Raw genomic sequence first — 56,317 nt, forward strand, 5'->3', positions numbered from 1 at the left:
TTCGCGACAGCGTGGATCACATCGCGTTCCGAGAAGATACCGACCACTGTGTCGCCGTCGATCACCGGCAGCGCGCCGATGCGGCGCTCCGCCAGCAGGGCGATGGCGGCGCCGACGGTGGTATCAGGTTCTGCACTGACCACCGCGCCGTCACGCCCGGCGAGAATTACCGAAATGGTCATGGCGGGTTCTCCTTTTCGGCCTTATGGACGACTGACGCGATGTTCCCACGTTCGACGCGCAAAGGAAAGCCGATGAAAAACCAGCAGGGTGTGCCGCCCGATTCCGGCTACGCCACCGATCCGTGGCGACGCTATCGCCGGCTGATGGTCTGGATGGTACTGGTCGCGCTGATCGCGTCGGTCGCGTCTCTCCTTGGTCTGAACTGGGCAAAGGGTCCTCTACCGATCCATATGGTGATCGGCACACTGCTCGGCGTGTTCGGGTCCGTGGTTCTGGCGGCGGCGTTGATGGGGCTGGTGTTCCTCAGTTCCGGCTCCGGCCATGATGAATACATCAACGAACAGCTGCACCACGACGAATGAGCGAGCGCCGCGAGCCGGTATTGCGGGTCGTCCCCCGGCCCGGCGACATCAACGCCAACGGCCATATTTTCGGCGGCTGGGTATTGTCGCAGATGGACATGGCCGCCGGGATCGTCGCCGGCAGGGTAGCCCAGGGCGCGACCGCCACGGTTGCGGTCGAAGCGATGAAGTTCATTGCGCCGATCCTGCTGCGTGATGTGATTTCGGTTTATGCGTGGGTGGAGCGCCGTGGCCGCACGTCGGTCGCCATCCGCATCGAGGTGATCGCCGATCGCAACGGCGGTGAGCAGGTGAAGGTGACGGAAGGGGTGTTCACCTTCGTCGCGCTTGATACAGAGCACCGCCCACGCCCGCTGCCGCCGGTATAACGCACGATACAGAACGGGGCCGCCCACCGCGTTCTCCGCGGCGGGCAGCCCCGCATCTTTCATTTTTACGGCAATCAGGCGCTGGCCGCGTCGGTTTCCACCTTGCGCGGGCGACCGCGACGACGCGGCGGCGGTGGCGTTTCCGCTTCCACTTCGACTTCCGCCCCGGCATCGGCCACCGGCTCCGCCGCCTTCAGCACGGACGGCGGCAGAATCGTTGCATCGAACGCCTCGGCCGGCTCCGCTTCCGCCGGGCGGGTCCGGCGCGGGCGGCCGCGGCGCGGCGCGGCGGCTTCCTCTTCGGCCGGGTGGCCGTTCAGCGCCTGCGCAGGCGTTTCCCGATCCTTCTCGCGACGCGCCTCGCGCGCGCGCGGCTCATCACGTGCCTGCGGCTGATCGCGCTCCTCCGCCGCGTCGGCACCCTGCCCGTCACGGGGCGCGCGATCCTCGGCCGGCTGGCGGCGCGGTTCCTGCGCGACGCGATCGGTTTCGCGCTCGTCGCCGTCATCATCGCCAAGATCGATATCATCGCGGCTGCGGCGCTGTTGATTCTGTTCCTCGAACCGCGCCCGGCTTTCGCTCAGCACGCGGAAATAATGGTCGGCGAACTGGTGATAATATTCTGTGTTGACCCGATCGCCCTGCATCTGCGCGTCGCGCGCCAGCATCTTGTATTTCTCAAGCAACTGGGCGGCATTGCCGCGCGCACGATTATCGATGCGATTGCCCTGTTCGGGACGCCCGGGGTTGTTCGGCGTACGCTGTCCACCACGACCGCGACGGCGGCCGGCCTGTCGATTGTTGATCAACTTGTCCGTTTCCTCGTTCTGTGCCCAGTCGTGTCAGTGCGATCCGATCATTCCCGGATAAGCCTCGTTCGAGCGAAGCGGTACACGCCGCATGCGCGACCGCCGCCATCCGCAACTGCGGCCGGCACCGGCCGCATCATGTTCAACGGAGTGGGATCGCGTGGGTCCGGCGCACAGGCGCCGCAATCCGCTACGTTCCCCTCGACCGCACTTAGTGAGTCGGTGCGTCATTTCCAAGCGGAAATATACGACAAGTCTGTGTCATGCCGGGTAAAGGACCAGGCAACGGTCCCGCCCGGCAAGATCGCGGTGGCAGGTCGCGGGCAGGCCGGCGGCGGCCGCGAGCGCCGCAACCGCGCCAGCCTGCGTCGCGCCGATCTCTACCGCAGCGATACCGCCGGCAGCGATCAGCCGCACCAGTTGCGGCATCAGCACACGGTATGCATCCAGCCCGTCGGGACCGGCAAACAGCGCCGTCGCCGGTTCGTACAGGCTAACGTCGGGCGACAGCGCCGCATCCGCTTCGACATAAGGCGGGTTGCACAGCACCAGATCGAAACGCCGGTCGATTGCCGCCGCCCAGTCCCCCGCGACGAATTCGGCGCGATCGGCCAGGCCCAGCCGCGCGGCGTTGCCGCGGGCGACGGCAAGCGCGGCGTCGGAACGGTCGACGCCCAGCCCGCGCGCGGCTGGCCACTGGTCGAGCGCGGCGAGCAGCAGCGCTCCGGAACCGGTGCCTAGATCCAGCACAGACGCCGGACCGGATTCACCGAAATGGGCGAGCGCGGCGGCAAGCAACGTCTCGCTGTCCGGGCGCGGCACCAGCACGCCGGGGCCGACCGCCAGCTCGATCGTCCAGAAAGCGCGGGTGCCGGTGATATAGGCGACCGGTTCATGGGCAAGCCGGCGCGCGACAAGGCCGGCGAAGCCCGGCGGCGGCGCATCGGCCCCGGCAAGCAGCAGCCGTTCCCGGCTGATGCCAAGGGCGTGGGCAAGCAGCAGTTCGGCGTCGAGGCGCGGTGTGTCGGACACGGCGGCGAGCCGCCGGGCGGCGTCGCGCAGCGCCGTGTCAGCCATCCAGATTGGCGAGCCGCGCCGCCTCGTCCTCGGCGATCAGCGCGCCGATCAGCTCGTCCAGCTGCCCTTCCAATATCTCCGGCAGGCGGTGGAGGGTCAGGTTGATCCGGTGGTCGGTCACCCGCCCCTGCGGGAAATTATAGGTGCGGATGCGTTCCGACCGGTCGCCGGAGCCGACCATCGCCTTGCGGGTGCCGGAACGCTCCGCCGCCAGCCGTTCGCGTTCCGCCTCGTAAAGCCGGGTGCGCAGCACCTTCAGCGCCTTCGCCTTGTTCTTGTGCTGGCTCTTCTCGTCCTGCTGGATGACGACAAGGCCGGTCGGCAGGTGGGTGATCCGCACCGCGCTGTCTGTGGTGTTGACCGACTGGCCGCCCGGTCCGGACGAGCGATAGACGTCGATGCGCAGATCCTTGTCGTCGATCTGGACGTCGACATCCTCCGCTTCCGGCAGCACCGCCACCGTCGCGGCGGAGGTGTGGATGCGCCCGCCGCTCTCCGTCGCCGGAACGCGCTGGACACGGTGGACGCCGCTTTCGAACTTCAACCGCGCGAACACGCCGCTGCCAGAAACGCTGGCGACCACTTCCTTATAGCCGCCGATGTCGGCCGGGCTGGCGGAGATCATCTCGACCCGCCAACCGCGCTCTTCGGCGTAGCGCGTGTACATGCGGAACAGGTCGCCGGCGAACAGCGCCGCCTCGTCGCCGCCGGTGCCAGCGCGGATTTCCAACATCGCGGCGCGCTCGTCGGCGGCGTCGCGCGGCAGCAGCTTCAGCGCCAGCGCGCGTTCCGCCTCCGGCAGGCGCGCCTTGATGACGTCGACTTCCTCGGCCGCCATCTCGCGGATCGCGGGATCGTCGTCGCCCGCCATACCGGCCAGCACGTCCAGCTCGGCGCGCAGGCGCCTGACCTCGCCCGCCACTTCGGCGACCGGGCCAAGCTCCGCATATTCCTTCGACAGCGCGACAAAGCGGTCGGGCGACAGGTCGCCGGCGGCCATCTGCGCCTGCAACTCGTTGCGCCGCGCCTCGATGGCGGCGATGCGCTCGTCGGAAATGCCGGTCATGCCCCGCGCACCGCCTCGACCAGCCCGGCGATCGGCACCGCGCGCTGCACGCCGGTGGCGAGCGTCTTGACCGCGACCTCGCCGCGCGCCAGTTCGTCCTCGCCCAGGATAACGGCGAAGCGGGCACCGGCGGCGGCCGCTCTCGCCATCCGCCGCTTCATATTGCCGCGCCACGCCATGTCGCTGGCGATGCCGGCCCGGCGCAGATCGGCGATGATGCCGGTCGCCGCCGCCTCCGCCGCCGCGCCGAGCGGGACGACGGCGACGTCGAGCACCGGCTCCGCCGGCGCATCGATCAGCATCGCCAGCCGCTCGATCCCCGCCGCCCAGCCGACCGCCGGGGTGTGCGGGCCGCCAAGCCCCTCGATCAACCCGTCATAACGGCCGCCGCCGAGCACGGTGCCCTGCGCGCCCAGTCGGTCGGTGACGAATTCGAACGCGGTGTGGCGATAATAGTCGAGACCGCGCACCAGTGCGCCGTTGCGGACATAGGCGACGCCCGCCGCCTGCAGCCCGGCCTGCACCGCGTCGAAGAACGCGCCAGCCTCCGCCGTCAGATAGGCATCGATCACCGGCGCCGCGTCGGCGACCGGGCGGTCGCGCGGGTCCTTGGAATCGAGGATACGCAGCGGGTTCCGCGCCAGCCGGTCGACGCTGTCTTCCGACAGCGCGTCGCGATGCGCCTCGAAATGGGCGACAAGCGCGGCGCGCCATGCCGTCCGCGTCTCCGCATCGCCGAGCGTATTGAGCTGCAACGTCACGCCGTCGGCGACGCCCAGTTCGCGCAGCAGCTGATCGGCCATGACCAGCAGCTCGACATCGGCGGCCGGTTCGGCGGCGCCGACCACTTCGGCGTCAAGCTGGTGAAACTGGCGGAAGCGGCCCTTTTGCGGGCGCTCGTAGCGAAACAGCGGGCCGTGGGCAGCCAGCTTCAGCGGCGCAAACTGCTGCCAGCCGTTGGTCAGGTAGGCGCGGGCGATGCCGGCGGTAAATTCCGGCCGCAGCGTCAGGGAATCACCGCCGCGGTCGGCGAAGCTGTACATCTCCTTCGACACGACGTCGGTCGCCTCGCCCAGCGAACGGGCAAACACCGCCGTCGCCTCGAACACCGGCACTTCGACCCGCTGGAACGCATAGAGCCGGCGAACCCGGTCAAACGTGTCGACGACATGCGCGAAGCGGCGCTCGGCATCGCCGAGCATGTCCTGGGTGCCGCGAACGGCCTGCGGGGTCTGGATCTGGGTCATGGAAGACGCGCTCTCTATGCGAGATGCCGGCGAATCGCTAGACCGATGTGCATGGAAAGGCAGCGCCAATCCGCCGGTATCGGCGCGACGATCGCGCCCCCGCGATTCATTGTTTTTCTGCTTGTTCTGACAGCCGCCGTCGGCGGGTCGGCCGGATGGATGGCACCCGGCCATGCGCTGCTGATCGGCTTCGATATCGCAGCCGCGCTGTTCCTGCTATCGCTCGCCCCACTGCTCGGCGACCATAGTGCCGACCAGATGCGGGAAGCGGCACGGCTGAACGATGCCAACCGCGCGCTGTTGCTTGTCATCACCGGCGTGGTGATCGTCGCTATTCTGGTCGCGGTCGGTGTCGAGCTGCGTTCCGCCCGGCAAGCGGACGCGGCGGAAGCGGCATTGATCATCGGTACGCTGGCGCTGGCATGGCTTTTCTCCAACATGGTCTACGCGCTGCATTACGCGCACCTTTATTATCTGGGCGACGGCGCGGCGGGTGACCGAGGTGGCCTCCGCGTGCCGGGCACGGACGAACCGGATTACTGGGACTTCATCTATTTCTCGTTCACCCTCGGCATGACTTTCCAGACCTCCGACGTCGATATGCCGGGGCGGCACATGCGGCGGGTGGCGATATTCCAGTGCCTGGCGGCGTTCGTGTTCAACATCGGCGTGCTGGCGTTCACGATCAACGTGTTGGGCAGCTGATCGGGCTGGACCGGGGGCGCCGGCGCCGCCTAAGCCTGTGCCCTAGTGCCACCAGCAAAAGAGCGCCGCCCGATGAATGCCAGCCTGTTTCCGCTTGTCGCCATGCTTGCCGCCGTCCCCGTCCTTGCCGTCAACAGCGCGCCGCAGCCGACGCCGATCGTCGACACGATCCCGACGGCGAAGGACGAGCCCTATCCCGGCACGATCGCCCTGGCGGTCGACGCGACGGACGTGACGCGCGGCATCTTTCGGGTGAAGCAGACGATCCCGGTGGCACAGGCGGGGCCGATGGTGCTGCTCTATCCGAAATGGCTGCCGGGCAACCACAGCACGACCGGACCGATCCCGAAGCTGGCCGGGCTGGTCATCACCGCCGGCGGCCAGCCGGTGCCCTGGCGGCGCGACCCGGTCGACGTCTATGCCTTCCACATCGACGTGCCGGCCGGCGCCGGCCAGATCGACCTGCAGTTCCAGTATCTGTCGGCGACCGACGGGCCGCAGGGCCGCATCCAGATGACGCCGGAGATGCTGAGCCTGCAGTGGGAGAAGGTGTCGCTCTACCCGGCCGGCTATTTCACCCGCCGCATCCCGATCAAGGCGACGGCAACCTACCCCGATGGATGGACCGCCGCGTCCGGCCTGCCGTCGACCGCCAGCGGCGCGACCTACAGCTACGAAGCGACCGACTATGAGACGCTGGTCGATTCGCCGACGATCGCCGGCCGCCACTACCGCGCGTTCGAGCTGAGTCCGCGCGTCACCCTGAACGTGATCGCCGACACCGCCAAGGAGCTTGACGCGACGCCGGAGCAGATCGCGGCGCACAAGAACCTCGTCACCCAGGCGCTGAAGCTATTCGGTACCCAGCAATACGACACATACCAGTTCCTGCTGACCATATCGGACGAACTGGGCGGCATCGGCCTGGAGCATCACCGCAGTTCGGAAAACGGCGTCGACCCCGGCTATTTCATCAAGTGGGACAGTAATCCGGCCGAGCGCAATCTGCTGCCGCACGAATATACCCATAGCTGGAACGGCAAGTTCCGCCGCCCGGCCGACCTGTGGACCCCCGATTACCGGACGCCGATGCAGGGCAGCCTGCTCTGGGTCTATGAGGGACAGACCCAGTTCTGGGGCTATGTGCTGCAGGCACGCTCCGGCCTGGTCGGCAAGCAGGACACGCTCGATCAGCTGGCGATCATCGCCGCCGCTTATGACAATTTGCCGGCGCGGAGCTGGCGCGACCTGGTCGACACCACCAACGACCCCGTCATCGCCCAGCGGCGCCCGAAAGGCTGGATGAGCTGGCAGCGGTCGGAGGATTATTACAACGAAGGGCTGCTGGTGTGGATGGAGATCGATTCGATCCTGCGCGCGCGATCCGGCGGCAAGAAGTCGATGGACGACTTCGCCCGTACCTTCTTTGGTATCAAGGACGGTGACTGGGGCGTCGTCACCTACACCCTCTCCGATGTCGCGACGACGCTGAACGGGATCGTGCCCTATGACTGGGCGGATTTCCTCAACCGGCGGCTGACCGAGCACGCCAAGGGGGCGCCGCTCGCCGGCTTCATCGCATCGGGCTATCGGCTGACCTACACCGACGCGCCGACGGCGGCGTTCACCGCTCGGGAAAAATCGCGCAAGCTGGTCGACCTGAGCTATTCGCTCGGCCTGACGATCGGCAGCAGAGACCGGATCGCCAAGACCGTGATGTGGGACGGTCCGGCATTCAATGCCGGCATAGACGTCGGCACCGAGATCGTCGCGGTCAACGGTCGCGCCTATTCCGACGACGGGATCAAGGCAGCGGTGACCGCGGCCAGAGACAGCGCCACCCCGATCCGGCTCCTTGTCAAGAATGGCGACCGCTATCGTGAGCTTGCCATCGACTATCGCGACGGGCTGCGCTACCCGCGCTTCGAGAAAATCGACAAGGGAGAGGGTGGCCTCGACCGGCTGCTGGCGCCGAAACCCTAGCAGGCGCCGATCCACCGCAGGGATATTCATGAACATCGATCTGATACCGGTCGGCGACAATCCGCCGCACAGCCTGAACGTCATCATCGAAGTGCCGGTGGGCGGCGAGCCGGTCAAATACGAATTCGACAAGAAGTCGGGCGCGCTGTTCGTCGACCGCATCCTCCACACGCCGATGCGCTACCCGGCGAATTACGGCTTCGTGCCGCACACCCTGTCGCCCGACGGCGACCCGCTCGACGCGCTGGTCATCGCCCGCTCGCCGTTCGTCCCCGGCTGCGTCGTCCGCGCCCGGCCGATCGGCGTACTGAAACTGGAGGACGAGGCCGGCGGTGACGAAAAGCTGATCGCGGTACCGGTCGACACCACCTTCCCCTATTATTCCGACGTCGGCGAACGCGGTGACCTGCCGTCGATCGTGCTTCAGCAGATCGAACATTTCTTCAAACACTACAAGGATCTGGAAGAAAAGAAGTGGGTCCGCATCGGCAACTGGGGCGACGCGGAGGAAGCACGCCGGATCGTCATCGAGGCAATTGAGCGCGCCGGGCAACAGAAAGCCGGCTGAATCGCTTCATCGGCGCCGTGCGGCGGTTCAATCGCCGGGCGGCGCCACACCCGCGCCGCGCGGCATCGGCCGCCGGCACATTATTGTCTGCGTGCAAAAGGCTTTGGCCCCGCCCCTGTGAGGCCAGGCACGCGAGCACCTCCCCTGTGCCATGCCTTCCGCATCTGCATGGCCGCGCAGGCGCCGCAGCAGGAACGCCATCACTACCGGCCCAAACCGACGAATCAGCTGGTCGAGGTCCGTCGCCTCCCCGAATTGACTCGCCATGCGCTCCCGTCCCTTTGCACCTCAGAGTATAGGACACACAAGCGGCGCGGGCGTGTCACCCCGCGCTGGGGGAGTCGGGTCCGCACGATACTGCCCCGGCTACGGCAGGGACTTGCCATACGCCGGATGTGCAGGACGAATATAAGAAATGGTGGAGCCGAGGGGGATCGAACCCCTGACCTCTACACTGCCAGTGTAGCGCTCTCCCAGCTGAGCTACGGCCCCATCGCGCACCGCCATGTCCGGCGGGCGTTCGAGTGGCGCCGCCTTTAGGCAGGCGCCACGCGGAAATCAATCAGCTTTCGTCGTCATTCTCGGTGGTCTTCACGCCAAGATCGTCGTCACCGCCGAGATCGACCTCGTCATCCGGCGATTCCTCGGCATCTTCGTCGATGTCCAGATCCTCGTCGGTTTCCAGATGATCGCCCTCTTTGTCCGACTCGGCCGGCTTCTTGGGCGCGTCATATGGCAGCGGCTGCTTCGATTTCAGAATCGGCTCCGGTTCCCAGACATTCCCGCATTCTATGCAGGTGACCGGGTCCTCCTTGCCAAGATCGTAGAAGCGGGTCGCGCATTTCGGGCAAGTCCGCTTGGTGCCCCATTCCGGCTTCACCATGTGCCGCCTCGTGCCTCCGAAAAATGAAAGGAGCGGCGCGTCGGAAATCCGCCGGGCCGCAATTCGGCGCGCGCCTTGCCATAGCGACGCGCCGCTGTCAAAGACCGCCGGTCCCCGCCGGCACCCCCTTTTTCGGAGAACAGTATGATGCGCACCGCCCCGTGCCCGCAGCTCTTCGGCCCCAGCGGGCCGCTTGGCGGCATTGTGCGGGTTCCCGGCGACAAATCGATCAGCCACCGCGCGCTAATGCTGGCGGCGCTGGCGGTCGGCACCAGCCGGATCGAGGGGTTACTGGAAGGCGAGGACGTGTTGGCTACCGCCGCCGCGATGCGAGCGATGGGCGCTGAGGTGGTGCGCGGCGCCGACGGTGTATGGACGGTTGACGGCGTCGGCGTCGGCGGCCTGATGCAGCCGGAACAGGCGCTGGAGATGGGCAATTCCGGCACGTCGACCCGGCTGCTCGCCGGCCTTGTCGCCAGCCACCCAATCACCGCGACCTTCACCGGCGATGCATCGCTGTCGCACCGGCCGATGGGCCGAATCATCGAGCCGCTGTCAGCGATGGGCGCGGATTTCACCACCAGCCCAGGCGGCCGGCTGCCGATGACGGTCCGCGGCCTGGCGCCGGCGATCCCCACGACATACCGGCTGCCGGTGGCATCCGCGCAGGTCAAATCGGCTATCCTGCTCGCCGGCCTGAACGCGCCGGGCATCACCCGCGTGATCGAACCAGTGCCGACCCGCGACCATAGCGAACGGATGCTGGCCGGGTTCGGCGCGAAACTGACGGTGGAAACTATCGAAGGCGTCCGCCATATCGCCATCACCGGCGAAGCGGCGTTGCGGCCGCAGCAGATCGTCGTACCCGCCGATCCGTCTTCGGCCGCCTTCCCGGCGGTGGCCGCGCTGATCGTCCCCGGCTCCGCGATCGTCATCGAAAATGTCGGAATCAACCCGACCCGTGCCGGGCTGTTCGACGCACTCAGGATGATGGGCGCCGACATCACCTTCACCAACCAGCGCGACGTGGGCGGTGAGCCGGTGGCCGACATCACCGTCCGCCATACGCCGCTGCGCGGGGTGGAGGTGCCGCCGGAGATCGCGCCGAGCATGATCGACGAATATCCGATCCTGTTCGTCGCCGCCGCGCTGGCCGAGGGCCGCACGGTGATGCGCGGCCTTGCCGAACTGCGCGTCAAGGAATCCGACCGGATCGCGGTGATGGCGGAAGGACTGCGGACGATCGGCGCCCGGGTCGAGGAGCTGGAGGACGGGCTGATCGTCGAGGGCTCCGGCGGCGAACCGCTGGCGGGCGGAGGCACCGTTGCCTCCCACCTCGACCACCGTATTGCGATGAGCCTGGCCGTCGCCGGCCTAGCGGCGCGCAAGGCGGTAACCATCGACGATTTCTCACCGGTCGACACCAGCTTTCCCGGTTTTGCCGCGCTGCTCTCCGGCTTGACGAATCGCTGAGCCGGTTCGACGGATAGCAGGACCTGCTGCGCTGAGGGGAATGGCATGAGCGGCTTGACGATCGACCGACGCGCTTTGATCGGCCTGCTGGGCGCGACGTTGTGCGCACCCGCAGCCTTTGCCCGCAGCATGGGGCCGATCCCGGCGCCCGACCAGGAGGCAATGGTCCCGGTCGCCGGCGGCCGTATCTATGTTCGGGTCAACGGTGCGCTCGACGGACCGGCGGCACCATTGCTGATGATCCATGGCGGCCCCGGCGGCTCGCACACCGGCTTCCTGCCAGCACTGGCGCTGGCGCAGGAGCGCGCGATTATCCTGTACGATCAGCTCGACAGTGGCCGGTCCGACCGGCCGGACGACCCGGCGAACTGGACGGTCGACCGCTTTGTCGACGAGATCGACGCGATCCGTCGCCATTTCGGTATCACGCGGCTGCATGTGCTGGGCGCAAGCTGGGGCGGAACGGTCGCGCTGGAATATGGTGCGCGCCAGCCAGCCGGGTTGAGCAGCCTGATCCTGTCCTCGCCGCTGATCTCGACGCGCAGCTGGCTGGCCGACGCCGCGATACTGCGCGGCGAACTGCCGCCGGAAACACGCGACACGCTCACCGCCTGCGAGCAGCCCGCCCGCCCGGCGGCAGAGGTTTGCACGATCGCGACCGACGCATTCTACAAGGCGTATAACCGCCGCGAACCGGCGTTCGACGAGGTCCGCGCCTATACCGCCCAACTGCCGCCGATGTTCAACCGGCGCCTGTACGAGACGATGTGGGGCGCCTCTGAATTCGTCAGCACCGGCACGCTCAAGGATTATGACGGGGAACCGCTGCTGGCGCGGCTGACGGCGCCGACGTTGTTCATGGCCGGCCAGTATGACGAGGCGCGGCCGGTGACCGTGGCCGGTTTTGCCGCGCGGGTGAAGCATGCCGGCTTCAGCGAGATCGCCGGCGCCGCCCACGGCCTGTTCAATGACCGGCCGGAAGAAACGCGGCGGGTCGTCGGCGCCTGGGCGCGGAGATTTGATCGCCGATGATCATCGCGGTCGACGGCCCCGCGGCAAGCGGCAAGGGCACCATCGCCCGCGCGCTTGCCGCCCATTACGCGCTGCCGCATCTCGACACCGGGCTGCTGTATCGCGCGGTCGGGCAGACGCTGATCGACCATGGCGGCGACCCGGCGGACGCGAAAGCGGCGCTCGCCGCATGCCGGTTCAAGGACAAGCTGCTTGTCGACCCAAGGCTGCGTGACGATGCCGCTGGCATCGCGGCGTCGATCGTATCAACCCACCCGGCGGTGCGCGCCGCGCTGATCGACCGACAGCGCAGCTTTGCCCGGCAGCCGGGCGGGGCCGTGCTTGACGGGCGCGACATCGGCACGGTGATCGCCCCGGACGCGGACGCAAAACTGTTCGTCCGCGCCACATCGCAAATCCGCGCCAGACGGCGGCACAACGAGCTGACGGCGCGCGGCATGGCCGTTACCTTCGACCACGTCCTTGCCGACATCAAGGCGCGCGACAAGCGTGATTCGACCCGCGCCGCCGCGCCGTTGCGGCAGGCGGAAGACGCGGTGCTGCTGGACACCAGCTATCTGTCGATCGAATCCGCCATTCACCACGCGATCGACATCGTCGAGCAGCGGCTGGCCGCCCGCACGAGCGGGTAAGCCGCGCATTCGCTTGCCGGATAGGCCGCCCGCGGTTATAGCGCGCACATTCGGCGGGCGGATTCGCTCGTGAAGGATGGCGCGGAGGGGTCGGCCGGTAGCGGCCGCCAGTTCTCACGCGCCCTTTTCGCGTATCGCGTTCAGACCTTCACGATTGCTCCGCGTGCCGGGTGCCGTTCCGGCATGAGGCCGGCGCGGCGGCATATGGCCAAGACCACCGGAGACAACCGGTCGGCCAGCAATGACGTCAAGGGAACCCCAGATTTATGGCCAGTTCGGCATTTCCGACGCGCGATGACTTTGCCGCGCTCCTCAATGAATCGCTTGGTGGAGAGGACGAGGGCTTTGAAGGCCGCGTCGTCAAGGGCACCGTCACCGGGATCGAGAACGACCTGGCGGTTATCGATGTAGGCCTGAAGTCGGAAGGCCGGGTGCCGCTGCGCGAATTCGCCGCGCCGGGCCAGAAGGCCGATCTGAAGGTCGGCGACGAAGTCGAGGTCTATGTCGACCGGGTCGAGAACGTCCACGGCGAAGCGATGCTGTCGCGCGACCGCGCGCGCCGCGAAGCCGCGTGGGACAAGCTGGAATCCGAGTTCGGCGAAGAGAAGCGGGTCGAGGGTGTGATCTTCGGCCGGGTCAAGGGCGGCTTCACCGTCGACCTGGGCGGCGCCGTGGCTTTCCTGCCAGGTTCTCAGGTCGATATCCGCCCGGTACGCGACGTCACCCCGCTAATGGACATTCCGCAGCCGTTCCAAATTCTGAAGATGGACCGTCGCCGCGGCAACATCGTCGTGTCGCGCCGCGCGGTGCTGGAAGAGACCCGCGCCGAGCAGCGCACCGGCCTGATCCAGTCGCTGACCGAGGGCCAGGTGATCGACGGCGTCGTCAAGAACATCACCGATTACGGCGCCTTCGTCGACCTGGGCGGCATCGACGGCCTGCTCCACGTCACCGACCTCAGCTACAAGCGGGTCGGCCATCCGAGCGAAATGATCAACATCGGCGACACGGTCCGTGTCCAGATCATCCGCATCAACCGCGAGACCCAGCGCATCAGCCTGGGCATGAAGCAGCTTGAGAGCGATCCGTGGGAAGGCGCGTCGGCCAAATACCCGGTTGGCGCCAAGCTGTCCGGCCGCGTCACCAACATCACCGAATACGGTGCGTTCGTCGAGCTGGAAGCCGGCATCGAGGGTCTGGTCCACGTGTCGGAGATGAGCTGGACCAAGAAGAACGTCCACCCCGGCAAGATCGTGTCGACCAGCCAGGAAGTGGAAATCGTCATCCTCGAGGTCGACGAGGACAAGCGCCGCATCTCGCTGGGCCTGAAGCAGGCGATCAGCAACCCGTGGGAAAGCTTCGCCGAGAACCACCCGGTCGGATCGACCGTCGAGGGCGAAGTCAAGAACGCGACCGAGTTCGGCCTGTTCATCGGCCTGGACGGCGACGTCGACGGCATGGTCCACATGTCCGACATCGCGTGGGGCATTTCCGGCGAGGACGCGCTGGCCCTGCACCGCAAGGGCGAGACGGTGACCGCCGTCGTGCTCGACATCGACGTCGAGAAGGAGCGCATCTCGCTTGGCATGAAGCAGCTTGAGCGCGGTGCGCCGGCCGTTGGCCGCGCCGCCGAGGGCGAGCGGCTGGCCAAGAACGCGATCATCACCGTCACCGTGCTGGAGGTCCGCGACGGCGGCCTTGAAGTGCAGGCGGGCGATGACGGCGCCACCGGCTTCATCAAGCGGTCCGACCTTGGCCGCGACCGTGACGAGCAGCGGCCGGAGCGTTTCCAGATCGGCCAGAAGCTGGACGCGATGGTCACCGGCTTCGACCGGTCGAAGAAGCCGACCTTCTCGATCAAGGCGATGCAGATCTCCGAAGAGAAGCAGGCGGTGGCCCAGTATGGCTCTTCGGATTCGGGTGCGTCGCTGGGCGACATCCTTGGCGAGGCGCTGAAGGCCCGCGAGAACCAGGAGTAAGCCGCAGCACGGGCGAGCCCCGCGCTGAAGGCACCGGCAAACGGGGTGCGGCACCCGCCGCGCCCCGTTTTTCGTGCCCGGCATCCAAACAATGAATGATATTTCCCGCGTTTCATTCCTGATATGATGGCGCCGCCGCAGAGATGCGGGCGTTTGCGTGAAGATCCTGGCAGGAAATAGCATGATCCGTTCCGAGCTCGTCCAACGCCTGTCCAGCGACCATCCGGACCTGTCGCTGCGCGAGGTCGAGAAGATCGTCGCGGTGTTCTTCGATCAGATCAGCGAACGGCTGGCCGAAGGCGGTCGGGTCGAGCTGCGCGGCTTCGGCGCCTTTTCGACCCGCGCGCGGGATTCCCGCGTCGGTCGCAATCCGCGCACCGGCGAGACGGTTGCCGTCGATGCCAAGCGCGTCCCCTATTTCAAGCCCGGCAAGGAAATGCGCGCCCGCCTCAACGCGGACTGACGCCCGGCCCCTTCGTTAAAGCTCCCGTTCTCGCTGCGCCGCCCGCCCCGCGCCGCGCCCTGAGTATCGCCAAGCGCACGCTGCGTCGTTTCACGGCGCTGCAACCCGGCTGACATCGCCACGACCCATTGCCGGCCTAGCGCGGCGGCAAGGGGGCCGCCATGTCACCATATCGCCGCATGCTGCTCTGCGCCGGCGCCGTCGCGCTGGCGGCGACCGGGTCGAGCAGCGGGACCGTTCGCGACATACCGGCGCCGTCGGCGCCGGCGGCGACGCCGATCCGCGACCAGCCGCTGTCGGTCCTGACCTATAACATCGCCGCCCTGCCCTGGCCGCTCGCCACTGGCCGTGGCGCGGCGACAGGCCGGATCGCCGCCCGCCTGGCCGCGATGCGGCACGCCAACCGCCAGCCCCGGATCGTGCTGTTGCAGGAAGCGTTCACGCCGGAAGCGGCGCGGATCGCCCGGCATGCCGGCTATCGCCATGTCGCCACCGGGGCAGACACCGCCCTGCGCAACGCGGTGCCGCCGACCGCCGCCGACATCCGCTTTCTGGCTGACGCGCGCCCGGACCGGGGCGAAGGATGGGGCAAGCCGCTGGGCAGCGGCCTGATCATCCTGTCCGACTACCCGATCGTCGCGGTGCACCGCATGGCCTTTCCCGATTTCGCCTGCGCCGGATTCGACTGTCTGGCCAATAAAGGCGTGTTGATCGCCCACCTCCGGGTGCCCGGCTTCGCCACGCCTGTCGCGGTCGCCAACGCGCATTTGAATGCGCGCCGGGCGTCCGGCGTACCGGTGGCGCGCGCGCATGCAGCCTATCAGCGGCAGGTAACGCTGATGGCCGAATTCATCGGCCACCATGTCGCAGCCGATGCGCCGCTGTTCCTGGGCGGCGACATGAATATCGGCAAAGACCCGGACCGGGCACGCACCTTCTTCGAGCAATTCGCGCGCATGGGCTTCAGCTTCGTCGCCCCCGGACATGGCGGGTTGCGCCGTGCGCTGGCTATCAGGTCGTGGACCGACCCCGATGCCCGCGATGCCCTCGTCTACGCCGACCGCCACGGCAAGGACTGGCTGTTCGCGCGGGCGGCCGGCGGCGCGCCGATGGCGATCGCCGGCGCGCATGCGCCGTTCCGGCCGGAGCGCGACGGCAAACCGTTGTCCGACCATGTCGGCTATGTCATCGATTATCGTCCCGCGCCCGCGACGATACGCCTGACCGCCGGACGGCCCACACCCCGGCAACGCATCCCGACTTGACCCGCTACCATAAACGCGGCTTTTGCGGTTGCGTGCGGACGTGGCGGAACCGGTAGACGCAGCGGACTTAAAATCCGCTTCCCCATGGGAGTGCGGGTTCGATTCCCGCCGTCCGCACCAGATTTCAGGCAACCTCGATGATGCGCGCGCCCTTTTGCCCGGCTAGCGGAAACGCGTGCCTGCGCCGAGCGAAAGCGGCGCTTGGCAGGAACATATAAAGATTTCTTTATATGTCGATTGACATGCTCGCCGCGTTCGGCTTTAAGGGCGTGGTCGAGGTTCTCCGCGTCGTTCGCGGCGCGGAGCTAAGACGGGAAGCCGGTGGCGCCCGCGAGGGCGGAGTCCGGCGCTGCCCCCGCAACTGTAAGCGGTGAGCGCAGGTCCGATCGGGGTCACTGGTGCCGACCGGCACCGGGAAGGCCGGGACCTGAGCGACGACCCGCGAGCCAGGAGACCTGCCTCGTCACGATAACGTCCTCGGGCGGGGTGCCCCGATGGATCGCGCGAGAGCACCCGCGCGTCCATTCCGCAGCCCGCCCGCAATGCAGGTGTGTGTCATGCGGTTTTCGTCGTCCATCACCCGATCGATCCGGCCGCCGCCCGGCCCGCACCGCGCGATCGCGCCCGGCTGACCCGCCGCGCGTCGCGCGCCGCCGAATACCGCACTTCATCCCCCAGCTAACCGGCGGGCACCCTGCCCGGCCGGAGGAGATTCTCTATGTCTGTCATCGTCGCCAATCTCGGCTTTCCCCGCATCGGCCCGCGCCGCGAGCTGAAGACCGCGCTCGAGGCCTTCTGGTCCGGCAAGACCAGCGAGGCCGATCTGCTGGAAACCGCCGCCGCGCTGCGCGCCGCCACCTGGGCACGGCAGAAGGCGCTGGGCGTCGAGGTGATCCCAAGCAACGATTTCTCGCTGTACGATCAGGTTCTGGACACCAGCGTGACGGTCGGCGCGATCCCGGCCATCTACCGCCCGCTCGGCGCCGCCGATTCGCTGGCCGTCTATTTCGCGATGGCGCGCGGCACCCAGACCGGCGTCGCCGAGGAAGGGTGCAGCCATGGCCACGGCGCCCATACCGACGTACCGGCGCAGGAAATGACCAAGTGGTTCGACACCAATTACCATTACATGGTCCCGGAAGTGACCGCGAACCAGAATTTTGCGCTGACGTCCACCAAGGCGATCGACCAATTCAAGGAAGCCAAGGCGCTTGGTTACCACACCCGGCCGGTGATCCTTGGTCCGGTGACCTGGCTGCTGCTTGCCAAGGCCAAGGACGCGGCGTTCGACCCGCTGACCCTGCTGCCGGCGCTGCTGCCGGTCTATAGCGAGCTGCTCAGCCGGCTACGCGACGCCGGCGCCGACTGGGTGCAGATCGACGAGCCGGCGCTGGTCCTCGACCTCGACGCGCGGGCGCGCGAAGCCTTCGCCACCGCCTATCGCCATTTCGCCGATACTGTCGGCGGGCTGAAGCTGATGCTCGCCACCTATTTCGGCGCGCTGGGCGACAATCTGGACACCGCGCTGGCGCTGCCGGTCGCCGGGCTGCATGTCGACCTGGTCCGCGCGCCGGAGCAGCTTGACGCCGTCGTCGCCAGGGCGCGGCCGGACCTGCTGCTGTCGCTGGGCGTCGTCGACGGGCGCAACGTGTGGAAGGCGGATCTGGGCGCGCTGCTCAACCGGCTGGAGCCGGTGGCCGGGCAGTTCCAGAAGCTGCAGATCGCGCCGTCCTGCTCGCTGCTACACACGCCGATCGACCTGGCGCTGGAGACCAAACTCGACGCGCAGGTGGCGAGCTGGCTGGCGTTCGGCGCGCAGAAGCTGGAGGAACTGGCGCTGCTCGGCAAGGCGCTGAACGGCGGGCGGGCGGCGGTGGCCGACGCGCTGGTCGCCAACGCCTATGCGATCGCCGACCGGCGCGCGTCGCCGCTGGTCAACAACCCGGCGGTGCGGACCCGGCTGGCCGGGATAGACGCCGGCTGGGCACGGCGCGAGACGCCGTTCGCCGAGCGGATCAAGGCGCAGCAGGCGGTGCTGAACCTGCCGCCGCTGCCGACGACGACGATCGGGTCGTTCCCGCAGACGGCCGAGGTCCGCAAGGCCCGCGCCGCCCACGGCAAGGGCGTGCTGGACCAGGCGGGGTATGACGCCTTCCTGCGCGAGGAGACCGAGCGCGCGATCCGCTGGCAGGAGGAGATCGACATCGACGTGCTGGTCCACGGCGAGTTCGAGCGCAACGACATGGTCCAGTATTTCGGCGAGCAGCTTGCCGGTTTTGCCTTCACCCGCGCGGCGTGGGTGCAAAGCTATGGCTCGCGCTGCGTGCGGCCGCCGATCATCTACGGCGACGTGTCGCGGCCGCAACCGATGACGGTGGCGTGGTGGCGCTATGCCCAGTCGCTGACCGACCGGCCGGTCAAGGGCATGCTGACCGGGCCGGTGACGATCCTGCAATGGTCGTTCGTCCGCGACGACCAGCCGCGTTCGGACACCTGCCGCCAGATCGCGCTGGCGATCCGCGACGAGGTGGTCGACCTGGAGGCGGCCGGCGCCAAGATCATCCAGATCGACGAGGCGGCCTTGCGCGAAGGGCTGCCGCTGCGCCGCGCCGACTGGCAGCATTATCTGGACTGGGCGGTCGAAAGCTTCCGCATCACCGCATCCGGCGTGCGGCCGGAAACCCAGATCCACACCCACATGTGCTATTCCGAGTTCAACGACATCATCGAATCGATCGGCGCCATGGACGCCGACGTGATCTCCATCGAGACATCGCGTTCGAAGATGGAACTGCTCGACGCGTTCGTGACCTACAAATATCCGAACGAGATCGGGCCGGGCGTCTACGACATCCACAGCCCGCGCATCCCGGCAACGCGCGAGATGGAAGAGCTGCTGCTGAAGGCCGGCGAGCGGCTGTCCGCCGGGCAGTTGTGGGTCAACCCCGATTGCGGCCTGAAAACCCGCAAGTGGGAGGACGTGAAGCCGGCGCTGGTCAACATGGTCGACGCGGCAAAGGCGGCGCGGGCGGCGCTGGTCTGACCGTAACGGGGGAGCGGCAGCTGCGTCGCTCCCCCCTATTTCTTCCGGTGTCAGGTTAAACGCGGGCCAGCGCGACGAAGCACAGGGCCGGACGCCCCGCGCGACACCCGCGATACAATGCTGTCAGAACTTGAAGGCGGTGCCGATGTAGACGGCCTGGCTGTCGCGCCGGGCGTCGCTGCTCGGTTGCAGCCGGTCACGCTGGCTCTGGTAACGCAGGCCGGCGGTGACATCGATGTTGCGGGTCAGCGAATAGGAGCTGGCGAGATCGACCGAGACGCGCTCGTCATCCGCGACCAGCCGGGGCTGGTTGCCGATCGGGCTGTCCTTGCCGACCTGGAGCCGGGTGCTGAACCGCGGCGCGTTGTAGCTGACGCCGACGTCGACCTTCTGCCGGCTGCCCGGCATCATGCCGAGATCGACCTTGGCGACGTCGCCGGACAGGGCGAAACGCTTCCAGCCGACCGAAACGCCGAGGTTGTAGGCGATCGGCGACAGGCCGGAGGTGGCGGGCGCCTGCCCGGCCATCCGTTCCGCCTGGGCACGGCTGCCGGTGGAGAGCGCGCGAACCGCGACCGTGACCGACCGTTTGCCGTTGAGCGCCGCCGCCGATGGCGTGAAGCGGAAACCGGAACCGCCGGGCAGCCCGGCGCGGGCCAGGCTGGCCGCCATGCGCGGATCGGCGCCGGCCGGGGTGAATGTGCCCAGCCCGCCATTGGTCAGCGCATTGCTGACCCCAAGCTGGCCGGCCAGATCGTCCGCGCGGGCACCAAATACGGGAGACAGGGCGAAGCCGAGGACGGCAATCGCCACCCCCGTCATCCCTGCAATCCCCCGCAATCCGCGCATCGCGAATCCCCAACTCGTAGTTCGGCCTGCCGTCTAGCACGATTCGAGAACACGTCGCCACGTGCGGAATCGCTTTTCAGCCGATTGTTGCACAACATCCACAATCGTGGTCGATCGCCCCGCTTTGCGCGCCTTGCGGGGACGGCGCGAGGGCTTATAAGCGGCCTTCGACCGCATTCCGGCGTATTTCGAGGAAGTGAGATGGCCGTTCCCATTCGTCCCCTGATCCTGATTCTCGCGCTCGGCCTTGCCGCCTGCGGCCAGAAAGACCGCCCCAGGACCGACCTGGCCGCCGCGAAGATCACCCAGATCGGCGTCAATTCCTATCTGTGGCGCGCGTCGCTCGACACGCTGTCGTTCATGCCGCTGGTCCAGACCGATTCCAACGGCGGCGTTATCGTCACCGACTGGTACGCCAACCCGCAGACGCCGACCGAGCGGATGAAGGTGACGGTGACCATTCTTGATCAGGATCTGCGCGCCGACGCACTGAAGGTGGCGGCGCTGCGCCAGGTCAGCCAGAACGGCCAGTGGCTCGACGCGCCGGTGCAGGCGGCGACGGTACAGAAGCTGGAGAACATCATCCTGACCCGCGCCCGCGACCTGCGCCGCAATTCGATCACCAAGGGTTAAGGGATAGGGCAGCCGATGGCTTCGCGCTTCAATCCGCGCATCGCCGACGCGCGCTGGCAGAAGGCGTGGGACGACGCCCAGGCATTCCGCGCCGACGACCTGTCGCCAAAGCCGAAAAGCTATGTGCTGGAGATGTTCCCCTACCCGTCGGGGCGCATCCACATGGGCCATGTCCGCAACTATACGATGGGGGACGTTCTGGCGCGCTACCGCCGGATGACCGGCCACGAAGTGCTGCACCCGATGGGCTGGGACGCTTTCGGCATGCCGGCCGAGAATGCGGCGATGGAAAAGAAGGTCCACCCCGGCAACTGGACCCGCGCCAATATCGACACGATGCGAACCCAACTGAAGGCGCTTGGTTTCGCGCTCGACTGGAGCCGCGAACTGGCGACCTGCGAACCGGACTATTACGGGCAGGAACAGGCGCTGTTCCTCGACCTGTACGAGGCCGGGCTGGTCTATCGCAAGGAATCGGCGGTCAACTGGGACCCGGTCGACATGACCGTGCTCGCCAACGAGCAGGTGATCGACGGGCGCGGCTGGCGATCCGGCGCGCTGGTCGAGCGGCGCAAGCTCAGCCAGTGGTTCCTGAAGATCACCGCCTTCGCCGACGAACTGCTCGCCGGTCTGGGCACGCTCGACCAGTGGCCGGACAAGGTGCGGCTGATGCAGGAGAACTGGATCGGTAAGAGCCAGGGCATGCAGTTCCGCTTTGCCCTGTCCGACGGCGAGGCGGTCGAGGTGTTCACCACCCGGCCGGACACGATTTTCGGCGCCAGTTTCGTCGCCGTCGCCACCGACCACCCGCTCGCGGTGCGACTGGCGCAGGACGACCCGGCGCTGGCCGCGTTCATCGCCGAATGTCGCGCCGGCGGCACCACCGCCGCCGAGATCGAGACGGCGGAGAAGAAAGGCTATGACACCGGCCTGACCGCGACCCACCCGTTCGACCCGGATTGGGCATTGCCGGTGCATGTCGCGAATTTCGTGCTGATGGACTACGGCACCGGCGCGGTGTTCGGCGTGCCCGCGCACGACCAGCGCGACCTGGATTTCGCGCGCAAATACGGCCTGCCGGTGCGCCGGGTGGTCAGCGAGGGCGACGAGACGGCGGCCGATTTCGCCGGCGACACCGCCTATACCGGCCCCGGCACGCTGGTGAATTCCCGCTTCCTGGACGGCATGGCGGTCGAGGCGGCGAAGCAGGCGGTGATCGGCCGGGCCGAGGCCGAAGGCTGGGGCAAGGGCACGACGGTGTGGCGGCTGCGCGACTGGGGCGTGTCGCGCCAGCGTTACTGGGGCACGCCGATCCCGTTCATCCATTGCGAGGCGTGCGGCGTCGTGCCGGTGCCGAAGGCCGATTTGCCGGTGAAGCTGCCGGAAGACGTGACCTTCGACATACCGGGCAACCCGCTGGACCGCCACCCGACGTGGAAGCACGTCCCCTGCCCCACCTGCGGCGGCACCGCGCGGCGAGAGACCGACACGCTCGACACCTTCGTCGATTCGTCCTGGTATTTCATCCGCTTCGCCAGCCAGCCGGACGACAAGCCGTTCGACCGCGCCGTCGCCGAGCAATGGTTGCCGGTCGGCCAGTATATCGGCGGGGTCGAGCATGCGATCCTGCACCTGCTCTACGCCCGTTTCTGGACGCGGGCGCTGAACCGGATCGGCCGGCTGGCGATAGAAGAGCCGTTCGCCAGCCTGTTCACCCAGGGCATGGTGACGCACGAGACCTATCGCACCGCCGCCGGCCAGTGGGTTGGCCCCGACGATGTCGAGCGCACCGACAAGGGCGCGACGCTGCACGACACCGGCGAGGCGGTAACGATCGGCCGCGTCGAGAAGATGTCGAAATCGAAGAAGAACGTCATCGATCCGGCACCGATCCTCGACCGTTACGGCGCCGACGCGGTGCGCTGGTTCATGCTGTCCGACAGCCCGCCCGAGCGCGACCTGCCCTGGTCCGAAGCCGGGATCGAGGGCGCCTGGCGGTTCATCCAGCGGGTCTGGCGGCTGGTCGACGGCGTCGGCGCGCCCGGAACCGACGCCGACGCGACGCTGAAACGCAAGACCCACCGGATCATCGCCGCCGTCGCCGAGGATATCGAGGCGCTGTCGTTCAACAAGGCGGTCGCCAAGCTGTATGAGTTGACCACCGCGATCGAAAAGGCGCCGGCTGGCCCGGCGCGCGATGCCGCGACCCGTATCCTGATCCGCCTCGTCGCGCCGATGGCGCCGCATCTGGCGGAAGAAGCGTGGGCGCAGCTGGGCGAGCAGGGCCTGATCGCCGCCGCCGACTGGCCCGCCGTCGACCCCGCGATGCTGGTCGACGACGAAGTGACGATCGCGATTCAGGTCAACGGCAAGCTTCGCGACAAGCTGACGGTGGCGAAAGGCACCCCGCGCGAGACGGTGGAGGCGCTGGCGCTGGCGTCGGAAAATGTCGTGCGCATCCTGGACGGCAAGCCGCCGCGCAAGGTGATCGTTGTGCCCGACCGGCTGGTCAACCTGGTCGCATGAAGCGGCTGGCGCCCCTGCTGGCGGCGTGCCTGATCCTTGCCGGCTGCGGATTGCGGCCGCTGTACCAGGGCGGCGGCAGCGGCGCGGTGGCGCAGGCACTGGGCGGCATCGAGGTCGCGGCGATCGATGGCAAGGCCGGCTGGCTGGTCCGTAACGCAATCACCGACCGGATCGGGCCGCCGACCGGCACGCCCCGTTACCGGCTGGAAGTCGAGCTGGACGACCGGATCAGCGGGTTCGGCGTGCGCCGCGACGATGCGGTGACGCGGGAGCGGCGGACTTTGCGCGCGCGCTACCGCCTGCGTGACGCCGGGGCGGGCACCGTCCTGCTCGACACCACCGCCAGTTCGGACGCCGGCATCGACGTGGTCAATTCCGACTATGCGACGATCGCGGCGGAAAATACCGCGCTGGAGAACCTGTCGCAGGCGATTGCCGACCAGATCGTCGCCCGCCTCGCCCTCTACGCCAGCCGCAGCCCCGGCGGGCGATGAAGGTCAATCGCGGCCAGATCGAGCGCGCGCTCGACCAGCCGGGCACCGACATCCGCCTGTTCCTGCTCTACGGCCCGGACGAATCCGGCTCGGCGGCGCTGGCCGAACGGCTGGCGCGGGCGATGGGCCCGGAGGCGGAGCGCATCGACCTGGAAGGAAGCGCGGTCGGCCGCGACCCGGCGCTGCTCGCCGACGAGGCGGCCGCCTTCTCGCTGTTCGGCGGCGCGCGCTACATTCGCCTGCGGTCGGCCGGCGACGAATGCGCGGATGCGGCCGCCGCGCTGCTCGACGCACCGGCAGCGGGCAACCCGGTGATCGTGCTGGCGGGCACGCTGAAACCATCGTCGCGACTGCTGAAGCTGGCGCTGGCGGCGCCACTGGCGATGGCTTTCGCCAGCTATGCGCCGGAAGGCGCCGATGCGGGACGGCTGGCGATCGGTATCGGCCGCGACCTCGGCCTGCGCATCGCGCCGGACGTCGCACGGCGACTGGTCGATTCGACCGGCGGCGACCGCGCGCTGCTGACCCGCGAGATCGAGAAGCTGGCGCTGTATGTCGACGCCGCGCCGGACCGGCCAGGCGAAGCAGGGCATGACGCGCTCGACGCGGTGGGTGTCGACAATGGCGACACCGATCTGTCGCGGCTCGTCGACACGGTGCTTTCGGGCGCGCCGGCGGCGGCCGGCGCGGAGATCGACCGGCTGGGCACGGCCAATGCGCTGACCCCGCAGGCCGCGCGTGGCCTGCTGCGCCGCGTCGCGTTGCTCGCCCAGTTGCGCGCCGATGTCGAACGCGGGCGGGCGCCGGAGGATGTGGTCGAAGCGGCGGGCAAGACGATTTTCTGGAAAGAGAAGCCGGTTGTCGCCCGCCAGCTCCGCTTGTGGACGGCCACCGACCTGATTCAGGTGCACGGCCGGCTGCTCGGTGTCGAACGGCAGCTGAAATCCTCGCAGTCCGCCGGGCCGGTCGCCGCCGCGGCCGAACTGCTGGCGATCGCCCGGGCGGGCGCGCGAAGGCGGCAGGCATGACCCGTTTCACCGTCAATAACCAGCCGGTGTTCTACAAGATGGACCCGGACACGCCGCTGCTCTGGGCACTGCGCGACGCGTCGAACCTGATCGGCACCAAATATGGCTGCGGCACCGGCGATTGCGGCGCGTGTACCGTCGATGTCGACGGCGAGGCGGTGAAAAGCTGCCGGGTACCGATCGGCGCGCTGGAGGGCCGGTTCGTCACCACGATCGAAGGTCTGTCGCGCGACCGCAGCGACCCGGTGCAACAGGCCTTTGCCGCGGAGAACGTGCCGCAATGCGGTTTCTGCACGCCGGGCATGATCATGGCGGCGGCGGTGCTGCTGAAGAAACTGCCGGAACCGAGCGACGCCCAGATCGACGCGGCAATGACCAATCTGTGCCGTTGCGGCAGCTATCCGCGCCTGCGCGAGGCGATCCGCCACGCCGGGCGGGTGCTGCGCGGGCAGGAGCCGCTGGCCGCGGCGCCGCCGCCCGGCATCGACCCGGCCGACGCGGCACGCGCGGTGCCGGCGCTGACCCCGGTGACGCCGACCAAACGCTGAAGCTTTCAATTGGCTGTCACCTGAATTCAGCACCGGCTCATCGACTCCGGCCTATTCACCGGGCATCGTCCGCGACGGCTGACGGCGCGGTGGAGGAGAAAGGTCATGAAGAGACTCATTATCGGGCTGCTGCTTGCCGCCACCGCCGTGACCCCGGCGCTGGCCCAGCGCGGCCAGCAGGACGGCAATCGCGGGTGGCGCGGCGGCGGGCAGGCGAGCCAGAGCCACCGGCAGGCACCACAGCGTGCAACCCCGGCTGCCCCGCGCCAGACCCAGACACCAAATCGTGCCGAATTCCGCGATCGGGCGGTGCGCACGCAGCCGCGCCCGGACGCACAGCGGCAGCCACCGGCGCAGATGCGGGTGCAGACGCCGGGCGAACGGCGCGGGTTCCGCGGCGACCTGCGTGACAATGCGCGGCCCGATCCGCGCGCCGAGCAACGCGACACCCGGATCAACCGGCCGGTGACAAACCCGAATCGCGGCAACTGGCGCCAGGACCGGCCTGATCTGCGCGACGGCCAGCGGGTCGACCAGCCGCGCCGGCCCGACGCGCGGAACCAACGCCCCGACAACTGGCGACAGGGTCGGCCGGATATCCGCGACACCAACCGCCGCGACGACAATCGGCGCGATTACCGTGACCGGTCCAACTGGCAGGATCGCGGTAACTTGCATAACGGCCGAAACTGGCAGGACCGGCGCCAGCACAACTGGGATCGCGGCTGGCGCAACGACCGGCGCTACGACTGGCAGCGCTATCGCGCGCGCAACCGGAATATCTACCGCATGCCGCGCTACTATGCGCCGCGCGGCTGGGGTTACGGTTACCGGCGCCCGTCGATCGGCATCTATCTGGACGCGATGTTCTTTGCGTCCAATTACTGGATCAACGACCCGTGGTATTACCGGCTGCCGCCGGCCGGCTACGGCTATCGGTGGATCCGTTACTATAACGACGCGCTGCTGATCGACGAACGCACCGGCTATGTCGTCGATGTGATCAACGACTTCTTCTATTAAACAGGAAAGGGCGCTTCCCCCCGGTAAAGGGGAAGCGCCCTTTTTCCGTTTCCGGCACTGGCGGTTACTTGCAGCGGACGCCGCTCTTGTCGATCTCCCGTCCGGCCAGCGCGCCGCCAGCGGCGCCGAGGATGGTTCCAAGCGTTTCCGACCCGCCCGGCGCGATGATGTTGCCGAGCACGCCGCCGGCGATGCCGCCGACGATCAGGCCGGTGGTGCCGTCGTTGCGGCGGCAGTAATAGCGACCATCCTGCCCGCGGTAGACGCGCTCGCTGCGGTTGAGCCGCCGTTCGCGATAGCGTGGCCCTTCGCGATAATAGCGATCGGCATTATAGCCGTTGTAGCTCGGGTCCGGCCGGTTCCAGTCATAGCTGCGATAGGCGTTGCCCGGACGGTCGTAACCGCCGTCGCCGACGCAGCCGCCCAGCAAAGTCGCCGATCCCAGCAGGGCGGCCCATGCGAATTTGGCATTCATGTCATATTCTCCCACGCAGTCGATCTTCGGTAATGATCGGCAACAGGAATAGTTGCACTTCCGTGCCAATTGCCGCGCCGCGCGGAAGACCGGGCCGCACGAAACGCGATGGCGGCCGCGCGCTAACACAGGAACGCCGCCAGCCCAAAGGCCGGCGGCGCCCCAAGTACCGTTCCACATCTATCAGGCGTAGCAGACGCTCATCCGCCGCCGGCTGCGGAGCGCGCCGCCGACCAGCCCGAATCCGGCGATCAGCAAGGCCCACGTCGCCGGTTCCGGCACGGCGCCGGTTTGCGGCGTCTGGGCGAAGCCGAGGAACTGGCCCGATTCGGAGGTGAAGCTGCCACCCGGCGCGTCGATGCTGATCGTGCTCGTATTGAGCGAGTTCATCGTGATCGAGCCGACAAGCGTCCCCGGCGTGGCGATCAGGTTGAACGCGGCGAACACGTCATAGGCCTTACCGGAAGTGAGATAGAGGTCACCGCCAAGTGCGCCGTTGAAGAAGGTGTAGAAATTGTCCGGCTCGTTCTGGAAGGTTGCGATTTCGTAGTCGACGAAGAGTGCTTCGGCGGAATGGGTACCGAACAGCGTCCAGTCCTTCCACGTCGCGTTCGATCCGGCTTCGTAGATCGCGAAATGCGCCTCGATGCCGATATAGCGGGTTTCGAAGTCCGGCGGCGTTCCGGTAAATAGCTGGTCGGCGAAAATCTCGCTGTCATATTCGTAGCGGAAGCTGACTGGCGTGGCGCTGTCACCGGTATAGACGATCCGGTCGCGCATCACGCCGGTGGCGCCGCCGAACACGTCGGTCGGGCCGTTCATTTCCAGATAGGTCTTTATCGTCCCCTGCCCCAGGTCGACATACGCCTCCAGCCGGGTGAATCCGTCGTTGAACGTCGCCGAGTTGCTGGTGAGATCGTTGATGGACAGGCCGTCTTCCATCCCTCCGTAATATTGCAGCACCGGCCGGACGAAATATTCCGCCCGCGCGCTTTCGACTGGCGCCAGACCGACCCCGAAAGCGGCGGCGACACCCGACATGACGATGGTTTTGCCAAGATTACGCATGAGAATCCCCTACACTCCATGACCTGGCATGAAGGCCCGAGCGCCCCCGCCAATCATTAAGGCGTGAGAAACCATGCGGACGGGTCAGGGTGAATTTACCGCCCCTGTCCCGATGTGAGACAGGGGCCGCCGCGCCCGGTCACAAGTGGACGACGCCGCCGCAGCGGCTGCGATTCGGGGTCTTTCGGGAGCCACCGGCCGTTTGTGAAACGGCGCGTGGTGGACAGGGCTGGATTCGAACCAGCGTACGCTCACGCGGGCAGATTTACAGTCTGCTGCCTTTAACCACTCGGCCACCTGTCCGGGAGGCGGCTCAATGGCGAAGAGCAACGCGCCTGTCAATGCGGGCACGGCGTTATGGCGCTTGCATCGGCGGGGTGCTCCGCGCCAGAAGCGCGCGATGCGCAAGGGCCAAAGACCATCGAAGCCGCAGGGCGGCCGTCCCCGTTTCTGGGGGCGCCACGCCGTGCTTGCCGCGCTGGCCAATCCGGCGCGGCGGGCGATCCACCTGTGGGGCACGCGCGAAGCGCTGGCACGCGTCGCGCTGCCGCCCGCCCTGCCCGTCACCTATGCCGACGGCGCCGACCTTGGCCGGCTGGTGCCGCGCGAGGCGCCGCACCAGGGGCTGGTGCTGGAAGTCGAGCCGCTGGAGGACATCTGGCTGTCGGAGCTGCTCGACCAGGGGCGGGACGACCGGCGGCCGCTGCTCGTCCTCGACCAGGTAACCGATCCGCACAATGTCGGCGCCATCCTGCGCTCTGCCGCGGCGTTCGACGCGCTCGGCATCGTCACCCAGGACCGCCATGCCCCGCCCGAATCGGGCACGATCGCCCGGTCCGCGTCCGGCGCGCTGGAGATTGTGCCGTGGGCGCGGGTGGTCAACCTGGCGCGGGCGCTGGACGAGATCGCCGAGGCCGGGTTCTGGCGGATCGCGCTAACCGGCGAGGCGGAGGCGACGCTGGCGGAGGTGATGGGCACGGCCCGGATCGCGCTGGTGCTGGGCGCCGAGGGCGAGGGGCTGCGCCACAACAGCGCCGTCCATTGCGACGAGCGGGCGAGACTTCCGATCAGCCCGAAGATAGAAAGCCTGAACGTGTCGAACGCGGCGGCCGTCGCGCTCTACGCGGTGACGACACGCTGAGGGGGGCGAAGCCGATGACCGCGCCGCTGTTCCGCATTGCGCTGGCGCTGGCCGCGCCGCTGTTGCTGATGGGTTGCCTGCTGTCGCCGGGGACATTCACGGCGCGGCTGACGATCAACGCCGACCGCAGTTTCGCCTTTGCTTATCAGGGTGAAGTCTATGCCAGCGACGGGCCGGACGCCGGCAAGCTGGGCAAGGAGGGGAAGCCCGATCCGGCGGCGAAGGCGGAGACCGAGGCCAAGCGCAGGGCGATGGCGGCCGCGCTGGCGAAGGAGGCAGGTTACCGGTCCGTGTCCTACGCGGGTAACGGTAAGTTCCTGATAGATTACGCGATTTCCGGCACGCTGAACCACGGCTTCGTCTACCCGTTCAACAGCGACGCGGAGGTGGTGTTCCCGTTCCTGGTCGTCGAGCTGCGCGGCAAGGACATGGTGCGGGTGAAAGCGCCGGGATTTGCCAATGCCGCCGACAAGACCGGCGGGATGCCGGGTATGCGCGACAGCGCCGACAAGCTGAACGGAACCTTCACCCTCGACACCGACGCCGCCATCGTCAGCCAGAACAACGAGGACGGCGCGAGCGAAGCCGGCGGGCGCCGGACGATCCGCTGGCAGGCGACACCCCTGGTCAAGGATGCCCCCGCCGCAACCCTGCGGGTGGCGCCGCTGCCCTGACCCGTCGGTTCGACCTGGCGATCGTCGGCTGCGGCCCGGCGGCCGGGCTGATCGCCTATGCGCTGCACGTGCGGCGGCCGGAACTGGCGGTGGCGCTGATCCCCGGCGGCGCGGACGACAGCGAGGTCGTCCATAGTTGCTTCGCCAACGACATCGCCGCCGCCGACCGGTGGATCATCGAGCCGTTCGTCACCCGAAGCTGGAACGGTTACCGCGTCGTGTTTCCCGCCCACCGGCGGGCGCTGGGCGTGCGGCTGCTTGCCGTCGCCGGCGGCGACTTCGCCGTCGCGCTCGACCGGATGCTGCCCGCCGAAGCGCGGATCGACAGCTGGGCGGTGCGGGTGTCGGCGACGCAGGTCGCGCTGGCCGAAGGCAGCCTGATCGAGGCGGGCGGGGTGATCGACGCGCGCGGCGCCGGCGACCTGAGCCTGCTCGGCATCGGCTGGCGCACCGGCCTGACCCGCGCCGTCCGCACCCCCGGCCCGCACGGGGTGGCGGCACCGGTGATCGTCGACGCCGCAGTCGACCAGCGCGACGGATGCCATCTGGTTACGGTGCTGCCGATCAGCGCCGACCGGCTGCACATCGCCGACAGCCGTTACCAGATCGACCGCATCGCCGACCGCGGTGCCCATGCCGAGGGGCTGGATGCCTATCTGGCCGCAAATGGCTGGTCCGGGGCGGCGACCGAATGGGAAAGCCACGGCGCGACGCCGGTGCCGCTCGACGGCGATTTCGACGCCTATTGGCAGTCCGGCGGCGCCGGCACCGCCAAGGCCGGGGTCGGCGCCGGGCTGTTCCACCCGGCGACCGGGCGGATGCTGCCCGATGCGGTGCGGCTGGCGGCGTGGGTGGCGGATTCGCCCCCCCTGCCCGGCCCGGCGCTGCACGACGCGCTCCACGCCCATGCGCTGCGGACATGGGAGGCGCGCCGTCCCTATCGCCAGATCGCGGCACTGCTGTTCCGCGGCGCCGCCGATGCGGAGCGCTACCGGATCATTGAACATTTCTATCGGCAGCCGACCGGCCTTATCGAGCGTTTTCACGCCGGACGGTCGACACCGATCGACCGGCTGCGCATCCTGGCCGGGCGGACGCCCTTTGGAGGAAAGGCGAGATAATGCGAATCGCTGTTTATTGCGGATCGAGCAGCGGGTTCGACCCCGCCTTCGCGGGCGCGGCCGAAGCGGTGGGCCGCCAGCTGGCCGAGGCCGGCATCGGCCTGGTCTATGGCGGCGGCAATATCGGGTTGATGGCGGTGCTGGCCGACGCGGCGATCGCCGCCGGCGGCGAGGTGATCGGCGTGATCCCGCAGGCGCTGGTCGACCGCGAACTGGCCCACCCCGGCTGCACCGAGCTGCACATCACCACCAACATGCACGCACGCAAAGCGCTGATGGCGGAGAAGGCCGACGCCTTCGTTGCCCTGCCGGGCGGCATCGGCACGCTGGAGGAGCTGTTCGAGGCGTGGACCTGGGGCCAGCTGGGCTGGCACACCAAGCCGTGCGCGCTGATCAACACCGCCGGTTTCTACGATGACCTGATCGCCTTTCTCGATAGTTCCGTCGCGCATGGCTTCCTGAGTGCCGAACACCGCGCGATGCTGATCGAGGTCGAGGCGGTCGCCGACCTGATCGACCGGATCGGCGATTATATTCCGCCGCAGGTCGGCAAGTGGATCGACCGCAAGGATTTGTGACGATGCGCGCGCTTTCGCTGGCGGCATTGCTTCTCCTCGCGTCGTGCGCGTCGCCCGAATCGCGGGTGCGGTCCGCGCTGATCGACGCCGGCCTGTCGCCGCGCGTCGCGACCTGCATGGCCGGGCGGATGGTCGACCGGCTATCGACGGCGCAGCTGCGCCGACTCGGCGGGCTGAAGCAGGCCGGGCAGGCGCGTTCGGTGCCCGCCTTTCTGGACGCGCTGCGCGCGCTGGACGACCCGCACATCCTGTCCGTCACCGGGCGCGCCGCGCTGCACTGCGCGGTCGGGGGCTAACGGCAAGCGCCGGAAGGGCACGGGCCGGGCCGACGGGGTTTCCTTGACGGCCAAGCTATGCTTTAGCCGCTCGCGACTCCCCAACAACCAGAGCGGAAGTGCGGCCGAGATGAATATCCACGAATATCAGGCGAAAGAATTGCTGGCGAAGTTCGGCGTACCGGTTCCGGCCGGTTATGCGGCGCTGAGCGTGGATGAGGCGGTGGCCGCTGCCGGCAAGCTGCCCGGGCCGCTGTATGTCGTGAAGGCGCAGATCCACGCCGGCGGGCGCGGCAAGGGCAAGTTCAAGGAACTGCCGGCCGAGGCCAAGGGCGGCGTGCGGCTGGCACGCACCGCCGACGAGGTCCGCACCGCGGCGAGCGAAATGCTGGGCAACACGCTGGTCACCGTCCAGACCGGCGAGCAGGGCAAGCAGGTCAATCGCCTGTACGTGACCGACGGCGTCGACATCGCCAAGGAATTCTACCTGGCGCTGCTCGTCGACCGGGCGACCGGGCGCGTCGCCTTCGTCGTGTCGACCGAGGGCGGCATGGACATCGAGACCGTCGCCCATGACACGCCGGAAAAGATCCACACGTTCAGCGTCGACCCGGCGACCGGTTTCATGCCGCACCACGGCCGCGCCGTGGCCAAGGCGCTGGGCCTGACCGGCGACCTGGCCAAGCAGGCGCAGAGCCTGGCCGGCAAGGTGTATGACGCGTTCCTCGGCACCGACGCCGCGCAGATCGAGATCAACCCGCTGGCGGTGACCGACGACGGCAAGCTGATGGTGCTGGACGCCAAGGTTGGTTTCGATTCCAACGCCGCCTTCCGCCACAAGGACCTGGCGCCGCTGCGCGACGAGACCGAGGAAGACCCGATGGAGCTGGAGGCCAGCAAGTACGACCTGGCCTACATCAAGCTGGACGGCGACATCGGCTGCATGGTCAACGGCGCCGGGCTGGCGATGGCGACGATGGACATCATCAAGCTGAACGGGATGTTCCCGGCCAACTTCCTTGACGTTGGCGGCGGCGCCACCACCGAGAAGGTGACGGCGGCGTTCAAGATCATCCTGTCCGACCCGGCGGTGAAGGGCATTCTCGTCAACATCTTCGGCGGAATCATGCGCTGCGACATCATCGCCGAAGGCATCATCGCCGCCGCCAAGGAAGTGAATCTGTCGGTGCCGCTGGTCGTCCGGCTGGAAGGCACCAATGTCGAGCAGGGCAAGCAGATCCTGGCCGGCTCCGGCCTGCCGATCGTCGCCGCCAACGACCTAGGCGACGCGGCGAAGAAGATCGTCGCCGAGGTGAAGGCGGCCTGAGCGCAAGGCACCCCCGCCCCGGTGGGGATCGTAGGAGAGCGTAGATGAAGATTCTCGTGCCCGTGAAGCGGGTGATCGATTACAACGTCAAGCCGCGGGTCAAGGCCGACGGCAGCGGCGTCGACCTGTCGAACGTCAAGATGAGCATGAATCCGTTCGACGAGATCGCGGTCGAGGAAGCGATCCGCCTGAAGGAAAAGGGCGTGGCGAGCGAGATCGTCGCGGTTTCGATCGGCCCGGCCAAGGCGCAGGAAACGCTGCGCACCGCCCTCGCCATGGGTGCGGACCGGGCGATTTTGATCCAGACCGACGACGAGGTCGAGCCACTGGGCGTGGCCAAGCTGCTCGCCAAGGTCGTGGGCGAGGAAGCGCCGGGGCTGGTTATCCTCGGCAAGCAGGCGATCGACGACGATTCGAACCAGACCGGCCAGATGCTGGCGGCGCTGCTCGGTTGGGGCCAGGGCACTTTCGCGTCGAAGGTCGAGGTTGACGGCGATACGGTCAACGTCACCCGCGAGGTTGACGGCGGGCTGGAGACGGTGGCGCTCAAGACGCCGGCGATCGTCACCACCGACCTGCGCCTGAACGAGCCGCGCTATGCGTCGCTGCCCAACATCATGAAGGCGAAGTCCAAGCCGCTGGCGACCAAGACGCCGGCCGATTACGGAGTCGACATTACGCCGCGCCTGAAGACGCTGAGCGTCGGCGAGCCGCCGAAGCGGGTGGCCGGCGCCAAGGTTGCCGATGTCGATGAGCTGGTCGCGAAGCTGAAGGCGCTGGGAGTGGTCGCATGAAGACGCTGGTTTGGGTTGAGCATGAAGGCGGCGCCGTCAAGGACGCGACGCTGAGCGCGGTGACGGCGGCGGCGAAGCTGGGCGAAGTTCACCTGCTGGTCGCCGGCAAGGGCGTCGGCGGGGTTGCGGATGCGGCGGCGAAGATCGCCGGCGTCGGCAAGGTTCACGTCGCCGACGATGCGGCGTTCGAGCATGCGCTGGCCGAAAATGTCGCGCCGCTGATCGTCGAATTGATGGGCAGCCATGACGCGTTCGTCGCGCCGGCCACCTCCAACGCCAAGAACGTCGCGCCGCGTGTCGCCGCTCTGCTCGACGTGATGCAGATTTCCGACATCCTGTCGGTCGAGGGCGCCGACACCTTCACCCGGCCGACTTATGCCGGCAACGCGATCGCTACCGTCCAGTCGAGCGACGCGAAGAAGGTGATCACCGTGCGCACCACCGCCTTTGAGAAGGCGGCGAAGGACGGCGGATCCGGCACCGTCGAAGCGGTGGCGTCGACCGGCGACACCGGGCTGTCGCGCTTCGTCGGCGCCGAAATCTCCAAGTCGGAGCGGCCGGAGCTGACCAGCGCCAAGGTGATCGTGTCCGGCGGGCGCGCCCTCCAGAACGGCGAGAATTTCAAGACGATCATCGAGCCGCTGGCCGACAAGCTGGGCGCCGCCGTCGGTGCCAGCCGCGCCGCCGTCGACGCCGGCTATGTCCCCAACGACTATCAGGTCGGCCAGACCGGCAAGATCGTCGCCCCGGAAGTCTACATAGCGATCGGCATTTCCGGCGCGATCCAGCACCTCGCGGGGATGAAGGATTCCAAAACGATCATCGCGATCAACAAGGACGAGGACGCGCCGATCTTCCAGATCGCCGACATCGGCCTGGTCGCCGACCTGTTCAAGGCGGTACCGGAGCTGACCGGCAAGATCTGAACCGGCGCGACATGCGCGAGAATGAGGGCGGTCCGGGCACGGGCCGCCCTTTTTTCGTGCTCAGAATCCGGCGAGGAAGGCGGCGACGTTCAGGCCGAGGGCGTCGACCGCGTAGCCGCCTTCCATGACGACCAGCGTCGGGATGCCAAGACCGGCGATGCGGGCGGCGAGCGGGGTGAAATCCGCGGTTTCCAGCGCCAGATGCGCAATCGGGTCGCCGACATAGGTGTCGGCGCCGAAGCTGACGACGAGCAGGTCCGGCGCGAAGGCGGCAAGCGCGGCGAGCGCGCTGTCGAGCGCGGCCAGATAGGCGGCGATGCCGGTGCCGTGGGGGAGCGGGATGTTCAGCGTCGCGCCCTCCCCCGCGCCGGCGCCGCGTTCATCGGCATGCCCCCAGTAGAACGGGTAGTCGGTACGCGGATCGGCGTGGAGCGAGGCGAAGAACACGTCGCCGCGTTCGTAGAAGATGTCCTGCGTGCCGTTGCCATGGTGATAGTCGACGTCGAGGATCGCGGTGCGGCGGCCGGCGGCGGTCGCCGCTTCCGCCGCGATGGCGGCGTTGTTCAGGTAGCAGTAGCCGCCGAGATAGTCGGCCCCGGCGTGGTGGCCGGGGGGGCGGCAGAGCGCGAAGGCGGCGCGGTCGCCAGCGAGCACGGCGTCGAGCGCGGTGAGCGCGGTCTGCGCGCTCCAATAAACGCCGTCCCACGTGCCCGCCGCGATCGGCGTCGACGCATCGAAGCTGAACTGGCCGACCAGCGCGTCGATCCGGTCGAGGGCAAGCGGGCGGCGGCGCGTCACCGGCCAGACATAGCCGCCGACGTCGCCGGGCCGGCCGGCGGCGCGCCAACGGGCATGGGCGGTCTGGAGGAAAGAAAGATAGGCATCGCTATGGACGGCGGCGATCGGGGCGAGGCCGTGGTCCGTCGCCGGTTCCGCCGTGCCGATCGCCGCGAGGATGTCGCGGGCGCGCGCCGGCGTTTCGGCATGGGCGGTGAAGGCGCCGTTGTGCAGTTCCTGCGCCGGAGCGTGGGCGAGCTGGTGGCTGTCCATGAAGCGGCGCATCAGGCGGCGGTCCTTTCGACAGGGGCAAAGCGGAGCAGCAGGAAGCCGACGGTCGCCGAGAGCAGCGAGCCGCCGAGCACGCCGATCTTGACCGCGTCGGCATGGGCCGGGTCGGCGAAGGCGAGGCCGCCGATGAACAGGCTCATCGTGAAGCCGATGCCGCAGAGTACCGCGACACCGTGGACCTGACGCCAATTGGCCCCGGCCGGCATGGCGACGATGCCGGTGGCGACGGCGAGGCGGACGGCGGCGAAGATGCCAACCTGTTTGCCAAGGAACAGGCCGAGCGCGATGCCGAGCGGCAGCGGCTGGGCCAGCGTTTCCAGCCCGACCCCGGCGAGCGACACGCCGGCATTGGCGAAGCCGAACAGCGGCACGATCAGCCAGGCGACCCACGGATGCAGCGCGTGTTCGAGGCGGTGGAGCGGCGAATCGACCGCGTCCGGCGCGGCGGGGGTGCGATCGACCGGAATGGTGAAGGCGGCAAGCACCCCGGCAACAGTGGCGTGGACGCCGGAGGAGAGGACGGCGAACCACAGCAGCGCAAAGCCGATCATATAGGGCGCGAGCGCGCGCACACCGAGCCGGTTCATTGCCGCCATGCCGACGAGGACGAGCAGCGCCGCGCCAAGCGCCGTCAGGTTCAACCCGGCGGTATAGGCGATAGCGATGATCGCCACCGCGCCGAGATCGTCGACGATGGCGACGGTGGTCAGGAACAGTTTCAGCGATGCCGGCGCGCGCGTGCCGAGCAGGGCAAGCACGCCGATCGCAAACGCGATGTCGGTGGCGGCGGGCACCGCCCAGCCGGAATGCAGCGCCGCATCCCCGCCGGTGACCAGCAGGTAGACCAGCGCCGGCACCGCCATGCCGGCCGCGGCGGCGAACATCGGCAATATCCGGTCGCCCCAGCGCGCGAGCTGACCGTCGACGAACTCGCGCTTTATCTCCAGCCCGACGAGCAGGAAGAACAGCGCCATCAGCGCGTCGTTGATCCACAGATGGACGGTCATCGGCCCTAGCGCGGCGGCGAGGACCGGCCCGGTTTCGTGGTGCAGCCAGGCGAAATAGCCGGCTGCGGCGGGGCCATTGGCGACGACCAGCGCCGCCGCCGCCGCGCCGATCAGCAGGATGCCGCCGGCCGCCTCCATCTCCAGAAAAGAACGCAGGGCGGAAAGCGGACGGGGGAGAACGGAAGCCATCGGACAGCTTTAGAACGGGAACGGCGGCGCGTGAATAACCGCCAGCCCGAACATCATGGCGCGCGGACTGACGCGCCCCGGCGCCGGGGTGGTAGATTGCCGCGCCGCCTGCGGGCGCGCGCGTTCACGGCGGGGCTGGGAAGCATCAGCGGACGGTGAACAGGATGGTGTCGACGGCGCGGCCGCCGGGGTCGACCAGACGCAGGCGGTGAGCGCCGGGGGCGGGGAGAAGCTGGATGCCGGAATCGGCGGGGCCGAGGTCGCGTCGGTCGAGCAGCAGGCGGTGGCCGGCGACCTCGCCCGCCACGGCGACGGCCAGGCGCTGACGATCCGGCGGGATGTCCGGATCGAGCGCGTAGACGCTGCCGCCGACCGGACTGACGATGCGCGGGCGGCGGGCAGCGGCGGGGGCGGCGGCGAGCGCGGCCTGCCCTGTCCCTTTCAGGAAATAATCGGTGCGCGCCGGTTCGAGGTTGGCGGCGAAGGTGATACGACGCGCCTCCACCCCCGGCGGCATCGGCGGCGCCCGGCCCGGCCGGTCGGCGTGAAGCGCCATCATCACCTGCCGCCAGACCGGCGCCGCGCCGCTGGTGCCGGAGACCGCGCGCATCGAATCGCCTTCAAGATTGCCGACCCAGACCGCGACGGTGAAGCGATCCGAATAGCCGATGCACCAGTTGTCGCGCATGCCCTTCGACGTGCCGGTCTTGGCCGCCGCCCAGAACGGCAGACGCAGGGCCGAATCGAGCCCGAAGCTTTGGGCGCGGGCGTCGGAATCGGCCAGGATGTCGCCGACCATCCACGCGGCGGCGGGGGAATAGACGGCGCGGGGCGTGCCGCGCGGATCGCCGTCGCGCAGGCGCAGCGGCGCCCATTGCCCGCCCCGCGCCAGCGCGCGAAACGCCGCCGCCTGTTCAAGCAGCGTCACCTCCGCCGAGCCGAGCGCCAGCGAATAGCCGTAATAGGCGCCGTCCTCCGTCAGCCCGCGATAGCCGCTGTCCCACAGCCGGTCGCGAAAATCCTCCACCCCCGCGAGCAGCAGCGTGCGCACGGCGGGGACATTCAGCGAGCCGGCGAGCGCGGTGCGGGCCGATACCGGCCCCTTGAACGCACGATCGTAATTCTGCGGAACATAAAGACCGGAGGCGGTGTCGAGCTGGACCGGGCTGTCGTCGAGGATCGACGCCGGGGTCAGATAGCCTTTTTCGAACACCTGAGCGTAAAGGAACGGTTTCAGCGTCGACCCGGCCTGGCGATAGGCGGCGGCGCCGTCGACCTGCGCGGCGGTGGAAGCGCCGCCGACCCCGCCGACATAGGCGAGTACGTCGCCGGTCGCGTTGTCGACGACGATCACCGCGCCGTCGCGGACCCGGGTGGGGCCAAGGCCCTGCAACTGACGGCGGAGCGCGGCGATGGCGATGCGCTGGGCATGGCTGTCGAGCGTCGTCGTCACCTTCATCCCCGCGCTGGTCAGCAGCCGGACGGCGAGATGCGGGGCGAGGCCGGGGTCGAGCGCCAGCGCTCGCGCCGGGCCGAGCGCATCGACGGCGGCGACGTGCAGCGTGGCGCAATCGACATCCGGCGCCAGCGCACAGGCGCGCTGCGCCACCACGCCCGCCGAGCCGCGCGGATCGGGCAGCAGCGCCGCCAGCACCAGCGCGTCGGCGCGACCGAGCGCGTCCGGCGCCTTACCGAACAGGGCGAGCGCGGCGGCGGCGATGCCCTGGCTTTCCCCCCGGAAGCCGGCGAGGTTCAGATAGGCTTCGAGGATCTGATCCTTGCTCCACGCGCTTTCCAGCGCCCAGGCGGCGCGCATCTGGCGCAGCTTGTCCAGCCAGCCGCGCGCGCCGGGCGCGGCAAGGGCGGGCGCCAGATAACCAGCGACCTGCATCGACAGGGTAGAGGCGCCACGCGAGCGCCGCCCGTCCAGCCGGGCGCGGACCGCCGACAGGGCAGCGAGCCAGTCGACGCCGCCATGGCGGGCGAAGCGCCGGTCCTCCGCCGCGACGATCGTCTCGCGGACGACCGGCGCCACCGCGGCGAGCGGCGTCCAGGCGAGGCGGCGGGCGCGATAGTCGACGCGGATGCTGTCGAGCAGCCGGCCGTCGCGGTCGTAGAGCCACGCCTCCGACGGGTGCCAGCCGGCGCGGACGGCGGCATAGCCGGGGAGCGGCGGCGGGAAGGTCAGCGCGTGGAGCGCGAACAGCCCGGCCGCCGCCAGCGCGATCAGGATGAGGGCGATGCGGGTCGAAAGCCGGCGCGGGCCGGCCGGCGGCATCATTTTCCGGTCACCGTCATCCCACTATTCGGCAGCTGACCGCGAATGTCGGGGGCGTAAAGCGCCTCCACCCGCGTCGGCGGCAGCGCGAAATCGCCGACGCCGTTCAGCCGGACCGCATATTCGACGGTGAAGCGCCCACGCGGCACCCAGGCGAAATAGCCGCGCCAGGCGTCACGGCTCCGCTCGACATAGGTGGGCTGCACCCCCTCCCCCGCCGTGGCGGCGGCATCGGCGAGCAGCGCCGACTGACCGCCCAGCCCGCCGATGATTGTCGCGCCGGGCGGCACCGGATCGTTGACCACCACCCAGTTGCGTTCGGCGGTAGCCTCCACCGTCAAGCGCACGCGCAGCACGTCGCCACGGGTCAGCCGGCCGGGGTTGCGGCGTTCGATCGCGGTGACGCTGCGTTCGATCCGGTAACCGGCGAACAGCGGCGCCTTCAGCGGCACGGCGGCGCGGAGCTGAACCAGCGCCCACGGCCCGGCGCCACCGCTTTGCGCCATGGTCAGCCCGGTCGGCCGGGCAGGCAGCGGGAAGCTGAGCGCCCCGGCGTCGGCCGACTGCGGCCAGCCGCGGGTCAACTGGCTGTCACCGAGCCGCAGCGTCGTCGTACCGGCGACCGCCGTTGCCGGGTAGAGGCGGGCGAATTTACGCACCGCCACCGCCCCCCAGGCGTTGGCCGGCGTCGTATCCCAATGGCCGCGCTGCTGGCGCTGGGCGACGCCGATCATCATCTTCGGCCCGTCATCCTGCCAGCCGGGGCGGCCGAGCACGGCGATCAGCGCCTTGATCGCGCTTTCATCGCCGCCGACCATCATCCACCACGGCGCCTGCGCCTGATCGACGAGGTCGAGCCGCGAGCCTTCGTAGACGAGGCGGGTGCGCAGCACCGTTTCCGCCTGCGCGCGCAGCGCCTGCCGGTTGACGAGGCCGGGGATCGCATCGATCGCGGCGATCCACTCGGCGAGCAGCGCGGTCGGCATTTCACGCGGCGCGATTCCGATCTGGCCGAGCATCGCCGGGGTTGCCGCCCCCTGCCGCGCCAGCGCGGCGAGCGCCGAGACGCGCAGCAGCCGCTGGTCGCCCGCGCCATCCCCCTCATGCCGCAGGCGCCCGTCGATGACCGCGCGCAACGCCTCCACCATCCGCCCGCGCGGCCCCTCCGGTATCGTGAAGTTCGCTTCCGCCGCGAGCGACAGGACGTGGGCGGTCAGCGCTTCCGAACCGCGCAGCCCGTCGACCGGGAAATAGCGCAGCAGCCCGTCGCTGTCCTGATAGCTGGGCAGGTCACCGGCCAGCCGGTTCCAGCGGCCGGCATCGTCGAGCACGACAGCGCGCGCCATCTGCTGTTCGAAGCAGGTGTAGGGATAGCCCTCCATATAGGCGCGGACGCCGGCGAGCGGCGGCGCCAGCGAGGCGGACAGACGGATGTCGACCCCACCCCGCCCGGCGATGGCGCCGGCCGGTGCGGCGATCGGGATCGTCCCGCCTTCGCCGACGCGGACGATCGTCGCCGCCCATGTCTCGACCGGGTGCAGCGGCACGACGTCCTGGGTGACCGACACGCTGTCGGCGGCCTTGCCGTCCTGCGCCTTCGCATCCACCGTCCAGGCGAGGGTATCGACGCCGGCCGGGGCGGTCAGCATCCAGGTCACCGCCTGGGCGCCGCCGGCCGGGATCGTCACGGTCAGCGGCCGGCCGGTGGCGATGTGCGGCGCCAGCGCCACCTTCGCCGTCACCGTCATCGGCTTGTCGGTTCCGTTCCTGAGGGTGAAGGTGGCGCCGAAGCGGTCGCCGGCCCGGACCAGCGGCGGCACCCCGGAATAGACGGACAGATCCTGCGTGGTGCGGACACTGGCCGAACCGGTGCCGAACAGCTGCGCGCCGTCGGTCGCGATCGCGACGAAGCGGAAGGACGACAGCGAATCGGACAGCGGTACCGGAATGCGGGCGCGGCCGTTCGCGTCGAGCTTCACCCGCGCCTTCCACAGCAGCATCGGGCGGAAATCTTCCCGCGTCAGCGCCGACAGGTCACCACCGCCGCCGCCGCCCGGTTCCGCCGTCTTGCGGCCGTAATGGCGCTTGCCGACGACCTGGGTCTGCGCGGTCGAGGTCAGCACCGAGAGCGGCCGTTCCTCCATCATCACGTCGAGCAGGTCCCAGCTGGGGTTGGGCGCAAGCTGAAGCAGGGCCTCGTCGACGGCGGCGAAGGCGATTTCAGCGCCAGCCGCCGGGCGACCGGCCGGATCGCGAACGCTGACGTCCGCCATCGCGGTCTGGCGGACGCCATAGGCGGGCTTGTCGGTCTTGACCGAGACGGCAAGACGATGCCCTTCCCAGCCGACCTTCACCTTGGCGATGCCGAGGCGGTAGCCGGGCTTGGCGAGATCGACCAGCGCGGTCGGGCGCGCGCCTTCGCGGCTGAGCCACGGCAGGTTCCAGCGCCGGGCAAGATCGGCCAGCCACAGCCGCCAGCCGGAAATCCGGCCGCGCACCGCCATGACCGAGACATAGACGTCGGGTGCGTAGGCGGCGGGCATCGGCACCGACACCACCGGGTTGCGGCCGGACAGTTCCGTGACGAAGCTGGACAGCACGCCTTCCCGTTCGACCGTGACCAGCGCGGTGGCGGAACGGAACGGCATGCGGACCTGGAAGCGGGCGGTGGCGCCGGCCTTGTATTCCTTCGCTTCCGGGATCAGGTCCATCCGGTCGCCATTGTCGCCGCCGAACCACCAGTCGTCATCGCCGGCGAGCCATACCGAACGGACGGCGCGCACGACATTGCCGTCGGCGTCGGTGGTGGTGGCAACCGCATAGACCTCTCCCGACGTGCCGGGTTCCACCGTGCAGCGGGCAAGGCCCTGCGCGTCGGTGGTCGCGGTGCAGGCGGCGGGGAGCCGGGTTGTCCGCGCCTGATTGTCATAGGCGTAGAAGCCGCCGATCAACCGGCGTCGCGCCGTCAATATCTCGCGGCTGTACAGCGCGACGGTCACCCGCCGGCCCTTGACCGGTCGACCTTCGGTATCGAGCACGACGAAGCGCAGGCGCAGATCGTCCGCCTTCATCAGCCAGCCGTCGGTGCGGATGCCGAGCCGGACGGCCGCGGGGTAGAGCGGAATGCGCGACGAAGCGGTCAGCGTTTCGCCGTTCGCGTCCTGATAATCCATTTCGACGGTCATCATCGTCGCGGTGTCGATCGCGACCGGGATGTCGACCGAACTGCGCGCCGCCCCCTGCGCGTTCAGGGTCAGCGGCAACGTCGCCGCCGGCGGCAGCGACGGCGCGGTTTCATTGCCGTCGCCGTCGAGCGGGCGGGTGCCTTCGACGATCGCCTTGCCGCCGAAGCTCCAGTCTTCCCACCCCGACGGCGACGCGGCGGATTCGGTGAAGGCGGTGCGCAGCCTGACCGGCAGTCCGGCGGCGCCGCCGCCGGACAGATAGCCGACATAGAGGTCGACCGGCAGCGATTTCGGCCGGACCGCCGCCGTCTTCGGCCCGCTGACGCTGGCGCGCATCGTCGGCAGGCGGAATTCGTCGACGCGGAACGACTGCGAGGTATAGAGCACCTCGCGCGTGCCACCGGCGCCGGTGACGATCGACAGATCGTAATCGCCCTGCGGCGCCCCTTTCGGCACCGACCAGCTGCTTTCGCCGATGCCGTCGGCGCCGATCGCCAGCGGCAGGCTGAATTCGGTGCCGGAGCCGCGATGGATCAGCCGCAGCGTGCCGGAAAGCGGCCGGGCATGCGCGAAACCGGTCGCGATTGGCCGGCGCAGCACATGCTTCATGCCGATCGTCTCACCGGCGCGAACCAGCGCGCGGTCGAAAATGGTGTGCAGGATGTTGCGGGGCGCCTGCCAGCCATAAGGCAGGTCGAAGTCATAGGGGTGGATGCCCTTGCCCCAATCGCTGAGCGTGAAGCTGAAATCGTCGCCGAGCCGCGCCGATACCATCAGCGGATGAACGGTGCTGCTGTCCGCGCAACTGCCCCAGCTATCCGGTTCCGGCAGGCCTTCCTTCACCAGCACGCGCCCGCCGGCGTCGCTACGCCCGGAGGCGAGGGTGCGGCCGGTGCAGCTGTTGGTGATCCGCACATCCGCCCCGGCCACCGGCTTGCCGCTGTCGAGCGCGGTCACCCAGACCAGCGAGCCGCCACGGCCCCATTTGAAATGCACCGCCATGTTGGTGACAAGAGCGCCGGTGGCGACGTAGCGCGGCGCGTTGCGGCCAAGCAGCGCACGGCCGAGCGCCGGGCTGGCGAGTTCGACCACGTAGAAGCCAGGTTTGGCGAGCGGAATGCCGACGACTTCGAACGCCTTGCCCTTGCCGGGAAGGGCAACCGAGAATGGTTCACCCTTGTCGGCCCCGGACAGCAGCGGCGTCGCCCCGGTGTGGTTGATCGCGACCGTTTCGTCGCCGCGCTTTTCGTGACGGATGTCGCTGTCACCCGCCTTTTCGACCGCACGCAGCCAGCGGGCGATATCGCCGTCCGACCCGCCGACCCTGAGCGCAGCGCCGGAGATACCGACACGCTGGCCGCGCAATGCCGGTTCGACATTGCGGACGGTGACCGGCAGCACGCCGCCCTCCTTCGCCTCCAATATGCCGAACGGCGCGGCGAATTTGACCAGCGGCGGCGCCTCGTCGAAGCGCACGGTCAGCGGGAAACGCTGACCGTTGGCGAGGGGCCGGCCGCTGATGTCCTTCAACCCGGCGGGCAGGGTCAGCGTCGCCGTGGTCGCGGCGGGAAGCGGGGCAGCGAAGGCGACGTCACTGACCTGCTGCGCCCCCCGTTCATCGAACACCGGCGTCAGCGCCTTGCCGCCGGGCAAGGTCAGGCGGATCGCCTCGGCGCTGGCGCGCGGCACCCGCGCGCTGAAACGGACCCATACCTGCTCGACCGGGCTGCACCCGGCCTGCGGGTTGACCCGCGAGCATTCGAACCGGGCGGTGAACGCCTTTCTGACGGTAAAATCGAAACGCTGATCAGCGCCGGCGCGGCGGCCGGCGGAGCTGACCCCGGCGCCCCAGACCAGCGCCATGTCTCGGCCGGGAGGCAAGGGCCGCCGGCATTTGAGCGCGACCACGGAGGCAAGCGCGCGAGCCTTGTCGTCCGCCTCTTTCGGCAGGCTGGCGGGCAGGCCGGCGGTGTCGAGGAAATCCGCGACATGATAGCGTTCGGTGCCGAGTCCTTCGATGACCGCCGAAGCGACGCCGGGTTTCAGCACGTCGACCGGAATCTTTTCCCCGATGCCGTCGACCGCGCAATAGGCGTTGGCGGCGACAGAGGCCGCGTCCGGCACCATGTTGGCGGCAACGAGGAAGACCTGATCTTCGTCGATGTCGGCGCCGTAGCGGCTGGGCAGCACCGCCCGGACGCGCGGACCGCCTGCGTCGACGACGAACCGGCGCTGACCGCCGATCGCCACCCCGGCCATGCTGGTCAGCCCGTTGTTCAGTTGAAACGTGCAGCGGGCGCCGCCGGGTAGCGGGCGGGCAAAATCCCAGACATAGGTGCGTGGATCGACCCAGCGCCCCGCGCCGCCGACCGGACATTCCGCCTTGAACGGCGCCGGGCTGCGCGGATCACCGAGTGCAACCACCGGATCGGAAAAACGCATCGTGAAGCGTTCGATCGCGCCGGCACCCATGCCGGGCGTCGCCAGCACCACTTGCGGTGCAGCATCACCAGAGGCGACCAGCGGCAGCGCCATCAACACGACGGCGCCAAGCTGGACCAGAACACGACGCATCACGATCCCCTTCACATGGCGCGCAAACTGGCCGGAGCGGGCGGGTGAAGTCCAGACCGAAAAGCACCCTTATCCGCTAAATCCTTGCGTAAACTGAAAATTAAGCACAGCGTTTCGCGTCCGAGTCTGAAGGAAGGGGGCTTCCGCCGGCGCATGGGGACCGAGGGGCTGCTGTGGCTGCTGGGATGCGGCGCGCGCGAACTGATGCTGTTCGCGGCGGCGTTTATCCTGATCGGCGGTCTGGACGACCTGATCGTCGACCTGATCTGGGCTGGCCGCAGCCTGTGGCGGCGGGTTGCCGTCTATACCATCCACCGCCGCGCCGACGCGGCATCCCTGCCGCCGCCCGCCGCGCCGGGCCGGATCGCGGTGTTCGTCCCCGCCTGGCGCGAAGCGGCGGTGGTCGGGCAAATGCTGTCCACCGCCGCCGCACGGTTCGGCGCCGGCGACTGGCGCATTTATGTCGGCTGCTACCCGAACGACGCCGCGACGACCGAGGTCGCGGCGGCGGCGGCCACCCGCGACCCGCGCATTCGCGTCGTCATCGGCCCCCGTGCCGGACCGACGACCAAGGCCGACAACCTGAACCATTTGTGGGCGGCACTGCTGCGCGACGAGGTGAAGGACGGGCGGCGGGTGAAGGCGGTCGCCCTTCACGACGCCGAGGATGTCGTCCACCCGGCGGAGATCGCGCTGTTCGATGCGCTTGCCGGCCGGTTCGACCTGATCCAGTTGCCGGTACTGCCGCTGATCGACGCCGACCGGCCGTTCTGGCGGCGATTCGTGTCCGGCGGCTATGCCGACGAATTCGCCGAAGCCCACACCAAGATGCTGGTCGTGCGCGAGGCGCTGGGCGCCGCCGTGCCTGCAGCCGGGGTTGGCTGCGCGGTGGCACGGGGAGCGCTGGCGCGGATCGCCGACGCCGCCGGGGGGCGGCCGTTCGACGGCGGCAGCATGACCGAGGATTACGAGTTGGGCCTGCGCATCGCCGAGCAGGGCGGGCGCGGCATCTTCGTGCGCTTGCCGGGCAGGCGCGGCGGCGCGGCGGTGGCGGTGCGCGCCCATTTCCCGAACAGCTGGGACGCGGCGATCCGCCAGCGATCGCGCTGGATGGCGGGGATTGCGCTGCACGGCTGGGACCGGATGGGCTGGCGCGGCGGGCTGGCCGAACGCTGGATGCGGATGCGCGACCGGCGGGCGGTGCTGGCGGCGGCGGTGCTGTTCGCGGCCTATGCGGGCATGGCCGCCTGGCTGCTGTGCGGCGCCGTCGCGCCGGCCGGCCATGCGGCGGTGCCGTTCAGCCGGCACGAGACGCTGTTGCTGGCGGCGACGGCGGCGCTGCTCGGCTGGCGGATGGCGTTTCGTTTCGCCTTTGTCGCCCATGCCTACGGCGTGCGCGAAGGGCTGTACGCGCTGCCGCGCGCGATCGTCGCCAACATCGTGACGATGCTGGCGGCGCGGCGCGCGGTGGCACGCTACCTGCGCCGGTTGCGCGGCGGCGCGCTGGAGTGGGACAAGACCGACCATGTTTTTCCCGACCGGATGCCGGCGGTGTGACCGGCACCGGCCACCCGCTGCGCTTCCTCGCCGCAGTCGCCGTCGGCTGGGTGGCGGCGCGCGCGGTGATGATGTGGCCAGTGCCGGGACCGGTGGCTCCGCCGATGGCGGACGCCACCCCGATACGGTTCGCGCCGCTGATCGCGTGGAATACCGCGCCGGTGCGGACCGGCCCGGTGCTGACCCTGCGCCTGGATCCCGCACCACCGGCGGCGCCGGTGTGGGCGGCGGTGACGGTGGGAAGTGTGGCAGCGGAGGGTGTGGCGGCCGCGCCCGACCCGCCATCGCCGGGGACGCCGGCGGCGGGGGCGGTGCTGGCGCGCGGCGACCCGATCGGCGTTGCCCCCGCAGGCGAGCGGCGGCTGTCGATCAGCATCTGGGCGCTGCTGCGCGGCCGGGGCACCGCCAGCCTGGCCGGGGGCGGGCAGCTTGGCGGATCGCAGGCCGGGCTGCGCGCGAGCTACCTGATCGCCCCGGCCGAGCGGGTATCGCTATACGGGCGGCTGGCGGCACCGCTGGCCAGCCGCGGCGGGCGTGAGGCGGCGGTCGGGCTGGATTGGCAGCCGCTGGCCAACCTGCCGATCCGCCTGTCCGCCGAGCGCCGGCTGGCGCTGGACGGCGGGCGTGGCGCCTATGCGCTGGGCGCGGCCGGCGGCATCACCCCGCTGGCGCTGGGCAGCGGCTTCGTCCTCGACGGCTATGGCCAGGCCGGGATCGTCGGGCGGAAGCGGCGCGCCGGTTATGCCGACGGGGCGGTGCGGGTCGAACGGCCGGTGGCGGCGGCCGGACCGGTGCGGATCGCGGCGGGCGCCGGGGCATGGGGCGGCATCCAGCCCGGCGCCCGGCGGATCGACATCGGCCCGCAACTGGTCGCGCGGATACCGGGGGCAGGAACGACCCTGCGCCTGGCCGTCGACTGGCGCCAGCGCGTTGCCGGCAACGCCCGGCCCGGTTCCGGCGCGACGCTATCGCTGGGCGCCGACTTCTGAGGCGGTTCACCTTGTCCGCGAACCCGGCTAGAGCGGGAGGCCGGCCCGATTCCAGGGCCATTAGCCGGAACGCCGCGTGGACCTGTACCTGCCCATCGCCAACCTGTCGGTCAACGCGCTGGTCATCATCGCGCTGGGCGGCGCGGCCGGGATACTGGCCGGGATATTCGGCGTCGGCGGCGGTTTCCTGACCACGCCGCTGCTGATGCTGTACGGTGTGCCGCCGACCGTCGCCGCCGCGTCCGGCGTGATGCAGGTGACCGGCGCCAGCGTGTCCGGCGTCATCGCCCATTTCCGGCGCGGCGGCGTCGACATGCGGATGGGCGGCGTGCTGGTGTGCGGCGGGATCGTCGGCGTGATGGCCGGCGCGGTGCTGTTCCGCCTGCTCCAGAAGCTGGGCCAGATCGATATCCTGATCGCGCTGCTCTACGTCATCATGCTCGGTTCGATCGGCAGCCTGATGGCGCGCGACGGCATCCGCGCGCTGATCGCCGAAAAGCGGGGGGCGCCGCCGCCGCCGCGCGCCCGGCGCCACCATCCGCTGGTCGCCGCGCTGCCGCTGCGCTGGCGCTTCTACGGTTCCGGCCTCTACATCTCGCCGCTGGCGCCGCTGATCCTGGGCGCGGCGGTCGGCGTGCTGACCGTGCTGCTCGGCGTCGGCGGCGGCTTCATCATGGTGCCGGCGATGCTCTACATATTGGGCGTGTCGACCCGCGTCGTCGTCGGCACCTCGCTTTACCAGGGGCTGTTCGTCACCGCGATCGCGACGATGACCCATGCGCTGACCACCCATGCGGTCGACATCGTCCTCGCCGGGCTGCTGCTGATCGGCAGCGTCGTCGGCGCCCAGATCGGCACCCGCATCGCCCAGAAGCTGAAACCCGACCATCTGCGCCTGTTCCTGGCGGTGCTGGTGCTGGCGATCACCATCCGCATGGCGCTTGGCCTCGGCTGGCGGCCCGACGAAATCTATTCGATCCAGGGATCGTGATGCGCGCGCTCGCCCTGCTGCTGCTCGCCCCGCTGCTGCTGGCCCAGAACCAGCCGCAGAACCAGCCGGTTCTGGTCCCCGACGTGTCGCAGCGCGACATCCGGATCATCTACAGCTTCACCGGCGCGGAGTTGCTGCTGTTCGGCGCGATCCTCTACCCCGGCGGACGGATACCGGACAAGCCGGCCGACATCATCGTCGTGCTGAAGGGGCCAACCGAATCGATCGTCGTGCGCGAAAAGCGCAAGATCGCCGGGATCTGGATGAATGCCGACAGCGCGCGCTTCCGTTCCGCGCCCGGCTTCTACGCCGTCGCTTCGTCCCGCCCGATCCGCGAGATCATCGATGAGCGGACCGCCGCGATCTACGAACTGGGTGTCGGCAACCTGCAACTGTCCGCCGCCGACGCCGGCAGCCTGGCGCAGACCAAACGGTTCGAGAACGGGCTGGTCGACCTGCGCCAGCGCAACGGCCTGTATGTCGAACAGCCCGGCGCGGTCGAGATCACCGACGGCGCGTTGTACCGCGTCCATATCGACATACCGGCGCGGGTGCCGGTGGGCGATTACACCGCCGAAACATTTCTGGTGCAGGACGGGCGGGTGCTGGCCGGCGCGGTGCGCGAGATCGCGATCCGCAAATCCGGTTTCGAACGGTTCGTAGCGATGGCGGCGGAGCGCTGGTCCTTCCTGTACGGCGTGGTGTCGATCGCGCTGGCGCTGCTGCTCGGCTGGGCGGCGGGATCGCTGTTCAGGCGGGTCTGAGCGCCGCCGCCCGGCGGCTGGGGCGGCAAATCGCGCATGTTGCGGAGAAAAGCGAAATCTTTACCTGCGCCGCGCTAAGGCCGGGCCGAAACAGCGACGACAGGACAAGCATGATGACCGACATGGCCGGGGTCTCCACCGGACTGCACCTCCCCCGCGAGGAGGCGGGCGAATCCGTCACCGTGCGCAGCGCCGAGGCCAACCGCATCATCATCGGCGAGGTCATCGAGGTCGCCGGCTGGGCGCGGGTGCGGATGGACCCGGACGTGCTGGCCGTGCTGGCCGACCATGCCGACCCGAGCATGGCGATTTCCGGCCAGGTCGGCAGCCAGATCAAGATGAAGATCGGCGCGATCTGGGTGATGGCGAGCATCCGCGCGCTATCGCGGCTGGAGGACGGCGCGATCAGCGCCACCGTCGACTTCCTCGGCGAGGGCGACGAGGAACGGCTGACCGGCCGCATCTATGGCTTCCGCCGCGGCGTCACCCGTTTTCCGATGCCGGGCTGCAAGGTCTACCCGGTGTCGAGCGCCGACATGAAGGAAATGTACGCGGCCGAGGCGCGGCCGAACATCGAGGTCGGCACCGTCTACCCGACCCGCGACGTGCGCGGCGCGCTGTTCATCGACGCGATGCTGGGCAAGCATTTCGCGCTGCTCGGTTCGACCGGCACCGGCAAGTCGACGTCGGCGGCACTGATCCTGCACCGTATCTGCGACATGGCGCCCGAAGGCCATATCGTGATGATCGACCCGCATGGCGAATATGCCGCCGCGTTCCGCACCAACGGCGCGATCTTCGACGTCGGCAACCTGGCGATGCCCTACTGGCTGATGAATTTCGAGGAGCATTGCGAGGTCCTGCTCACCTCCTATGGCGACAACCGGCAGACCGACGCCGACATCCTCGCCAAATGCCTGCTCGCCGCGCGCGCCAAGAGCCGTGCCGCCGACGGCATATCGAAACTGACCGTCGATTCGCCGATCCCCTACCTGCTGTCCGATCTGACCGGCATCATCAGCGCCGAGATGGGCAAGCTGGACAAGGCGACCGACAGCGCGCCCTACATGCGGCTGAAGACCAAGATCGACGAACTGCGCAACGACCCGCGCTACAGCTTCATGTTTTCCGGCATGCTGGTCGCCGACACGATGGCCGATTTCCTCGGCCGCATCTTCCGCCTGCCGGGCGGCGGCAAGCCGATTTCGATCATCGACGTATCCGGCGTGCCGTCCGACATCACCTCCGTCGTCGTCGCGGTGCTGAGCCGGATGGTGTTCGACTATGCGATCTGGTCGCGCGACGAGCCGCAGCGCCCGATCCTGCTCGTCTGCGAGGAGGCGCACCGCTACATTCCGTCCGACAATGTCGGCAACGGCCAGGCGGTCCGCAAGATATTGGAGCGGATCGCCAAGGAAGGGCGCAAATACGGCGTGTCGCTGGGCCTGGTGACGCAGCGGCCGTCCGACCTGGCCGAAGGCGTGCTGTCGCAGTGCGGCACGATCATCGCGATGCGCCTGAACAACGAGCGCGACCAGAGCTTCGTCAAGGCGGCGATGCCGGAAGGCGCGCGCGGCTTCCTCGACACCATCCCGGCGCTGCGTAACCGCGAGGCGATCATCTGCGGCGAAGGCGTCGCCATTCCGATCCGCGTGTCGTTCGACGCGCTGGAGGAGCGCAAGCGGCCGGCGTCGAACGACCCGCTCTTCTCCGAATTGTGGACGCAGGCCGGCGGCGAGGAGGAGATACTGAACCGCGTTATCCGCCGCTGGCGTTCGCAGGGTCGATAACCCCGGTTTCGACGACGATATTGCATTTCGCCCCGCGCCGCCGATAGGTGTGGCGAGGGAGATATGCCAATGAATCTCGATGGTATTGCCGCGATCGTCACCGGCGGCGCGTCCGGCCTGGGCGGGGCCACCGCCGCGCGGCTGGCGAAGGCCGGCGCGAAGGTGACGCTGTTCGACCTGAACGAGGAAGCCGGCGCCGCCCATGCCGCCGCGATCGGCGGGCTGTTCGCGCGGGTGAACGTCGCCGACGAGGCGAGCGTCGACGCCGGGCTGGCGGCGGCCGCCGCCGCGCACGGCACCGCGCGCATTCTGGTCAACTGCGCCGGCATCGCCCCGGCGATCAAAACCGTCGGCCGCGACAATGTGCCCCACCCGCTCGACGCCTATCGCAAGACGATCGAGGTCAACCTGATCGGCACCTTCACCGTCATCTCGCGCTTTGCAGCATTGCTTGCCGCCGCCGAGCCGGGCGGCGAGGAGCGCGGCGTTATCGTCAACACCGCGTCGGTCGCCGCCTATGACGGGCAGATCGGCCAGGCGGCCTATGCGTCGTCCAAGGGCGGCGTCGTCGGCATGACCCTGCCGGTCGCGCGCGATCTGGCGCAGCTCAAGATCCGGGTGATGACGATTGCGCCCGGCATCTTCCTGACGCCGATGCTGATGGGCCTGCCGCAGGCGGCGCAGGACAGCCTGGGTACGCAGGTGCCGCACCCGAGCCGGCTCGGCAAGCCGGAGGAATATGCCCAGCTGGTCGAGGCGATCATCGCCAACCCGATGCTGAACGGCGAAGTGATCCGCCTTGACGGCGCGATCCGGATGGCGCCGCGATGAGCCGGCTGCCGCTGTGGGGCGCCGCGCTGCTGGCGCTGGCCGCCACCCCCGCCGCCGCCCAGCCCGACGCGCTGCGCGCCGCGGTTGCCGGCGACATGCCGTCACTGATGACGCTGTACCGCGCCCTCCACGCCGCGCCGGAACTGAGCGGCGCCGAGGTCAAGACGGCGGCGGTGATGGCCGAGGAAGCGAAGAAGGCCGGCTTTGCCGTCACCACCGGCGTCGGCGGTCATGGCGTCGTCGCGGTGCTGAAGAACGGCGCCGGGCCGACGGTGCTGCTGCGCACCGACATGGACGCGCTGCCGGTGGCGGAACAGACCGGCCTGCCCTTTGCCAGCAAGGTCGTCGCGACCGGGGCGGACGGGCAGCAGACCGGGGTGATGCACGCCTGCGGCCACGACACCCACATGGCAAGCTGGGTCGGCACGGCGCGGCGGCTGGCGGCGATGAAGGACCAGTGGTCCGGCACGCTGGTGATGATCGCCCAGCCGGCGGAGGAGACCAACGCCGGCGCGACCGCGATGCTGAAGGACGGGCTTTTCACCCGCTTTCCCAAGCCCGATTATGTGATCGCCTTCCACGATTCCGCCGCGCTACCCGCCGGGGTGATCGGCACGACCGCCGGGCCGGCGCTGGCCGCGGTCGATTCAGTCGACATTCTGGTCAGGGGCATCGGCGGCCACGGCGCCGCACCGGCGACGACGAAGGACCCGATCGTGCTTGCCGCGCGGATCGTCACCAGCCTGCAGACGCTGGCGTCGCGCGAGATCGACCCGCAGGACCCGGTGGTCGTCACCGTCGGGTCGATCCACGGCGGCACCAAGCACAACATCATCCCCGACGAGGTGAAACTGCAACTGACGGTGCGCAGTTACTCGGCGGAAACGCGCGACAAGCTGCTCGACGGCATCCGCCGCATCGCGCGCGGCGAGGCGATCGCCGCCGGCATGCCCGAAGACAAAATGCCGGTGGTCACGCCGTTCGGTACCTATGCCGACCCGACGATCAACGACGCGCCGCTGACCGCGACGATCCACGAGGCATTCACCAAACGCTTCGGCCCGGAGCGGGTGGTACAGGCGAAGCCGGTGATGGTCAGCGAGGATTTCGCCCAGTACCGGCTGGCCGACCCCGCCCATATCCAGAGCCTGATCTTCTGGGTCGGCGGCGTGCCGCAGGCGAAATGGGACGCGGCCGGCGGCGACGCGGCCAAGCTGCCGTCGCTGCACAATTCCGGCTGGGCACCGGATGCCGAGAAGGTGATCGCGACGGCGGCCGAGGCGATGACGACGGCGGCCGTCACCATGCTGGGCAAGCGGTAGGCGCGTTCGATACCGTCATTGCGAGCGTAGTGGATTTCTTCGCTGCGCTCGCAATGACGATGGGTGGTGGCGGGCGCCCTAGACCGGCGTCGGCGCACCGTCGACCAGCGCGTGGGTGCAGGCGAGCGCCGCCGCATCGCAGCGTTCGTCGAGTGCGGCCACCGTCACCCAGCCATCGCCGCGCAGGCGGGCGGCCAGCGCCGGATCGGTGCCGAGCGGCAGGAACAGGCGCGGGCGGGCGTTGGCGGCGGCCAACCGCTCGATCAGCGGATCGGGGTAGAGCGAGAAGCCGATCGCCGGCTCCTCCCCGCCCCGCCCGTCGAGGATGGTGTAGCTGCCGCCCCGGCCGATCTCCCCCGCCAGGCCGTCGACGAACAGCGAGAAGCCGAACCAGCTCTGATATTCGAAGCCGTGGCGTTCGGTCGGGTCCAGAGTGAGCGTCGCGCGGCCGGCGAGCGGCGCGGCGACGGCGCGGAGCGCGGCGATCCGGCTGGCAAGCACGCCGCCAGCATCGATCGCCTCCAGCCGGGCGAGCGCGCTGTCGAGCGGGCCGGCGGCGTGGATCAGCGGCAGATAGGCGTCCGCCCCCGCCGCCGCGAGGCCGCCGGCATCCTTGGCGTCAAGTAGTGCCTTGACCCGGTCGATCGCCTCCGCCGGCAGCGGGAACGGCCCGGCGGCGAGGGTATCGACAAGGTCCGGCAGGGTCAGGTCGACGGTGATCGGCCCGGCCCCCGCCGCGTCGAGCGCGGCGATCGCCACCGCAACGATTTCCGCCGCAGCCGCCACCGTGTCGCGGCCGATCAGTTCCGCGCCAAGCTGGGTCAGTTCCCGTTCCGGGTTGAGCTGGGTCGCGCGCAGCTTGATGACGCTGCCGCCGTAGGAAAGGCGCAGCGGCCGGGCGCGGTGCGCCATCCGCGTCGCGGCGATGCGGCCAACCTGGGTGGTGATGTCCGGCCGGAGCGCGAGGGTCCGCTGCGACACCGGGTCGACGAAGCGCAGCAGGTCCTGCGCCTTCGCCGCCTTCAGCCGGCCGACCAGCGCCTCCTCAAACTCGGCGAGCGGCGGAGCGACGCGTTCGTAGCCATAGCCGGCAATCGCGTCGGCAACCGCGCGGGTGAGCGCAACGGCCGCCTCCGCCACCGGCGGCAACCGGTCGCGCAGCCCCTCTGGCAGCAGGCCGGGCGCGATCATCAGAACCGCAGCGCCATGGCGACCTTGACCCCCGGCAGGCCGCGGATCGTCGCCAGCAGCGATTCGTCGACCGATGAGTCAATCGACAGCAGCAGCACCGCTTCGCCGCCGGCGCTGCGCCGGCCGAGGTGGAAGGTGCCGATGTTGACCCCCGCCGCGCCGAGCGTGGTGCCGAGCCGACCGATGAAGCCGGGCGCGTCGAGATTGACGATGTAGAGCATGTCACCGGCAAGATCGGCCTCGACCTTGACGCCGAAAATCTCGACCAGGCGGGGGCTGGAATCGCCGAACAGCGTGCCGGCGACCGATTTCTCGCCCTCGCTGGTCTTGACCGAGACGCGGACCAGCGTGTGGTAGTCGCCGACACGATCGTGCCGCACCTCGCGCACGTCCAGCCCGCGCTCACGCGCCAGGAACGGCGCGTTGACCATGTTCACCGTGTCCGAATAGACGCCCATCAGCCCGGCGAGGACGGCGCCGGTGATCGGTTTCTGGTTCAGTTCGGCGGCGGCGCCTTCCACTTCGATGCCGATGCCGGACAGCGCGTCGTGCGCGAGCTGACCAACCAGCGAGCCAAGCTGTTCGGCCAGCGCCATGTAGGGCCGCAGCTTCGGCGCTTCTTCCGCCGACAGCGACGGCACGTTCAGCGCGTTGGTGATGCCACCGGACAGCAGATAGTCGGAAATCTGTTCGGCCACCTGAATCGCGACATTGACCTGCGCCTCGTCGGTCGACGCGCCGAGATGCGGGGTGGAGATGAAATTGGCGGTGCCGAACAGCGGGCTGGCCTTGGCCGGTTCCTCGACGAACACGTCGAGCGCGGCACCGGCGACATGGCCGGAATCGAGCGCCGCCTTCAGCGCCGCCTCGTCGATCAGCCCGCCGCGCGCGCAGTTGACGATGCGAACGCCCGGCTTGGTCCTGGCGATGTTCTCCGCCGACAGGATGTTGCGGGTCTGGTCGGTCAGCGGGGTGTGCAGGGTGATGAAATCGGCGCGCGCCAGCAGTTCGTCGAGCGTCACCTTCTCGATGCCCAGTTCCACCGCCCGTTCGGCGGACAGAAACGGGTCGTAGGCGACGACCTTCATCTTCAGGCCGAGCGCGCGGTCGGCGACGATCGAGCCGATATTGCCGGCGCCGATCAGGCCGAGCACCTTGTTGGTGACCTCCACCCCCATGAACCGGTTCTTTTCCCACTTGCCGGCCTGGGTCGAGGCGTCCGCCTCCGGCAGTTGGCGGGCGAGCGCGAAGATCAGCGCGATCGCGTGTTCGGCGGTGGTGATCGAATTGCCGAACGGTGTGTTCATGACGACGACGCCCTTCGCCGACGCCGCCGGAATGTCGATATTGTCGACGCCGATGCCGGCGCGGCCGACGACCTTCAGGTTAGTGGCGGCGGCAAGCACCTCCTTCGTCACCTTGGTCGCGGAGCGGATAGCGAGGCCGTCATAATCGCCGATGATCGCGATCAGCTCTTCCTTGGTCAGGCCGGGCTTCTCGTCGACCTCGACGCCGCGTTCGCGGAAGATCGCGGCGGCTTTCGGGTCCATCTTGTCGGAAATCAGTACCTTGGGCATGTCTTGGTCCTTGCATGCTCCCGCGCACGCGGGGGGAGCCGGAAAACGGGAATGACGCCGAAGCGCGCGTGGTCAGGCGGCGTGGGCCTCGCCCCAGGCCCAGTCGAGCCAGGGGCCGAGCGCCGCGATGTCGGCCGTATCGACGGTGGCGCCGCACCAGATGCGCAGGCCCGGCGGCGCGTCGCGATAGCCGGCGATGTCGTAGGCGGCGTCTTCCGCCTCCAGCAGCGCGGCGATCTTCTTGACCAGCGCCAGCTTGCCGGCGTCGTCCAGCCCGGCGACCGCCGCGTCGGCGAACTTCAGGCAGACGCTGGTCGTCGAGCGGGTCGCCGGATCGGCGGCGAGATGATCAAGCCAGTCGCGTTCGGCGACGATCGCGTCGAGCG

At 69.0% G+C, this 56,317-nt stretch carries 49 protein-coding genes, 3 tRNA genes and 1 riboswitch (2 of these 53 cut by a window edge); of the genes, 34 read left to right on the forward strand and 18 right to left on the reverse strand.

The window, feature by feature from the left end:
* Positions 1-182 carry the 5' portion of a CBS domain-containing protein gene (locus ACMT1E_RS12540; RefSeq protein ID WP_414900638.1) on the reverse strand. It extends 247 nt beyond the left edge of the window, so 182 of the gene's 429 nt are visible here — the first part of the coding sequence; the start codon lies at positions 180-182; its stop codon lies off the left edge, out of view.
* 72 nt (positions 183-254) lie between these two features.
* On the opposite strand from ACMT1E_RS12540, the gene ACMT1E_RS12545 reads away from it, so the two are divergent.
* Both ACMT1E_RS12545 and ACMT1E_RS12550 read left to right on the forward strand, forming a co-directional pair.
* Positions 255-545, forward strand: coding sequence for a hypothetical protein (locus ACMT1E_RS12545; protein WP_414900639.1), 291 nt, complete (start codon positions 255-257; stop codon positions 543-545).
* Positions 542-913 (forward strand): acyl-CoA thioesterase, encoded by a 372-nt coding sequence (locus tag ACMT1E_RS12550; RefSeq protein ID WP_414900641.1) that lies wholly within the window; start codon positions 542-544, stop codon positions 911-913. Before ACMT1E_RS12545 ends, ACMT1E_RS12550 begins: the two co-directional genes overlap by 4 nt.
* A gap of 74 nt (positions 914-987) precedes the next feature.
* Here ACMT1E_RS12550 and ACMT1E_RS12555 read toward each other — a convergent pair whose 3' ends face one another.
* The 4 genes from ACMT1E_RS12555 to hisS all read right to left on the reverse strand — a co-directional run bounded on the left by ACMT1E_RS12555 (position 988) and on the right by hisS (position 5,112).
* Entirely contained in the window at positions 988-1,722 is a 735-nt protein-coding gene (locus ACMT1E_RS12555) for a DUF4167 domain-containing protein (protein WP_414900643.1), read from the reverse strand.
* Between the two features lie 261 nt (positions 1,723-1,983).
* Positions 1,984-2,799: a peptide chain release factor N(5)-glutamine methyltransferase gene (gene prmC / locus ACMT1E_RS12560; protein ID WP_414900645.1), complete on the reverse strand. Its 816-nt coding sequence runs from the start codon at positions 2,797-2,799 to the stop codon at positions 1,984-1,986.
* Positions 2,792-3,865, reverse strand: coding sequence for a peptide chain release factor 1 (gene prfA / locus ACMT1E_RS12565; RefSeq protein ID WP_414900647.1), 1,074 nt, complete (start codon positions 3,863-3,865; stop codon positions 2,792-2,794). Before prfA ends, prmC begins: the two co-directional genes overlap by 8 nt.
* On the reverse strand, positions 3,862-5,112 hold the full coding sequence (gene hisS, locus ACMT1E_RS12570; protein WP_414900648.1) for a histidine--tRNA ligase: 1,251 nt from the start codon (positions 5,110-5,112) through the stop codon (positions 3,862-3,864). The genes prfA and hisS overlap by 4 nt, the downstream gene beginning before the upstream one ends.
* 51 nt (positions 5,113-5,163) lie before the next feature.
* On the opposite strand from hisS, the gene ACMT1E_RS12575 reads away from it, so the two are divergent.
* The 3 genes from ACMT1E_RS12575 (at position 5,164) to ppa (ending at position 8,368) form a co-directional block, all read left to right on the forward strand.
* Positions 5,164-5,817 (forward strand): DUF1345 domain-containing protein, encoded by a 654-nt coding sequence (locus tag ACMT1E_RS12575; protein WP_414900650.1) that lies wholly within the window; start codon positions 5,164-5,166, stop codon positions 5,815-5,817.
* Between the two features lie 72 nt (positions 5,818-5,889).
* On the forward strand, positions 5,890-7,800 hold the full coding sequence (locus tag ACMT1E_RS12580) for a M61 family metallopeptidase (RefSeq protein WP_414900651.1): 1,911 nt from the start codon (positions 5,890-5,892) through the stop codon (positions 7,798-7,800).
* Between the two features lie 28 nt (positions 7,801-7,828).
* A complete protein-coding gene (gene ppa, locus ACMT1E_RS12585; RefSeq protein WP_414900653.1) occupies positions 7,829-8,368 on the forward strand; it encodes an inorganic diphosphatase in 540 nt (179 codons plus the stop codon).
* Between the two features lie 416 nt (positions 8,369-8,784).
* Here the strand turns inward: ppa and ACMT1E_RS12590 are convergent.
* Positions 8,785-8,860 (reverse strand) — tRNA-Ala (locus ACMT1E_RS12590).
* A gap of 70 nt (positions 8,861-8,930) precedes the next feature.
* A complete protein-coding gene (locus ACMT1E_RS12595; RefSeq protein ID WP_414900655.1) occupies positions 8,931-9,251 on the reverse strand; it encodes a TIGR02300 family protein in 321 nt (106 codons plus the stop codon).
* A 144-nt stretch (positions 9,252-9,395) separates the two neighbouring features.
* Here ACMT1E_RS12595 and aroA point away from each other — a divergent pair, with 144 nt between their 5' ends.
* The 8 genes from aroA to metE all read left to right on the forward strand — a co-directional run bounded on the left by aroA (position 9,396) and on the right by metE (position 19,138).
* Positions 9,396-10,724, forward strand: a complete 1,329-nt coding sequence (gene aroA, locus ACMT1E_RS12600; protein WP_414900656.1) for a 3-phosphoshikimate 1-carboxyvinyltransferase — start codon at positions 9,396-9,398, stop codon at positions 10,722-10,724.
* A 45-nt stretch (positions 10,725-10,769) separates the two neighbouring features.
* Positions 10,770-11,756, forward strand: a complete 987-nt coding sequence (locus ACMT1E_RS12605; protein WP_414900658.1) for a proline iminopeptidase-family hydrolase — start codon at positions 10,770-10,772, stop codon at positions 11,754-11,756.
* Positions 11,753-12,388 carry a (d)CMP kinase gene (cmk, locus tag ACMT1E_RS12610; protein ID WP_414900659.1) on the forward strand — a complete coding sequence of 212 codons (636 nt, stop codon included), beginning with the start codon at positions 11,753-11,755 and terminating at the stop codon, positions 12,386-12,388. The genes ACMT1E_RS12605 and cmk overlap by 4 nt, the downstream gene beginning before the upstream one ends.
* A gap of 266 nt (positions 12,389-12,654) precedes the next feature.
* On the forward strand, positions 12,655-14,367 hold the full coding sequence (gene rpsA / locus ACMT1E_RS12615) for a 30S ribosomal protein S1 (RefSeq protein WP_414900660.1): 1,713 nt from the start codon (positions 12,655-12,657) through the stop codon (positions 14,365-14,367).
* A gap of 181 nt (positions 14,368-14,548) precedes the next feature.
* Positions 14,549-14,830 (forward strand): integration host factor subunit beta, encoded by a 282-nt coding sequence (locus ACMT1E_RS12620; protein ID WP_414900661.1) that lies wholly within the window; start codon positions 14,549-14,551, stop codon positions 14,828-14,830.
* Positions 14,831-14,991: 161 nt separating this feature from the next.
* On the forward strand, positions 14,992-16,095 hold the full coding sequence (locus ACMT1E_RS12625) for an endonuclease/exonuclease/phosphatase family protein (RefSeq protein ID WP_414900663.1): 1,104 nt from the start codon (positions 14,992-14,994) through the stop codon (positions 16,093-16,095).
* Between the two features lie 34 nt (positions 16,096-16,129).
* Positions 16,130-16,215: transfer RNA gene (locus ACMT1E_RS12630), tRNA-Leu, on the forward strand.
* A 139-nt stretch (positions 16,216-16,354) separates the two neighbouring features.
* Positions 16,355-16,573, forward strand: a riboswitch (cobalamin riboswitch).
* Between the two features lie 240 nt (positions 16,574-16,813).
* The gene (metE, locus tag ACMT1E_RS12635; protein ID WP_414900664.1) at positions 16,814-19,138 is read left to right on the forward strand and encodes a 5-methyltetrahydropteroyltriglutamate--homocysteine S-methyltransferase; all 2,325 of its coding nucleotides are present in this window, start codon (positions 16,814-16,816) and stop codon (positions 19,136-19,138) included.
* A gap of 123 nt (positions 19,139-19,261) precedes the next feature.
* Here metE and ACMT1E_RS12640 read toward each other — a convergent pair whose 3' ends face one another.
* The gene (locus ACMT1E_RS12640; protein WP_414900665.1) at positions 19,262-19,987 is read right to left on the reverse strand and encodes a hypothetical protein; all 726 of its coding nucleotides are present in this window, start codon (positions 19,985-19,987) and stop codon (positions 19,262-19,264) included.
* A gap of 201 nt (positions 19,988-20,188) precedes the next feature.
* On the opposite strand from ACMT1E_RS12640, the gene ACMT1E_RS12645 reads away from it, so the two are divergent.
* From ACMT1E_RS12645 to ACMT1E_RS12670, 6 genes are all read left to right on the forward strand, one after another.
* Positions 20,189-20,620 (forward strand): DUF3576 domain-containing protein, encoded by a 432-nt coding sequence (locus ACMT1E_RS12645; protein WP_414900667.1) that lies wholly within the window; start codon positions 20,189-20,191, stop codon positions 20,618-20,620.
* Between the two features lie 15 nt (positions 20,621-20,635).
* Positions 20,636-23,146, forward strand: a complete 2,511-nt coding sequence (leuS, locus tag ACMT1E_RS12650; protein ID WP_414900668.1) for a leucine--tRNA ligase — start codon at positions 20,636-20,638, stop codon at positions 23,144-23,146.
* Positions 23,143-23,640 carry an LPS assembly lipoprotein LptE gene (gene lptE, locus ACMT1E_RS12655; RefSeq protein ID WP_414900669.1) on the forward strand — a complete coding sequence of 166 codons (498 nt, stop codon included), beginning with the start codon at positions 23,143-23,145 and terminating at the stop codon, positions 23,638-23,640. The genes leuS and lptE overlap by 4 nt, the downstream gene beginning before the upstream one ends.
* Complete coding sequence (gene holA / locus ACMT1E_RS12660) at positions 23,637-24,668, forward strand: DNA polymerase III subunit delta (RefSeq protein WP_414900671.1); 1,032 nt, start codon at positions 23,637-23,639, stop codon at positions 24,666-24,668. Before lptE ends, holA begins: the two co-directional genes overlap by 4 nt.
* On the forward strand, positions 24,665-25,216 hold the full coding sequence (locus ACMT1E_RS12665; RefSeq protein ID WP_414900672.1) for a (2Fe-2S)-binding protein: 552 nt from the start codon (positions 24,665-24,667) through the stop codon (positions 25,214-25,216). Before holA ends, ACMT1E_RS12665 begins: the two co-directional genes overlap by 4 nt.
* A 105-nt stretch (positions 25,217-25,321) precedes the next feature.
* Positions 25,322-26,239: an RcnB family protein gene (locus ACMT1E_RS12670; protein ID WP_414900673.1), complete on the forward strand. Its 918-nt coding sequence runs from the start codon at positions 25,322-25,324 to the stop codon at positions 26,237-26,239.
* A gap of 64 nt (positions 26,240-26,303) precedes the next feature.
* On the opposite strand, the gene ACMT1E_RS12675 is transcribed toward ACMT1E_RS12670, so the two are convergent.
* From ACMT1E_RS12675 to ACMT1E_RS12685, 3 genes are all read right to left on the reverse strand, one after another.
* Positions 26,304-26,714, reverse strand: a complete 411-nt coding sequence (locus ACMT1E_RS12675; RefSeq protein ID WP_414900674.1) for a glycine zipper 2TM domain-containing protein — start codon at positions 26,712-26,714, stop codon at positions 26,304-26,306.
* 183 nt (positions 26,715-26,897) lie between these two features.
* Complete coding sequence (locus tag ACMT1E_RS12680; protein ID WP_414900675.1) at positions 26,898-27,782, reverse strand: PEPxxWA-CTERM sorting domain-containing protein; 885 nt, start codon at positions 27,780-27,782, stop codon at positions 26,898-26,900.
* Between the two features lie 217 nt (positions 27,783-27,999).
* Positions 28,000-28,085, reverse strand: a tRNA-Tyr gene (locus ACMT1E_RS12685).
* 97 nt (positions 28,086-28,182) lie between these two features.
* Between ACMT1E_RS12685 and rlmB the strand changes: the two genes are divergently transcribed.
* The 8 genes from rlmB (at position 28,183) to ACMT1E_RS12725 (ending at position 34,618) form a co-directional block, all read left to right on the forward strand.
* Entirely contained in the window at positions 28,183-28,923 is a 741-nt protein-coding gene (rlmB, locus tag ACMT1E_RS12690; RefSeq protein WP_414900676.1) for a 23S rRNA (guanosine(2251)-2'-O)-methyltransferase RlmB, read from the forward strand.
* 14 nt (positions 28,924-28,937) lie between these two features.
* Complete coding sequence (locus ACMT1E_RS12695) at positions 28,938-29,597, forward strand: hypothetical protein (RefSeq protein WP_414900677.1); 660 nt, start codon at positions 28,938-28,940, stop codon at positions 29,595-29,597.
* A gap of 68 nt (positions 29,598-29,665) precedes the next feature.
* Positions 29,666-30,718: a lycopene beta-cyclase CrtY gene (crtY, locus tag ACMT1E_RS12700; RefSeq protein WP_414900678.1), complete on the forward strand. Its 1,053-nt coding sequence runs from the start codon at positions 29,666-29,668 to the stop codon at positions 30,716-30,718.
* Positions 30,718-31,296, forward strand: coding sequence for a TIGR00730 family Rossman fold protein (locus tag ACMT1E_RS12705; RefSeq protein WP_414900680.1), 579 nt, complete (start codon positions 30,718-30,720; stop codon positions 31,294-31,296). Before crtY ends, ACMT1E_RS12705 begins: the two co-directional genes overlap by 1 nt.
* Positions 31,297-31,298: 2 nt before the next feature.
* Positions 31,299-31,592, forward strand: a complete 294-nt coding sequence (locus tag ACMT1E_RS12710; RefSeq protein WP_414900682.1) for a hypothetical protein — start codon at positions 31,299-31,301, stop codon at positions 31,590-31,592.
* 109 nt (positions 31,593-31,701) lie between these two features.
* Complete coding sequence (sucC, locus tag ACMT1E_RS12715) at positions 31,702-32,898, forward strand: ADP-forming succinate--CoA ligase subunit beta (RefSeq protein ID WP_414900683.1); 1,197 nt, start codon at positions 31,702-31,704, stop codon at positions 32,896-32,898.
* A gap of 44 nt (positions 32,899-32,942) precedes the next feature.
* Positions 32,943-33,692, forward strand: coding sequence for an electron transfer flavoprotein subunit beta/FixA family protein (locus tag ACMT1E_RS12720; RefSeq protein ID WP_414900685.1), 750 nt, complete (start codon positions 32,943-32,945; stop codon positions 33,690-33,692).
* Positions 33,689-34,618 (forward strand): electron transfer flavoprotein subunit alpha/FixB family protein, encoded by a 930-nt coding sequence (locus ACMT1E_RS12725; protein WP_414900686.1) that lies wholly within the window; start codon positions 33,689-33,691, stop codon positions 34,616-34,618. Before ACMT1E_RS12720 ends, ACMT1E_RS12725 begins: the two co-directional genes overlap by 4 nt.
* A gap of 60 nt (positions 34,619-34,678) precedes the next feature.
* Here ACMT1E_RS12725 and ACMT1E_RS12730 read toward each other — a convergent pair whose 3' ends face one another.
* From ACMT1E_RS12730 to ACMT1E_RS12745, 4 genes are all read right to left on the reverse strand, one after another.
* Positions 34,679-35,680 carry a histone deacetylase family protein gene (locus tag ACMT1E_RS12730; protein WP_414900688.1) on the reverse strand — a complete coding sequence of 334 codons (1,002 nt, stop codon included), beginning with the start codon at positions 35,678-35,680 and terminating at the stop codon, positions 34,679-34,681.
* Complete coding sequence (nhaA, locus tag ACMT1E_RS12735) at positions 35,680-36,882, reverse strand: Na+/H+ antiporter NhaA (protein WP_414900689.1); 1,203 nt, start codon at positions 36,880-36,882, stop codon at positions 35,680-35,682. Before nhaA ends, ACMT1E_RS12730 begins: the two co-directional genes overlap by 1 nt.
* 145 nt (positions 36,883-37,027) lie before the next feature.
* Positions 37,028-39,163, reverse strand: coding sequence for a penicillin-binding protein 1C (gene pbpC / locus ACMT1E_RS12740; RefSeq protein ID WP_414900690.1), 2,136 nt, complete (start codon positions 39,161-39,163; stop codon positions 37,028-37,030).
* Positions 39,160-44,919 (reverse strand): alpha-2-macroglobulin family protein, encoded by a 5,760-nt coding sequence (locus ACMT1E_RS12745; protein WP_414900691.1) that lies wholly within the window; start codon positions 44,917-44,919, stop codon positions 39,160-39,162. Before ACMT1E_RS12745 ends, pbpC begins: the two co-directional genes overlap by 4 nt.
* Before the next feature lie 153 nt (positions 44,920-45,072).
* Here ACMT1E_RS12745 and ACMT1E_RS12750 point away from each other — a divergent pair, with 153 nt between their 5' ends.
* From ACMT1E_RS12750 to ACMT1E_RS12780, 7 genes are all read left to right on the forward strand, one after another.
* Positions 45,073-46,476, forward strand: coding sequence for a glycosyl transferase family protein (locus tag ACMT1E_RS12750; RefSeq protein WP_414900693.1), 1,404 nt, complete (start codon positions 45,073-45,075; stop codon positions 46,474-46,476).
* Positions 46,473-47,465: a hypothetical protein gene (locus ACMT1E_RS12755; RefSeq protein ID WP_414900695.1), complete on the forward strand. Its 993-nt coding sequence runs from the start codon at positions 46,473-46,475 to the stop codon at positions 47,463-47,465. Before ACMT1E_RS12750 ends, ACMT1E_RS12755 begins: the two co-directional genes overlap by 4 nt.
* 76 nt (positions 47,466-47,541) lie before the next feature.
* Complete coding sequence (locus tag ACMT1E_RS12760) at positions 47,542-48,456, forward strand: sulfite exporter TauE/SafE family protein (RefSeq protein WP_414900697.1); 915 nt, start codon at positions 47,542-47,544, stop codon at positions 48,454-48,456.
* Positions 48,456-49,220: a TIGR02186 family protein gene (locus ACMT1E_RS12765; RefSeq protein WP_414900699.1), complete on the forward strand. Its 765-nt coding sequence runs from the start codon at positions 48,456-48,458 to the stop codon at positions 49,218-49,220. Before ACMT1E_RS12760 ends, ACMT1E_RS12765 begins: the two co-directional genes overlap by 1 nt.
* A 113-nt stretch (positions 49,221-49,333) precedes the next feature.
* On the forward strand, positions 49,334-51,010 hold the full coding sequence (locus ACMT1E_RS12770; protein WP_414903423.1) for an ATP-binding protein: 1,677 nt from the start codon (positions 49,334-49,336) through the stop codon (positions 51,008-51,010).
* 69 nt (positions 51,011-51,079) lie between these two features.
* Positions 51,080-51,841, forward strand: coding sequence for an SDR family NAD(P)-dependent oxidoreductase (locus ACMT1E_RS12775; protein WP_414900701.1), 762 nt, complete (start codon positions 51,080-51,082; stop codon positions 51,839-51,841).
* A complete protein-coding gene (locus ACMT1E_RS12780) occupies positions 51,838-53,163 on the forward strand; it encodes an amidohydrolase (RefSeq protein WP_414900703.1) in 1,326 nt (441 codons plus the stop codon). The genes ACMT1E_RS12775 and ACMT1E_RS12780 overlap by 4 nt, the downstream gene beginning before the upstream one ends.
* 78 nt (positions 53,164-53,241) lie before the next feature.
* Here the strand turns inward: ACMT1E_RS12780 and ACMT1E_RS12785 are convergent, their stop codons facing one another.
* The 3 genes from ACMT1E_RS12785 to ACMT1E_RS12795 all read right to left on the reverse strand — a co-directional run.
* Positions 53,242-54,354: an ATP phosphoribosyltransferase regulatory subunit gene (locus tag ACMT1E_RS12785; protein ID WP_414900704.1), complete on the reverse strand. Its 1,113-nt coding sequence runs from the start codon at positions 54,352-54,354 to the stop codon at positions 53,242-53,244.
* A complete protein-coding gene (gene serA, locus ACMT1E_RS12790; RefSeq protein ID WP_414900705.1) occupies positions 54,354-55,931 on the reverse strand; it encodes a phosphoglycerate dehydrogenase in 1,578 nt (525 codons plus the stop codon). The genes ACMT1E_RS12785 and serA overlap by 1 nt, the downstream gene beginning before the upstream one ends.
* Before the next feature lie 72 nt (positions 55,932-56,003).
* Positions 56,004-56,317, reverse strand: partial view of a phosphoserine transaminase gene (locus tag ACMT1E_RS12795; protein WP_414900706.1) — the 3' end only. It continues 868 nt past the right edge of the window; only the last 314 of its 1,182 coding nucleotides appear in the window; its start codon lies off the right edge, out of view; its stop codon occupies positions 56,004-56,006.

Source organism: Sphingomonas flavalba (genome assembly GCF_047553045.1).
Taxonomy (GTDB): domain Bacteria; phylum Pseudomonadota; class Alphaproteobacteria; order Sphingomonadales; family Sphingomonadaceae; genus Sphingomonas_L; species Sphingomonas_L flavalba_A.

What these genes read in the sequence shown, in the direction of transcription:
- serA (WP_414900705.1), bottom strand. Translation starts at nt 55,931, where the DNA reads ATGCCCAAGGTACTGATTTCCGACAAGATGGACCCGAAAGCCGCCGCG.
- ACMT1E_RS12785 (WP_414900704.1), bottom strand. Translation starts at nt 54,354, where the DNA reads ATGATCGCGCCCGGCCTGCTGCCAGAGGGGCTGCGCGACCGGTTGCCG.
- aroA (WP_414900656.1), top strand. Translation starts at nt 9,396, where the DNA reads ATGATGCGCACCGCCCCGTGCCCGCAGCTCTTCGGCCCCAGCGGGCCG.
- ACMT1E_RS12670 (WP_414900673.1), top strand. Translation starts at nt 25,322, where the DNA reads ATGAAGAGACTCATTATCGGGCTGCTGCTTGCCGCCACCGCCGTGACC.
- leuS (WP_414900668.1), top strand. Translation starts at nt 20,636, where the DNA reads ATGGCTTCGCGCTTCAATCCGCGCATCGCCGACGCGCGCTGGCAGAAG.
- prmC (WP_414900645.1), bottom strand. Translation starts at nt 2,799, where the DNA reads ATGGCTGACACGGCGCTGCGCGACGCCGCCCGGCGGCTCGCCGCCGTG.
- ACMT1E_RS12595 (WP_414900655.1), bottom strand. Translation starts at nt 9,251, where the DNA reads ATGGTGAAGCCGGAATGGGGCACCAAGCGGACTTGCCCGAAATGCGCG.
- ACMT1E_RS12675 (WP_414900674.1), bottom strand. Translation starts at nt 26,714, where the DNA reads ATGAATGCCAAATTCGCATGGGCCGCCCTGCTGGGATCGGCGACTTTG.
- ACMT1E_RS12770 (WP_414903423.1), top strand. Translation starts at nt 49,334, where the DNA reads ATGACCGACATGGCCGGGGTCTCCACCGGACTGCACCTCCCCCGCGAG.
- pbpC (WP_414900690.1), bottom strand. Translation starts at nt 39,163, where the DNA reads ATGATGCCGCCGGCCGGCCCGCGCCGGCTTTCGACCCGCATCGCCCTC.
- ACMT1E_RS12605 (WP_414900658.1), top strand. Translation starts at nt 10,770, where the DNA reads ATGAGCGGCTTGACGATCGACCGACGCGCTTTGATCGGCCTGCTGGGC.
- ACMT1E_RS12725 (WP_414900686.1), top strand. Translation starts at nt 33,689, where the DNA reads ATGAAGACGCTGGTTTGGGTTGAGCATGAAGGCGGCGCCGTCAAGGAC.
- rpsA (WP_414900660.1), top strand. Translation starts at nt 12,655, where the DNA reads ATGGCCAGTTCGGCATTTCCGACGCGCGATGACTTTGCCGCGCTCCTC.
- ACMT1E_RS12710 (WP_414900682.1), top strand. Translation starts at nt 31,299, where the DNA reads ATGCGCGCGCTTTCGCTGGCGGCATTGCTTCTCCTCGCGTCGTGCGCG.
- holA (WP_414900671.1), top strand. Translation starts at nt 23,637, where the DNA reads ATGAAGGTCAATCGCGGCCAGATCGAGCGCGCGCTCGACCAGCCGGGC.
- ACMT1E_RS12705 (WP_414900680.1), top strand. Translation starts at nt 30,718, where the DNA reads ATGCGAATCGCTGTTTATTGCGGATCGAGCAGCGGGTTCGACCCCGCC.
- lptE (WP_414900669.1), top strand. Translation starts at nt 23,143, where the DNA reads ATGAAGCGGCTGGCGCCCCTGCTGGCGGCGTGCCTGATCCTTGCCGGC.
- nhaA (WP_414900689.1), bottom strand. Translation starts at nt 36,882, where the DNA reads ATGGCTTCCGTTCTCCCCCGTCCGCTTTCCGCCCTGCGTTCTTTTCTG.
- ppa (WP_414900653.1), top strand. Translation starts at nt 7,829, where the DNA reads ATGAACATCGATCTGATACCGGTCGGCGACAATCCGCCGCACAGCCTG.
- ACMT1E_RS12640 (WP_414900665.1), bottom strand. Translation starts at nt 19,987, where the DNA reads ATGCGCGGATTGCGGGGGATTGCAGGGATGACGGGGGTGGCGATTGCC.
- ACMT1E_RS12745 (WP_414900691.1), bottom strand. Translation starts at nt 44,919, where the DNA reads ATGCGTCGTGTTCTGGTCCAGCTTGGCGCCGTCGTGTTGATGGCGCTG.
- ACMT1E_RS12780 (WP_414900703.1), top strand. Translation starts at nt 51,838, where the DNA reads ATGAGCCGGCTGCCGCTGTGGGGCGCCGCGCTGCTGGCGCTGGCCGCC.
- ACMT1E_RS12665 (WP_414900672.1), top strand. Translation starts at nt 24,665, where the DNA reads ATGACCCGTTTCACCGTCAATAACCAGCCGGTGTTCTACAAGATGGAC.
- rlmB (WP_414900676.1), top strand. Translation starts at nt 28,183, where the DNA reads ATGCGCAAGGGCCAAAGACCATCGAAGCCGCAGGGCGGCCGTCCCCGT.
- ACMT1E_RS12550 (WP_414900641.1), top strand. Translation starts at nt 542, where the DNA reads ATGAGCGAGCGCCGCGAGCCGGTATTGCGGGTCGTCCCCCGGCCCGGC.
- ACMT1E_RS12620 (WP_414900661.1), top strand. Translation starts at nt 14,549, where the DNA reads ATGATCCGTTCCGAGCTCGTCCAACGCCTGTCCAGCGACCATCCGGAC.
- ACMT1E_RS12575 (WP_414900650.1), top strand. Translation starts at nt 5,164, where the DNA reads ATGGAAAGGCAGCGCCAATCCGCCGGTATCGGCGCGACGATCGCGCCC.
- ACMT1E_RS12645 (WP_414900667.1), top strand. Translation starts at nt 20,189, where the DNA reads ATGGCCGTTCCCATTCGTCCCCTGATCCTGATTCTCGCGCTCGGCCTT.
- ACMT1E_RS12720 (WP_414900685.1), top strand. Translation starts at nt 32,943, where the DNA reads ATGAAGATTCTCGTGCCCGTGAAGCGGGTGATCGATTACAACGTCAAG.
- sucC (WP_414900683.1), top strand. Translation starts at nt 31,702, where the DNA reads ATGAATATCCACGAATATCAGGCGAAAGAATTGCTGGCGAAGTTCGGC.
- ACMT1E_RS12580 (WP_414900651.1), top strand. Translation starts at nt 5,890, where the DNA reads ATGAATGCCAGCCTGTTTCCGCTTGTCGCCATGCTTGCCGCCGTCCCC.
- ACMT1E_RS12680 (WP_414900675.1), bottom strand. Translation starts at nt 27,782, where the DNA reads ATGCGTAATCTTGGCAAAACCATCGTCATGTCGGGTGTCGCCGCCGCT.
- ACMT1E_RS12750 (WP_414900693.1), top strand. Translation starts at nt 45,073, where the DNA reads ATGGGGACCGAGGGGCTGCTGTGGCTGCTGGGATGCGGCGCGCGCGAA.
- hisS (WP_414900648.1), bottom strand. Translation starts at nt 5,112, where the DNA reads ATGACCCAGATCCAGACCCCGCAGGCCGTTCGCGGCACCCAGGACATG.
- ACMT1E_RS12775 (WP_414900701.1), top strand. Translation starts at nt 51,080, where the DNA reads ATGAATCTCGATGGTATTGCCGCGATCGTCACCGGCGGCGCGTCCGGC.
- ACMT1E_RS12765 (WP_414900699.1), top strand. Translation starts at nt 48,456, where the DNA reads ATGCGCGCGCTCGCCCTGCTGCTGCTCGCCCCGCTGCTGCTGGCCCAG.
- cmk (WP_414900659.1), top strand. Translation starts at nt 11,753, where the DNA reads ATGATCATCGCGGTCGACGGCCCCGCGGCAAGCGGCAAGGGCACCATC.
- ACMT1E_RS12695 (WP_414900677.1), top strand. Translation starts at nt 28,938, where the DNA reads ATGACCGCGCCGCTGTTCCGCATTGCGCTGGCGCTGGCCGCGCCGCTG.
- ACMT1E_RS12730 (WP_414900688.1), bottom strand. Translation starts at nt 35,680, where the DNA reads ATGCGCCGCTTCATGGACAGCCACCAGCTCGCCCACGCTCCGGCGCAG.
- ACMT1E_RS12545 (WP_414900639.1), top strand. Translation starts at nt 255, where the DNA reads ATGAAAAACCAGCAGGGTGTGCCGCCCGATTCCGGCTACGCCACCGAT.
- prfA (WP_414900647.1), bottom strand. Translation starts at nt 3,865, where the DNA reads ATGACCGGCATTTCCGACGAGCGCATCGCCGCCATCGAGGCGCGGCGC.
- metE (WP_414900664.1), top strand. Translation starts at nt 16,814, where the DNA reads ATGTCTGTCATCGTCGCCAATCTCGGCTTTCCCCGCATCGGCCCGCGC.
- ACMT1E_RS12625 (WP_414900663.1), top strand. Translation starts at nt 14,992, where the DNA reads ATGTCACCATATCGCCGCATGCTGCTCTGCGCCGGCGCCGTCGCGCTG.